The sequence below is a fragment of the Amycolatopsis sp. GM8 genome, from assembly GCF_021653975.1.
GTDB lineage: Bacteria > Actinomycetota > Actinomycetes > Mycobacteriales > Pseudonocardiaceae > Amycolatopsis_E.
In genome coordinates, this window is sequence record NZ_JAJKFK010000002.1 from 895333 (window position 1) to 950871 (window position 55539).

Consider the following 55539-nt stretch of genomic DNA (forward strand, 5'->3'; position numbering starts at 1 on the left):
CGGTGTCCTGCTCGGCGGCGCGCCGGACGATCCTGCGCTCCGGTTGCGTGAGCAGGTGCGCCAGCGCCACCCCGAGCCCGTCCGCGATCCGGTCGAGCACCACCACCGTCGGCGCCTTCGCCCCCCGCTCGACCGACGAAAGCATGCTCACGCTGACCCCCGATCGGTCGGCCAGCGCCTGCAGCGTCAACCCCCGTTCGGTCCGTTCCGCCTGGATTCGTTCTCCCAGCACCGTGAGGTCCATGTACGCTATAGTAATGGATGATTTCGCTATAGAGGAAGCGGTGCCGCCGGATCTGCCGGCCATCGCGGAGATCTACGCGCACTACGTCGAGCACAGCGTCGCGACCTTCGACCTGACCGCGCCGGACGAGACCGAATGGAAGCAGCGGTTCGACACCGAGCTGCCGTTCCTCGTCGCGCGCCTGGACGGCGAAGTCGCTGGTTACGCCTACTGCGCACCGTGGAAGAGCCGTCCCGCCTACCGTCACACCGTCGAGGACTCGATCTACCTCGCGCCCGCCGCGGTCGGCCGGGGTATCGGCGGCCGCCTGCTCGACGAACTGCTCATGCGGTGCCAGGCCGCGGGCGTCCGCGAGGTGATCGCCGTGATCGCGGACCCGGGCCCGGAAAACGCTTCCCCTGTCCTGCATCGCCGCCGCGGTTTCGCGGACATCGGCCGGCTGACCCGGGTCGGCTTCAAGCGCGGGCGCTGGGTCGACACCCTGCTCATGCAACGGACCTTGGCCCCGTAAGGTGCGCGCGTGAGCCGATGGAGATCGCCGCTGGGGGCGACGTTCGTGCTGGCCGTGGTCCTGCTCGCGGGCGTCAGCGGCTGGCTGCTGACCGATCCGGCGACGAGCCGCGCCGACGCGCTGCGCACAGGCGGTCTCGCGGGCGGCGCGGTCGTGGCGCTGTACGCGTTGTGGCTCAACGACCGGCGGCGCAAGGTCGAGGAGAACCGCCAGCAGGTCGAGCGCGCCCGGTACGAGCTGGAGCAACTGCGCGCCGAACGCGACCGGGACCGCGTGACCGACGAACGGTTCGCGAAATCCGTTGAGCTGCTGGGAAACGAGGCCGACCAGGTACGGGTGGGCGCGCTGCACGCGCTCGTCGGCCTGGCCCGCGGCCGCTCCGACTACACGCAGACCGTGCTCGACATCCTCTGTGCCTACCTGCGCATGCCGTCCACAATGGACGATCGCGAGCGGCAGGTCCGGAACACCGCGCAGCGGCTGCTCACCGAGCTACTGCCACCCGCGGGCGACGGGCCGGACTACGACCTCGACCTGACCGGCGCCGACCTGCGGTATTTCGATCCGTCGGGGCGCCGGATCGGCACTCTGGTGATGCGTGACGCGCAGCTGCACGAGAGCACCAACTTCAGCGACTGCGAGTTCACCGGACCCGCGTGGCTGACCAGGGCCACCGCGCACGGCCGATTTCGTTGCGAGAACGCCAAGTTCGGCAAGCGGGCGTGGTTCAGCGGCACGACGTTCGCGGGGCCGGCCGAGTTCACCGGTACGACGTTCGCCGGCGAGGCCAACTTCAAGAACGCGGTCTTCTCGGACGACGCGCTCTTGGGTGCGACCTTCGTGAACGCGCTGGACCTCTACGAAACGCGGTTCGACGGCCGGGTCGATCTCAGCTCGGTCCGGCCGTCGGACACGGTTTCGCTCTACAACACACTGGTGTACTCGACCCGCATCGAGCTGCCCGAGCACTGGACGACCGAGCTGGCCGACGAGCACACGCGCATCATCGACCGGCGGAGCTAGGCGAACAGCTTCGGCAGCGTGCCCTCCCACGCCTCGCGCAGCTCGGCGAGCGGGAACGTCGTCAGCCCCTGGATCTCCAGCGAGTCCGACTCCGGGTCCACCACACCGGACTTGCGCCACGGCAACCCGCGCGCGGTGCACATCTCGGTGAACCGCAGCTCTTCAGTGCGCGGCACGGCGACCAGCACCCGGCCCGAGGACTCCGAGAACAGCTGCACGAACGGGTCCGCGTCCTCGTCGAGCACGACCCGCGCGCCACACTGGCCGACCAGCATCGTCTCGACCAGGGTTTGCGCGAGCCCGCCGTCGGACAGGTCGTGCGCGGCGGAAATCATGCCGTCCCGTGAACCGGCGACGAGGATCTCGGCGAGCAGCCGTTCGCGCTCGAGGTCGACCTTCGGCGGGCGGCCGCCGAGGTGATCGTGCACGACCTGCGCCCACGCCGAGCCGTCCAGCTCGTCGTGCGTTTCGCCCAGCAGCAGCAACGTTTCCCCGGCTTCCGCGCCGATCCCGGTCGGGATGCGGCGGCGGACGTCGTCGACCACGCCGAGCACGCCGACCACCGGGGTCGGCAGGATCGCGGTCTCGCCGGTCTGGTTGAAGAAGCTGACGTTGCCGCCCGTCACCGGGATGCCCAGCTGCGCGCACCCGTCGGCGAGCCCGTGCACGGCCTGCTCGAACTGCCACATCACGCCCGGGTCGGTCGGCGCGCCGAAGTTGAGGCAGTTCGTGACGGCCAGCGGGGTCGCGCCGCTCGTGGCGACGTTGCGGTAGGACTCGGCGAGCGCGAGCTGCGTGCCCAGATACGGGTCGAGGTACACGAAGCGGGCGTTGCAGTCGGTCGACACCGCCACCCCGCGACCCGTGTTCTCGTCGATCCGGATCAGCCCCGAGTCGGCCGGCTGCGCGAGCACCGTATTGCCGCGCACGTAGCGGTCGTACTGCTCGGTGACGAAGTCCTTCGCCGCCTGGTTCGGCGAGGAGATCACGCGCAGCAGGGTCTCGTGGATCTCTTCGGGGCTCGACGGGCGGGCCAGGCCCGCGGTGCCCGAAGCCTGCAGGGTGTCCTGAGTGGACGGGCGGACGACCGGCCGGTCGTACACCGGGCCCTGGTGCGCCACGGTGCGCGGCGGCACGTCGACCACGGTCTCGCCGTGCCAGGTGATCACCAGGTGCTCGCCGTCGGTGACCTCGCCGATCTCCGTCGCGATGACGTCCCACTTGCGGCAGATCGCCATGAACTCGTCCACTTTGGACGGTTCGACGACCGCGCACATGCGTTCCTGCGACTCGCTGGAGAGGATCTCCGCCGGGGTCATCCCGGTCGCCCGCAGCGGCACCCGGTCCAGCTCGATGTGCATTCCGCCGTCGCCGGCCGCGGCCAGCTCCGAGGTCGCGCAGGACAGCCCGGCACCGCCGAGGTCCTGGATGCCGACCACGAGCTTCTTCGCGAACAGCTCGAGGCAGCACTCGATGAGCACCTTCTCGGTGAACGGGTCGCCGACCTGGACGCTCGGTAGCTTCTTGCGGCCGCCCGCCGACTCGTCGCCGGAGAACGTGTCGCTGGCCAGCACGGACACGCCGCCGATACCGTCCAGCCCGGTGCGGGCGCCGAACAGGATGATCTTGTTGCCGGTGCCGGAAGCGAAGGCCAGGTGCAGGTCCTCGGTGCGCATCGCGCCCACGCACATCGCGTTCACCAGCGGGTTGCCCGCGTAGCTCGCGTCGAACACGACCTCGCCGCCGATGTTCGGCAGGCCGAGGCAGTTGCCGTAGCCCGCGACCCCGGCGACCACGCCGGGCAGCACACGGCGCGTGTCGGGCGCGTCGGCCGGGCCGAAGCGCAGCGCGTCGGCGACCGCGAGCGGCCGCGCGCCCATCGCGAGGATGTCGCGGACGATGCCGCCGACCCCGGTCGCGGCACCCTGGTAAGGCTCCACATAGGACGGATGGTTGTGGCTCTCGACCTTGAACGTGACGGCCCAGCCGTCACCGATGTCGACCACACCGGCGTTCTCGCCGATCCCGGCGAGCATCTTGGCCTTCATCTCCGGCGTGGTCGTCTCCCCGAAGTACCGCAGATGCTTCTTGGAGGACTTGTACGAGCAGTGCTCGCTCCACATCACCGAGTACATGGCGAGCTCGGCGTCGGTCGGGCGGCGGCCGAGGATCTCCCGGACGCGGGCGTATTCGTCGTCGGCGAGCCCGAGTTCGCGGTAGGGCTGCGGGGTGTCGGGAGTGTCCGCGGCGCGTGCGGTGGTGTCGATGACCAGCGTTTCCGTCACTTGGCAAGGGTAACTGGGCGCGAAGCGTCTCGATGATGAGGCACCGCGGCACGGAGCGCCTCCATCGGGGGCGGTGGTCGGGCGAGGGGCTGGCGGGTCGGGTGAAGGGCTGGCGGTAACTGGGCGAAAATCGGTCGCTTTCGACCCGCCCCGTCCATAACGTTGACCGAGTGCGTTTGCCGTCTCGGCTCACCCCGTTGCGCTTCCTCGGCGCCCTGCTCAGGGCCCGGCCCTCGCTGGCCGTGGCCTCCTGCGTGCTGGGCGCGATCTGGCTGCTGCCCGGCGCGCTGCTGCCGCTGGTGATCGGTAACACGGTCGAGGCCATCGCCCAGGGCCGCCCGATCTGGGGGCAGGTCGGGCTCGTCGCCGGACTCGCCGTGCTGCAGGCCGTGTTCGGTGCCGCGTTGATCTTCTCGGTGCACGGTTTCTGGCTGCACGGTGCGTCGGCCACGCAACAGGTGGTCGCGGAGCACACCGCGCGGCTCGGCGCTTCGCTGCGCGCGCAGGCCGCGACCGGCGACGTGATGGCGATCTCGTCGAGCGACATCGGCCGGATGGGCAACGTGCTCGAGGTACTGGGCCGGATGTTCGGCGCCCTGGTGGCGTTTCTCGTAGTCGGTGTCGTGCTGCTGCTGTCCTCGCCGCTGCTCGGTGTCGTCGCGATCGTGGGCGTGCCGCTCGCGGTGCTGAGCATGGGGCGGCTGATCGCCCCGCTGCAGAAGCGCAAGGGCGTGCAGCGTGAGGAGCTGTCCGACGTCAACGCGATCGCCGCGGACATCGTGTCGGGCCTGCGGATCCTGCGTGGCGTCGGCGGGGAACGGCAGTTCCTCGACCGGTTCCGCGCGGCGAGCCAGCGAGTCCGGCGGGCGGGGATCGGCGTGGCGCGCAGCGAGTCGTGGCTGGGCGCCGCCGAGGTGCTGCTGCCCGGGCTGGTCACCGTGGTGATCACGTACCTGGGTGCGCGGCTCGCGGTCGCGGGCACGATCGGCATCGGCGAGCTGGTCACCTTCTACGCCGCCTCGGCGTTCCTGGTGGTGCCGGTGAGCACGGCGACCGAGTTCACCGCGGCACTGGCCTCGGCGCTGGTGTCGGCGAAGAAGATCTGCGGCGTGCTGAGCCTGCGGCCGTTCCTGGCCGACCCGGCCGAGCCGGTCGCACTGCCGGCGGGGCCGCTGGAGCTGCACGACAGCGAGACGGGGTTCACCGCGGTGGCCGGCAAGCTGACCGTGATCGACGCGGGCCCGCTCGCCGAGTCGCTGGCCGAGCGGATGGCGCGGTTCACCGACCCGGCGCCCGGCGAGCGCGTGCTGGTGTCGGGGGTGCCGGCGGACCACGTGTCGCTGGCCGAGCTGCGGTCGCGGGTGGTCTACGCACACAACCAGGACCTGTGGTTCTCGGGCGCGCTGCGGGCGCAGCTGGTGCCCGAGCAGCGCGCGGAGTCCGGTCTGTCGGCGGCCGACGCCGACGACATCGTGGCGGGCTTCCCGGACGGGCTCGACGAGCTGATCGGCGAGCGGGGCCGCGAGGTGTCCGGCGGTCAACGGCAGCGGCTGAGCCTGGCGCGCGCACTGGTGCTGGACGCGGACACGCTGCTGCTCGACGAGCCGACCTCGGCGGTCGACACGCATACCGAGGCGCGGATCACCGAGCGCATCGCGGAACTGCGCCGGGGTAAGACGACGGTGGTGTTCACCGAGAGTCCATTGTGGACTCTCGTAGCGGATGAGGTGATCTCGTGCCGGTGAGGCTGCCGCTCGCGACCGCGCGGGCGGCGAGGGGATGGTTGCGCGCGACGCTGCGCACGCACCGCGGACCCTTCGCGATCGTGGTGGGCTTGTTCGGCCTGGCCGCACTGGCCGGGCTGGCCGGCCCGCAGATTCTGGGCTATCTGGTGGATTCCGCGGTGTCCGGGCACGCGGACATCGAGCTACCCGCGGTGCTGTTCGTGGTGCTGCTGATCGTGCAGGCGACGCTGAAGCGCATCGCGCGGGTGCGCGCGGGGATCCTCGGTGAGCAGGTGCTGGCCGAGACGCGGGAGTCGTTCGTCGGCGAGGCGCTGCGGCTGCCGTTGAGCACGGTCGAGGCGGCGGGCACCGGTGACCTGCTCAGCCGCGCGACGACGGATGCCGACCGGATCGACCACGCGGTGCGCAACGCGATCCCGGAGATCACCATCGCCGGGATGACCGTGCTGCTGACGGTCGTCGCGATGATCGTGACGTCCCCGCTGCTGTCGCTGTCGCTGCTCGTCACCGTGCCGCTGCTGTACTTCGCGTCGCGCTGGTACTGGTCACGGGTGCCGGCGCAGATCGAGGTCATGCTCGACGCGTGGGCCGACGTGCAGAGCGGCCTGCACGAGACGGCGGACGGTGCGCGCACGGCCGAGGCGCTGGGACTGATCGAACGCCGGATCGCGCTGGGGCGCCGCACGCTCGGCCGCGCGGTCGATGGCGAGCGCGGGCTGCGGCGGCTGACGATCCGGTGGGTGCCGTGGATGCAGCTGTCGCAGGTGCTGCCGATCGCGGTGCTGTTGCTGATCGGCGCGTGGGGGTATGCGCAGGGCCGGGTCGGCCTGGGCACCATCGCGACGATGGCCGTGTACCTGCAGATCCTGGCCGGTCCGCTGGAGGAAGTGTTGTGGTGGACCGAAGACGTACTGGTGTCGGGCACGGCGCTGCGCCGGGTGCTGGGTGTTCGCGGTACGGACCGGGCGGGGCACGGGCAGCCGCGCGGCCGGGAGATCGTGGTCCGCGATGTGCGGTACGGGTACTCGGCCGGTCGTGAGGTGCTGCACGGCATCGATCTGCGGATCCCGCCGGGCGAGCGGCTCGCGATCGTCGGGCCGTCGGGTGCCGGGAAGTCGACGCTCGGCCGGTTGCTGGCCGGGGTCGCGGCGCCGAACTCGGGGTCGGTGACCGTTGGTGGCGCGGAGGTTTCGTCGCTGGCGGAGGACGTGCTGCGCGGTGAGGTGCTGCTGCTGACGCAGGAGCATCACGTGTTCGCCGGGTCGCTGCGGGAGAACCTGACGCTGCCCGCGGGCGAGTGGCGTGACGCTGACCTGATGCGGGCGCTGGAGGCGATCGGCCTGACCGGCTGGTTCTCGACGCTGGCCGACGGCCTCGACACCCGGCTCGGCGCGGGTGCCCTCGCGGTGCCTGCGGCGGTGGCGCAGCAGCTGGCGCTGGCGCGCGTCGTGCTGGCGGACCCGCACACGGTGGTGCTCGACGAGGCGACTTCGTTGCTGGACACGTCGTCGGCGCGGCAGCTGGAGCGATCGCTGAACGGGGTGCTCGAAGGGCGGACCGTGATCGCGATCGCGCACCGCCTGCACACGGCGGCGGCCGCCGACCGGGTGGCGGTGGTCGAGGATGGGCGGATCACGGAGCTGGGCGCGCACGCGGAACTGCTCGCCGCCGGTGGCCCCTACGCGCGACTCGTCGAGGCGGCGGCGGTTTCGGTGTGACGGGTTGGCGGCCGGTGCCGGTCGCCGTGCGTGCCGGAGGTTCAGGGAGGGCGGTGGCGGGCGGTGCCAGCCGCCGTGCGGTGTTAGCGGTTCAGGGAGGGCCGCGGCGGCGGGTGCCGGTCGCCGTGCGTGTAGCGGGAGGCGGCCTCGGCGTGGCCAGGTGGCGGGCGGGCCTGGGCGCCGTGCGGTGCCGGCGGTTCGGGGAGGGCTGTGGCGGCCGGTGCTGGTCGCTGTGTGTGCTGGCGGTTCAGGAAGACTGTGGCGGTCGGCGCCGATCGCCGTGCGTGCCTCCTGTCGAAGGCCCCGGCCTGCTCAGGCGGCGGTCAGGGCGTCCACCGCCGAGTAGAAGATGCCGAGGCCGTCGTCGCTCGGGCCGGTCAGGGCGTCGATGGCGTGTTCCGGGTGCGGCATCAGTCCGACGACCCGGCCGTTCTTGCTGGTGACCCCGGCGATGTCGTTGCGGGAGCCGTTCGGGTTTTCGCCCACGTAGCGGAAGACCACCCGGCCGTCGCCTTCCAGTTCGTCCAAAGTGGACTGGTCGGCGACGTAACCGCCCTCGCCGGACTTCAGCGGGATCAGGATCTCCGCGCCCGCGTCGTATCGGCTGGTCCACGCCGTCGTGGTGTTCTCCACCCGCAGCCACTGGTCCCGGCACACGAAGTGCAGGTTCTTGTTGCGCACCAACGCCCCCGGCAACAAGCCGGCCTCGCACAGGATCTGGAAACCGTTGCAGATTCCGAGAACCGGCATGCCCTTGCCGGCCGCCTCGATGACCGAAGTCATCACCGGCGCGAACCGGGCGATGGCGCCACAACGCAGGTAGTCACCGTAGGAAAACCCGCCCGGCACGATCACGGCGTCGACCCCGTGCAGGTCCTCGTCGGCGTGCCACAGCGAAACCGCCTCGGCGTCGGCATAGCGGGCAGCCCGGGCCGCATCGACGTCGTCGAGGGTGCCCGGGAACGTGATCACGCCGATCTTCACGCCAGCCTCCGCACGGTCCACTCCTCGATCACCGGGTTCGCCAGGAACCCCTCGGCGATCTTCGCCAGCGTCTCGTCGTCGACCGAGTCGTCGACCTCCAGCTCGAAATGCTTGCCCTGCCGCACCTCGGTGACCCCGGTGAAGCCCAGCCGCGGCAGTGCGCCGGCCACGGCCTGGCCTTGCGGGTCCAGGATCTCGGGTTTGGGCATGACGTCGACCACGACTCGGGCCACGGCGGGTGCTCCATGTCTTCGCAGGTAGGGCGGTACTTGGAGAGAGTAACCCACCGCCTTGACCCCGTTCGCCGCAGTTCCTAGGCTCGTCTGTGATAACGAATACTGTCCGAAATATCGAACGGCGGTCGACGTGCGGCGAACCCGTGAATTCCTGCGTTCACTCGGCCTCCCCGGCGGGGACCTCACCGACCTGCCGACCAGCACGAAGCGGTTCCCCGACGGCGCGCGATACCGCGTCGAGATCCCCAGCGTTGAAGGGCCCGAGGCGCTCCTCGCCGTCTACGACGAGGCCGACGCGCGCGGCGTCACCGTCCAGCGGGTCTCCCAGGGCAGCGGCGGGATGCTGCTGACCCAGCGTGAGCTGGCCGACATCGTCGCCATCGAGCGCGATCGCGGCATCGAGGTGTGCCTGTTCGCGCGGCCGCTCGCGAGGTGGGACACCGGCGCGGCGTCGATCACCGGGCCCGTCGCGGCGCAGGCGCGCGGCACCGAGCAGCTCGTGCACGTGCTGGAGGACATCCGCCGCACCGCGGAGGCCGGGATCCGCAGTGTGCTGGTCACCGATCTCGGCGTCCTCTCGGTCGCGGCGCGGATGCGGGCCGTGGGCGAACTGCCGGCGGACCTGAAGTTCAAGGTCAGTGTCCAAATGGGACTCGCGAACCCCGCGTCGATCCGGCTCGCCGAGCAGGCCGGTGCCACGACGTACAACGTGCCCACCGACCTGAGCCTCGCGCAGCTCGCCGCGATCCGGGCCGCCATCGACATTCCGCTCGACATCTACGTCGAGTCGCCCGACGACCTGGGCGGGTTCGTCCGGCATTTCGAGATCGCCGAGATCGTGCGGGTCGCCGCGCCGGTCTACCTCAAATTCGGCCTGCGCAACGCGCCCAACATCTACCCCAGCGGCTCGCACCTCACCCCGACCGCGGTCGCGCTCGGCCGCGAACGTGTGCGGCGCGCGGAAATCGGGCTCGAGCTACTGGACCGGTACGCCACCGAGGCGGAGGGTTAGCCGCGCGGCGCCCTCGCGTACCAGTTTTTCCCATTGCCGCCAGGATTCTTCGGAATGCCGGGACGTGGGAATCGAGATGCTCATCGCCGCCGCCCACTCTCCCCGGGCGTCGACCACCGGCGCGGCGACGCAACCGGCGTCCGGATTGGACTCGCTGCGCTCGTGCGCGACACCCGTTCGACGCACCTCTTCGAGCTGTGCCAACAACATCGCGCGCGAGGTGATGCTGTTTTCGGTCAGCGCGGCCAGTCTTCGCCCCTTGAGGCGTGCGTTCAGTTCCGCCGGGGGCAGACCGGCGAGCAGCACCTTGCCGACCGCGGTGCAGTGCGCGGGCAACCGGCGCCCGACCTCGGAGATGAGCCGCACCGAATGTGTCGAGTCTATTTTGGACAGATAGATCACGTCGAGCCCGTCGAGGATCCCGACGTGCACGGTCTCGCCGCACTGCGCGGCCACCGACCGGGCCGCGGCGTCGGCCTCCTTCGCGAACTCCAGCCGCTGCTGGTAGCGGGAACCCAGCTCCAGCAGCACCGGGCCGAGCGCGTACGTCGTCTCCTCGCCCACCTGCCGGTCCAGGTACCGGCGGGCGACGAGCGTGGTCAGCAGTTCGTGCGTGGTGGACCGCGGCAGGCCCAGCCGCTCGACGATCTCTGCGGCGGACAACGTCGCGTCCGGACCGAGGAAGAGTTCGAGCACGTCGGCCGCGCGCTGCACGGCCGGCACCAGGCGGGGCATGCGCCCAAACATACCCGCGGTCCGAAATATCGGACGCTACGCGACCACCTGGACCTCGTCACCCGGGTGGAGCTGGTTGAAGAAGGTCACCGCGTCCCGGTGCGACAGGTGCACGCAGCCGTGCGACTTGCGCGCCAGGCTGCCCTCGTGGAACGCCACGCCGGTGGTCGTGAAGAACACCGAGTACGGCATCGGACCGTGGAACTGCTTGCTGTAGTGGTCGATGTCCTTGTACTGGACGTGGAAGATCCCCTTCGGGGTCGGGTACCGGGGCAGCCCCGGCGTCGCCGGTACCGGACCGACGGTGATCGACCCGTTGTTCTGCAGCCAGGCCTTCCCCGTGCTCAGCTGCACGCATGCCTTCGCGCGCGGTTCACAAGGTGTCGACGAGGCCTGCGCGGCCGGGGCGACCAGCCCGAGCATGCCGATCGCCGCTGCTCCAACCACCACTCCGGTTATTCTTCGCAAGGTAGCCATACAGGTGGTTACCCGTTCGCGCGCCGTCCATGCATCAGCGTGACCAGCTTCGCGACGAGCTTGTCGGTCTTCTCGGTCCGGTTGAAGGTCGTCAGGTTGATCGGCACCGCGAACCGCTGCCGGGCGACGGCCTTCGGCCGGGAGAACTCGCGGAGCCCTTCGGGACCGTGGATCCGCCCGAAGCCCGAGTCCCCGACGCCGCCGAACGGCAGCGAGCCGATCCCGGCGAACGAAAGCGGGGCGTTGACCGAGGTCATGCCCGCCTTCAGCCGTGCGGCGAGCGCCAGGCCGTTGCGCTTGGAGAACACCGTCGAGCCCAGGCCGTAGCGCGTGCCGTTGGCCTTCTCCACGGCTTCGTCCATGTCGCGCACCTTCGCGACGGTCATCGTCGGCCCGAACGTCTCCTCCTCGACGGCCTCGGAGTCCTCCGGCACGTCCACCAGCACCGTCGGCTGCACGAACCGCTCGCCGACCGCGTCCTTGCCGCCGGTCAGCGCGCGCCCGCCACGGGCCGGGCCGTCGGCGATGTGCCGGCGGATCACGTCGAGCTGCGACGGCATCGTGATCGGGCCGTACTCGGTGCCGGGCCGGACCTTTCCGGTCAGCTCCACGACCTTGTCGACGAAGGTGTCGTAGACGTCCTGGTGCACGTAGACCCGCTCGACGCCGATGCAGGTCTGGCCGGCGTTGGAGAACGCGCCCCACACCGCGGCGTCCGCGGCGGCGGCGATGTCGGCGTCGCTGTCCACCAGCAGCGCGTCCTTGCCGCCGGCCTCGATCACCACCGGGGTGAGGGTTTCGGCGGCCGCGGCCATGATCTTCTTGCCGGTGCCGGTGGAACCGGTGAACGCGATCTTGTCCACGCCGGCCGAGACCAGCGCGGCCCCGGTCTTGCCGAACCCGGTCACCAGCTGGAACACCGGCTGTTCCGGCACGACCTCGGCGAAAGTGTCGACGAGCCACTTGCCCACGCCGGGCGTGTACTCGCTGGGCTTGAACACCACGGCATTGCCCGCCGCGAGCGCGTAGCTGATCGAGCCCAGCGGCGTGTGGACCGGGTAGTTCCACGGCCCGATCACGCCGATCACGCCGAGCGGCTGGTACTCGACCGACGCCGTGTGATTGCTCAGGAGCAGGCCGGGCGAGCGGCGGTGCCGGCCGAGGATCTTCGGCGCGTGCTTGGCGGCCCAGGTCAGGTGCTCGATCGCGAGCACGGTCTCCAGCTGCGCGTCGCCGTGCGGTTTTCCGGTCTCCTGCTGGACGACCGTGCACAGTTCGTCCATGCGCCGGGTCATCTGCGCGGCCCAGCGCAGCAGCCGGGCGCGCCGCCCGTCGAACCCGAGGGACGCCCACCAGGACGCGGCGCCGCGCGCCCGCGCGACGGTTTCGGCGACCCGCTCGGCGCCGTGCACCGGATAGGTCCCGACGACCTCGTCAGTGGCCGGATTCAGCGAGTCGAACGTCTCCTGTGCCACGTCCACGGCGGTCATGCTGGCCCTCCCTACTGATGGGTAAGGCCAGCATGGCACAAGCGGCGGCCGAGCTCACTACTCCGAGCGCCGGGACGAGCTGGAGCGGCAGCAACCCGAGGGTGAGCGAGCCGATCGCGAACCCGGTCCCCTGGATGGCGAACGACAGCGAGAACCCCTCGGCCCGGCGGCCTTCCGGCAGCAGCCGCTGCAACCGGACCGACGCGATCGTCACCAGCGGCCCCGTGCACACCCCGATCAGCGCGGCGCCGGTGAACAGTCCAGCCCAGTCGAGGTTCGCCGCGACGATCGAGCCGCCGGTGATGAACCCGGCGAGCAGCACGCGCGCCTGCCGCCGTGGCGCGAACGACGGGGTTCGCCAGGCGTAGAGACCACCGCCGAGGATGCTCGCCCCGCTGAGCACGGCGATCACGAAGCCCGCCAGCTCCGGCCCGGCACCCAGCCGTTGCACCAGCGGCAGCGGCGCGACCTCGATCGTCGAGAGCAGATGCCCGATCGCGAACTGGCACGCGAGCCAGGGCGCGGCCGCGGCGATGGGCAGCTTTTCCTTGTGCGGCAAGCGGAACTCAGCCTGGGCCTGTGGCACGAGCGCTGCCGAGAGCAGGTAGGCGAGCGCCATCATGGCCAGCGGCACGAGTGAACCGGCGAGGCTGCCGAGCGAGACCACCAGCGGCCCGGCGATCAGCACGCCTTCGAGGATCATCGCGTCCACCGCGACCGCGCGGGGCAACTGCGCGTCCGAGACCGTGCCGGCGAGCAGGGTGCGGAATCCGCCGGACAGCCCGCCCGCGATCGCACCAGGCACCACGACCAACGCCGGCAGCACCGGGCCGGGGAGGTGCGCGGTGGCCGCGATCGTCAGCCCGCCGAACATCAGGCCGGCGCACGCGAGTAACGCCATCAGCCCGCGGGCCGGTCCGATCCGGTCGAGCAGGCGCCCCGCGGGCACCGCCCCCGCCAGTTCGGCGGCCACGAACACGGCCATCATCACGCCGCCCAGCCGGTAGGAGCCGGTGATCGCGGTCGCCAGCAAGGTGAACGCCAGCGGGGCCATCGTCGCGGGCAGCCGGGCCAGCTGGGTACCGGCCGACCAACGCCAATACGTCCGGGGAAGAACCATGCGACCAGCCTTTCGCGGGCCGGGTCAGGCGCATACTGATTCGGAAATAGCCAAAAGTTGGGTCGCCATGATCGAGCTGGAACTGACCTCACGCAGCGCCCAGCGCGTCCGCTTCGGCATCTCGCCGCTGGAGGAGGCGATGGGCGCGATGCAGGTGATCCTCGGCCGCCGCCGGCATCCGGCCTACCTGCCCTGGCTGCGGACCGCGCGGGACCGCGCCGAAGAACTGCCGATCGACGGGCTGCGGCGGGTGTTTTCCGCGCGGCACTACATCACCGACTTCCTCAGCCCGCCGCCCGAAGGCCCCGAGACCACCGCGGCGGAGCAACTCGCCGAGATCCGGCGCACCCCGCCGGAGCAGGTCGCCGCCGAGTTGGCCATGGTCGACGCCGACCTCGGCGACCTCGCCGACGATCCGGCGCGGGCACGCGACCGGCTGGCCGACGAAATGGCGATCGTGTGGAGTGATCTCCTCGAAACGCACTGGCCCCGGTTGAGAGCTGTGCTCTCCGACGACATCGGCTATCGCTCACGCTTGCTTGCCGAGGGCGGGATCCGGTTGGTGCTGGCGGATCTGCATCCCCGGGTCCGGCTCGCCGGTGACCAGGTCCTGATCGACGTCCGCAGCCGGTCGCGGATCAGGCTCGACCGGCGTGGCCTGCTGCTGATCCCGGCGACGTTCGCCTGGCCGGGCGTCGGTGTGATGGTCGTGCCGCCCTGGCAGCCGTCACTGCTCTATCCGGCGCGCGGGGTGGGACGGCTGTGGGCGACCCCGCGTGACCCCGACAAGCGGCTGGCCGCTGCCCTCGGCCGGACGAAGGCCGCGCTGCTGACCGCACTCGACGAGCCCGCGTCCACGTCGGCGCTGGCCGCCCGGCTCGGCCTCGCACCCGGCACCGTCTCGGCTCATCTGACCGCCTTGCGCGACGTCGGCATCCTCACCGCGAACCGCACCGGACACGAGGTGCGCTACCGGCGGAGCGAACTTGGCGACAGTCTTCTCACGGGAATAGGGTGATTTTGCGAATATGCGAAGGAGTGAATACATGCGAATCGTCCACTTCGGACACGCCTGTGTCCTGCTGGAGACCGGGAACGCGCGGATCCTCGTCGACCCCGGCGCGTTCTCCGAAGGATTCGACGCCGAACGCGAGCTGTCCGCGGTCTTCATCACCCACCAGCACTTCGACCACATCGACCCGGCGAAGCTGCCCGCGCTGCTCGAGGCGAACCCGGCCGCGAAGCTGTTCATCGACCCGGGCACCGAGGAGACCGTCGCGAAGCTCGGCGTCGAGTTCCAGATCGTTCGCCCCGGCGACGCCTTCGACATCGGCGGCACGGCGGTCAACGCGGTCGGCGGCGAGCACGCGGTGATCCACCAGGACATCCCGGTCATCCCGAACGTCGGGCTGATCTTCGAGCACGGCGCCTTCTACCACCCCGGCGACTCGTTCCACGTGCCCGAGCAGAAGATCGACGTGCTCGGCCTGCCGACCGGCGCGCCGTGGCTCAAGGCCGGCGAGGCGGTCGACTTCCTGCGCGCGGTCGGGCCGCGCGTCGCCGTGCCGATCCACGAGGCGGTGCTCGCGAACCCGGCTATGCACTACGGGTTGTTCACCAACCTCGCGCCCGAGGGCACCGAGGTCCTGGTCGCGCCCCGCGGCGAGGCCGTCAAGCTCTGATACGTGGTGCCGAAGGCCCGGTTCTCCAAGGCGACGTCGACGGCGTCGAGCAGCGCCTGCCGGAGGCCGGGCCGCGCCAGGTCGATCGCGTCCACGCCGAGCCGCACCAGCCCGCCGCGCCGCGCCGCCCGCGCGGAGGAGAGCACCAGCGCGAAGGCACGCAGCGTCTCGGTGCGCTGCGAGGAACTCGCGAAGTCCTGGATCCGCGCCCGGTGCACCTCACCGGTCTGCAGGTCGTGGATCGCGTTCACGTCCGCGCAGAGCCGGAAACCCTGACCACGCAAGGCTTCCAGCGTGCCGCGCGAGGCGAGCCAGCGCGGCGGCGCGAACCCGTCGGCGACCAGCCCGGCCCGGTCGAACGCGGCCTGCGCGGCGATCAGCCGCAGCCGCGCCTCGTGCGCGGGCAGCGCCGCGAACTCGGCCTTGCGCCCGAAGTGCGCGCGATGCGCCGGGGCGATCCGGTGGTCGTAACCGTGGAGCAGCAGCCCGTCGCCGAGGCGAGTCCGGTTGCGGACCCACTCGGTCACCGCGGCCGTGCGGGCCAGGTGCGGGGCGAACAGCAGGGACAACGGGACTTTCCGCTGGTCCAGCTCGGCCGCGAGGTCGGCGCAGCGATGCAGCGTCCGGGGGCCGATGCCGGACAGCGAGACCAGCAGACGGGCGTCCATACCACTATTAGCCCAGTCGAAAGTGGCTTTGCGCTTACCTGCGAATTACACCCCGCTACCAGGGTGCCGAATTCCTACAGAATCGGCGCGGGTACGTAGTTCGTCGCCTCCGGGAACCGGGCGAGCACGCTCTCGACGTGCTTCACGATCGTCGCGACCTGCGCGGTCGCCACGCCGGTGAACGACAGCCGGTCCGCGAGCAGCCGGTCCAGGTCCTCGCGGGTGAGCGGCAACCGCTCGTCCGCCGCGAGCCGGTCCAGCAGATCGTTGCGGGTCAAGCCTTCCTCGCGCATCGCGAGCGCGACGGCGACCGCGTTCTCCTTGATCGCCTCGTGCGCCGTCTCACGGCCGACCCCGCCGCGCACCGCGGCCATCAGCACCTTCGTGGTCGCCAGGAACGGCAGGTAGCGGTCCAGCTCGCGGGCCACCACCGCGGGGAAGGCGCCGAACTCGTTCAGCACCGTCAGGAACGTCTCGAGCAGGCCGTCGAGCGCGAAGAACGCGTCGGGCAGCGCGACCCGGCGCACCACCGAGTCCGACACGTCGCCCTCGTTCCACTGGTCGCCGGCCAGCTCGCCGATCATCGACAGGTAGCCGCGCAGCACGACCGCGAGCCCGTTGACCCGCTCGCACGACCGCGTGTTCATCTTGTGCGGCATGGCCGACGAGCCGACCTGGCCGGGTTTGAAGCCCTCGGTCACCAGCTCGTGGCCCGCCATCAGCCGGATCGTCTTGGCCAGGCTCGACGGCGCGGCGGCCAGCTGCACGAGCGCGGAGAGCACGTCGAAGTCCAGCGACCGCGGATACACCTGGCCGACGCTGGTGAACGTGCGGGAAAACCCGAGGTGCTCGGCGATCCGGCGCTCCAGAAGGTCCAAAGTGGACTTGCTGCCGAGCAGGTCCAGCATGTCCTGCGCGGTGCCGACCGGGCCCTTGATACCGCGCAGCGGGTACCGGGCGGTCAGGTCGTCCAGGCGCTCGAACGCGACCAGCAGCTCGTCGGTCGCGGTGGCGAAACGCTTGCCCAGCGTGGTCGCCTGCGCCGCGACGTTGTGCGAGCGGCCGGCCATCACCAGGTCCTCGTGCTCGACGGCGAGCCCGGCGAGCTTCGCCAGCAGCGCCGCCACGCGACCGCGCAGCAGCTCCAGCGACCGGCGGATCTGCAGCTGCTCGACGTTCTCGGTGAGGTCACGCGAAGTCATGCCCTTGTGCACGTGCTCGTGCCCGGCGAGCGCGTTGAACTCCTCGATCCGCGCCTTCACGTCGTGCCGCGTGACCCGCTCACGGTCGGCGATCGACGCCAGGTCGACCTGGCCGAGCACGCGCTCGTAGTCCTCGACGACCCCGTCCGGCACGTCGACGCCGAGCTCCTTCTGGGCACGCAGCACCGCGATCCACAGCTCGCGCTCCAGCGTCACCTTCCGCTCGGGCGACCACAGAGCGACCAGCTCGGGCGAGGCGTAGCGGGCGGCGAGCACGTTCGGGATGCTGGGCTTCGTCACCTCCCCAGATTAGGCGAGAGCTTCGCGCAGCATGGCGCGGGCGACGCCGCGCGGATCGGGATCGACCTCGATGAACGCGTTGACCACGGCTCCGTCCACCAGCGCGATCAGCTGCGCGAGGCGCTTGCCGTCGATCGGTTTACCGGAACGGGCGAAGATCTCGGCGAGCAGCGCGTGGAACTCGACCTGCATCGCCCGCATCACCGGGCGCAGGTACGGCCGGCGGCCGGTGGTGACAAGCCGTTCGTAGCGCAGCAGCACAGCTTCGTACGCGGTGTCTTCGCCGAGCAGCTGGTCGAGCACCATTTCGACGAGGGTGTCCACGCCGCGTGGTTCGGTGCTGAGCTTGTCCAGCTGCTCGCGGCCCTGGTCCAGCTCGAACCGGCCGCGATACTCGACGGCGGCGGTGACCAGGTCGTCGAGCGAGTCGAAGTAATAGGTGGTCGACGCCAGCGGCAGGCCGGCGCGTTCGGCGACCGCGCGGTGCCGGATCGCGTCGAAGCCGCCCTCGACGAGCAGTTCGGCGGCGGCCTCGATGAGGGCGGCGCGCCTGCGCTCGCCTTTCGGCGTGCTGGCGGCGGTCATTCCCTGATTTTAGAAATGGCCGCCCAACGCCGCGGCAATGCGGGCCAGGTCTGTCTGAAGGGGCGGTGCGCTACCCGCGTCCGGAGTACTCAGCACCAGGATCGTGCCGCCACTCGCCGTGAGCTGCTGGGCCGACGCGGACGTCGCGGGCACCCCCACCGGCATGCCGGCCGGGAACACGGTCACCGAAACGACCCCGTTCCGGTCGCCGTCCGTGACGTGGAACCCCGCCGAACGGGTGGCCGTCGGACAGACGGGGCCGGGTATCGGCTCGGTCCCCCCGGTCGCCGGGAGCTCGCCAGCGAGGGCAGTGGCGAGCTCCCGGTCGACCTTTTCGCACCCGGAGGTGCCTTCGGCCCGCGGGCCGTCCTTCCCGTTCCCGCCGCTTCCCTGCAAGGGCGTGGGATTGGGAAAGGCATTCGGAGGACGTTCGGGCGCACTCACCGGTTGCGCCGTCGACATCTCCGTAGATCGAAAGTAGGACAACCCGGCGATTCCGGCACCACCGAGCACGAGCACCGCACAAACGGCGGAAAGCAGCACCGCCGACCGCCGGCGCGCGCTCGCCCGCGCCGAAGCCGCCGTGACGTCCGCGAGGCCGAACCCGGGCGGCGGCGGATCGCCGGGCGCGGCCCGGAACAGGGTCTCCAGGTCCTTCTCATCCACGCGTCTCCACCTCCTCTCCGAGTGCGGTCCGCAGGTGCGCGAGCCCGCGTGCCGTCTGGCTCTTCACGTTTCCTTCGCTGCAGCCCAGCGCCTTCGCGACACCGGCCACGTCCAGCCCTTCGAAGTACCGCAGCACGAGCACTGCCCGCTGCTTCGGCGGCACCTCCTTCAGGCCGGCCAGCAGGTCCGCGCGCAACGCGACCTGCTCGTCGAGCCGCACGCCCGTCGGCTCCGGCTCGGGCAGCCGTTCGACCTGCTGCTCGCGCCGCCAGGGCCGCCGGGACTCGTCGATCGAGGCCCGGACCAGCGTCGTCCGCAGGTAGGCGTCGATCGCGCCGCGGTCGCGGATGCGGTTCCACCTGCGGTGCACCGCGACGAACGCCGTCTGCGCGAGATCGTCCGCGCGATGCCAGTCGCCGCAGAGCAGGTACGCGGTTCGCCGCACGGAGTCCCGCTTGGCGGCGAAGTACTCCGCGAACTCCTGCTCGTCGTGCTCGTCCACCGGCCTCCCCGGCAATCTCACTGGGCTAGACGGATTTAGTGCCCGTTACGGTTGCATAGCGGGTTGTAGATCAACTAGTGCGTGTGATGTGATCTAACCGTGACCTCACCTGAGACCAAATCGCTCGATTTCCGCTCGGACACTGTCACCCAGCCGGACGAAGCGATGCGGAGAGCGATGGCTTCCGCTGAGGTGGGGGACAACGTACTCGATCGTGATCCGACCGTGGAAGCCCTCGAAGTGCGGGCCGCGGCGGTGCTCGGCATGCCGGCCGCGCTCTTCACGCCGAGCGGGACGATGGCCAACCTCATCGCTCTCAGCGTGCACCTGCAGCGCGGTGATCGCTTCCTCGCGCCGCGCGGTGCGCACGTGCTGCAGAACGAACTGGGCTCCGCGGCCTGGCTCGCCGGTGGCATGCCGGACCCGCTGGAGCACGACGCCGGCCCGGGCCGGCCGACCCCGGAGACGCTCGCCGCCGCGATCGGCCCGCGCGGCGCGCCGTACTACGTGCTGCGCACGACGTTGCTGTGCCTGGAGAACACGCACAACGCGTCGGGCGGCGCGGTCATCCCGCCGCACGAGCACGCGCAGCTGCTGTCCACCGCACGCCAGGCCGGACTGCGCGTGCACCTCGACGGCGCCCGGATCTGGCATGCCGCGACCGCGCTCGGCCTGCCGCCCGCAGCGCTGACCGTCGGCGTCGACACGGTTTCGGCCTGCTTCTCCAAGGGCCTCGGCGCCCCGGTCGGTTCGGTCGTCGCGGGCAGCGCGAGTTTCGTCGAGCGCGCGCGCCGGATGCGGCAGATGCTCGGTGGCGGGGTGCGCCAGGGCGGTGTGCTCGCCGCGGCCGCGCTGGTCGCCCTCGACCGCATCGGTGACCTGGCCGAGGACCACGAAAAGGCCCGCAAGCTCAGCGCCGGGCTGGCCGAACTCGGCTGGGAGGTCAACACACCCGAGACCAACATCGTGCTCGCCAGGGTCGCGGATCTGGCGGTGACGCTCGAATCGCTCGGTGCACTTGGCGTCCGGGCCTCGGCCCTCGGCGGCAGGGTAAGGTTCGTGACGCACCGTGACCTGTCGATGGCGGATGTCGAAGAGGCGTTGCGCCGGATCAAAGCTGGGGGCCATCAGTGAGCTGGATCATTTTCGACTATGGCGAAGTGATCTCCAGCAGAACTGAAGCGCTGCCGAAGCTGGCTTCCACGCTCGGCGTCGGGCTGGCCGATTTCGAGCCGCATTACTGGGGTTTTCGCGACCGGTATGACCGTGGCGGCACGGATCTCGAGTACTGGGGCGCGATCGGTGAAGCGCTCGGCGTGCCCGTCGATGAGTCCACTTCGGACACTCTGACCCGGATCGATGTCGAGGGCTGGTCCACGCTCGAGCCCTCGTCGCTGGAGCTGGTTTCCGCGCTGGCCGTGGCCGGCGCGGGTCTGGCGTTGCTGTCGAACGCGCCGTCGTCGTTCGCCCGGCACGCCGAGAAACAGGACTGGGCCAAGCTTTTCAAGGTCCGGGTGTTCTCCGGCGACGTGGGAGTCGCGAAGCCGGACCGGGCGATCTTCGAGCTGTTGCTCGACCGCATCGGCGCGGAGCCGGGCGAGTGCCTGTTCTTCGACGATCGTCAGTCCAATGTAGACGGTGCGCGCGCAGTGGGACTGCGTGCGCACCGGTGGCGCGGTGCCGGCCCCGCGCAAGCCGAGGTCTAGCGCAGGCGCTTCGGTTCCTTGCGGTTCGAGATGGCGCGATAGGCGGCGGTGCCGAGGAAGGCGACGCCACCGATGACGGCGATCCAGATTATGGCCTTGAGCAGGAAGCCGACCACCGATCCGATCACCAGAAACGCCAGCCAGGCGAGGATCAGTGCCCCGACTATCTTCCAGAACATGGCATCCCTCCGGTTACCTCGCGGGCCGTCCGGCCCACTACGAGCAAGGCTCCCAGGTTTCCGGCGGCAAAGCTCGCTGTTGGGGAAACGTTCAGGGGAAAGCCGGGGTTCCCCCTGACGGCAGCCACTCGCCCAGGCGGCGCACGCCCTCGGCGACCTCCCCGGTCGCGCCGGCGAACGAGAACCGGACGTACTCGCCACCGTGCACCGGGTCGAAGTCGATCCCCGGCGTGATGGCGACCCCGGTGTCGGCCAGCAGGCGCTGGCACCAGCTGAGGCTTTCGGTGGTGTGCTTGGAGACGTCGACATAGGCGTAGAAGGCCCCGTCGACCGGCGCGACCCGGTCCAGGCCGATCCCGCGCAGGCCGTCGAGCAGCAGGTCCCGGTTCGCGCGGTAGTGCGCGACATGCCCGTCCAGCTCGTCGTACGACGCGGGCTCGAACGCGGCGACCGCGGCGTGCTGGGCGAGCGCGGGCGCGCAGATGTTGAGGTTGCCGGTGAGCACGTCGACCGCGCGGTGCAGCCGGCGCGGCACCAGCATCCAGCCCAGCCGCCAGCCGGTCATCGCGAAGTACTTGGAGAACGAGCCGAGCACGATCGCCTCGGTCGAGCTCTGCCAGGCACAGCCGAGTTCGGTGTCGTAGGAGATGCCGTGGTAGATCTCGTCGCTGATCAGCTGCACCCCGCGTGCCGCGCACCAGCCGGCGATCGCGGCCAGTTCACCGGGCGGCAGCACGGTTCCGGCCGGGTTGGTCGGGCTGGCGACCACGAGACCGGAGATGGGGCCCAGCTCGTCGAGGATTTCCACGGTCGGCTGGAAGCGCGTCGCGTCGTCGGTCTGGAACTCGACGACCTCACAACCCAAGGCGGACAACAGGTTCCGGTACGCCGGGTAGCCGGGCCGGGCCATCGCGACCCGGTCACCGGCGTCGAAGGCGGAGAGGAAGGACAGCATGAAGCCGCCGGACGAACCGGTGGTGACGATGACGTCCTCCGGGCTGATCTCCAGCCCGTAGCGGTGGTCGTAGTGGCCCGCGATCGCTTCGCGCAGCTCGGGAATGCCGAGCTGGACGGTGTAACCGAGATTTTGTTCGCGCAGCGCGCGTTCCGCCGCGTCGAGCACCGGCCGCGGCGCGCCCGCGGTCGGCTGGCCCGCGGCCAGCGAGATCACGTCGCCGTGCGTGCGCTGTCGCGCCTGCGCGGCGGACAGCACGTCCATCACATGGAACGGCGCGACATCCGAACGCCGGGAGGGACCGGGGAAATCGACCATGTATTTAGGGTGCCTCAGTAACCGACGTACCCACCACCGTGGGCCATCGACGCGAGACCCGGCGTGTTCGCGATGCTGCCGTACCGGCCGATCGTGTACCGCACGCCCGCGATGATGTTGTCCACCGGGTTGTAGATGTTGTCGTGGCCGGGCAGCTTGTTCCCGTTGAACGTCGAGTCGATGCACTGCATCAGGCCCTTGGACGGGTGCCCGGCCGTGGCGTTCGAGTCCCACAGGTTGATCGCGTTAGGGTTACCGCCGGACTCGTGCTGGATGATCGCCCAGATGTTCTTGATGTCCGCGTCCGTGACGTTGACGCCCGCCGCCTGCAGCTCCTTGATCGCCTCTTCGATCCACTGCTGCACGTTGCCGGGCGGCTGACCGACCGGCGGGCCGCCGCTGGGGCCCATGCCGCCGCCCCCACCGCCGCCGCCCCCGCCGGAACCGCCGCCGTGCAGGCCGCCGGTGCTCTTCATCGACGTCGGGCGCTTGCCCAGCGGCGGCACGGACGAGTACCCGCCCTCGACGTCCTTCTGCACCAGGCCCATCACGCGCTGGATCTCCTGGTTGGCGCCGTCGAGCTTGCCGCCGATCTGGGTCGTCGCGTCCGTCGCGATGGCCGTCGTGGCCTGGGTGTTCTGCGCGATGATCGCGTCCGGCGACTGGGCCGGCATGGTCGCGCCCTGCCTGTGCGAGTTCACCGCGTCGATCTGCGCCTGTGCCGAGTCGGCCGCCGCCTGCGCCTGCTGGTTGAGGGTGTCGATCCGGCCGTGCGCGTCGTCGCGCAGCTGCTGCACTTCCTTCTGCGTGCGGTCCAGGAAGCCCTGCAGGTTGCCCAGCTCGCCCGAGACCTCGTCGAGGTGGTCGTTGACCCGCTGCCCCGCGTCCCCGATCTTCTTGACGTAGTCGAAGAACGCGTCCGCCTGCGGGCCGCTCCAGGTGCCGCCGCCGAGCCCCGCGGTCGCGTTGCGCAGCGCGACGGTGTGGTCCGCGGAGTCCTTCGACGCCTGCTTGAACTGGTCCGCGACACCCTGGATGGCCGCCGGGCGCACGTTCGCGACCTGCTGCGCCTTCGTCTCGACGTCGTTCCAGTTCGGCGGGAACTCGGCTTTCGCGCTCATAGGTCCAGACTTCCGTCCTTGACGGTCAGGCTGTCCGCCGCCGCGTCATCGGTGCCGCGCATGGCGCGCGCGGCCTCCCGCAGGGCGCCGCCGGTCGACTTCATCAGGTCGGCCGCCGCGTCGAACTCGCCGTGCATACGGTCCCGGTAGGTCTGCAGGGTGTTGACCGCGTGCTCCGACGGGTGCTCACCGGGCGCGGGTACGTGATCGGGATGCTTGATCTCGCCGAACGGGTTCGGGCCCGCGACGCCGACCATTTTCTGCTTCGAATCCTTGAAATGGTCGTGCAGGACCTCGACCTTGCCGGCCACCCGCTCCATCGATTCCGGATCGCTCTGCAGCACCCTCGTCATCCCCCTTCGCGCGAACCTCACCTGTTTCGACGGCTTCGTCGCGGTAGCGGTTCCGAGATCTTTCTAGCACCCGGAACGGAGGCTCACACGTCTTCCAGCAATTCCCAGATCCGGATCGCGAGCAGCTGGTTGTCGGCGGGCGCGACGGTCACCCAGTCGCCGTCGACCCCGGCGCCGAGCTGCACGAGGTACCGGCCCGCGTCGGTGTCGTGGAACGCCACCACCCGCTCACCGCGCCGCATCGTGCCGTCGCGGCGCAGGCGCTCGACGCCGAACTGGCCGCGCGCGGTCATACCGACCATCATGCCGGCCAGCTCCTGTGCCTCCGCCAGCCCGACGCCCCGGTCCTCCAGCGCCGTGACCAGCGCTTTCGGGTCGCCCTTGGCATCCGCGTCAGCCGCCTGCACGATCCGGTGCGGCACGCTCACCGAGTGCCCTATCCCGCCGTGCAGCTCACCGGCGACCGAGACCGCGGACTCCGGCAGCGAGGTGTCCCGCGCCGGGATCAGCCACACCTCGTCGCGGTCGACGACCGCCAGCAGGGCCTGGCTGCCGATGCTGACCGCGAGCCCCTTGATCTCCCGGCCGGTCCAGACCCATACGTCGATGCTGACCTTCGGGTGGGCGAGCAGGTTCAGCTGGTCGACGAGATCCGCCGACGCGCGGGTGCCGCGCGCCAGCCGCCGTTCACCCAGCGCCTGCCACGCTCCGTCGACCAGGGCGCGCCGCTCGCTGTGCGTGCGGCCGGGGCTCTGCACCTGCAGGGCGGGATGCCGTGGCGGCAGCCGCTCGGCCTCCCACAGCACGTCGAACTCCAAAGTGGACAGCACGAGGCTGCCGCGCGGGGCGTTCACGCTTCCGGCAGCCGTTTGCTGTCGATGACGTCCACGGAGACCTCACGCTGGTCGGCGAAGAGGTCCCGGTCGTCCACGCCGTACCGCCGCACGTGCTGGCCGTCCTCCTCGCCGTCCTGCGTCGCCGCCGGTTCGAGGATCGACCGGGTGCGCTCGGCGCTCGGCGGCTCCGGCGTGGCCTTGCGGGCCCGCAGCGCTTCCTCTTCCTCCGGCAGGTCGCCGATGGGCAGCTGCTGCCCGCCTCGCACCGCCCCACGGGGAGATCGCTCGCGTTCGTTCTCGCCGCTGGTCACGCCACCCAGTCCCGCCGCGCCGATCGCGGGCGCGCTGTCGGCGAGCGCACCGATGCCACCCGCGGCCCGAATGGTCGAGAACCCGGGCCCGACATTCGTGACCCCGCTCGACGCGCCGGGCACCGACCCGAACGTCTTTCCCTTGCCCAGCAACGCTTCGCCGCCGCTCTGCGGGACGCCCGGTACACCTGCGGCGGGCTTTCCCCACGCGCCGGACGACTTCGCGCCGCTTTCGCCGGGTGTACCGCCGGGGCCGCCGCTGACGACCCCACCACTCACGCCGCCGGTCATCTGCTGCCCGGGCTGCTGCCCCAGCGACTGTCCGGGCTGCTGTCCCGGCGTGATCGGGACGCCACCGGGGCCGGACTGGACCGGTCCGGAGCCAGGGCGCAGCACGCTGTCCTGCTGGCCGGGCCGCTGCTGGGACCCGCCGACGAGCCCGCCGACCGGCTCGGTCACCGGGCCGGAAGCCGGCGGCGCGGCGGCGCTCGGGGTGGTCGCCTGCGACGGCGTCGTGACCCCGCCGCCACCCGTCTGGTATGAGGCCGCCGGAATGCCGATCGGCGGCGTCGGCGCGTTGTGCGCGATCGGTGGCGGAGGTGGTGCCGCGGCGACGACCGGCGTCGCGTGGACCAGGACGTCCTTCGCGCTCGCCGCGATGGTCGGCGAGGTGGCGGGCACGTCCGGCACCGGCGGAACCGGCTCGATCGTGGGCCCGCCGACCGACTCGACTGCGGCACCGGGGGCGGCCAGCAGGTTCATCGACTGCGGCGGACCGTCCACCGGCTGCGAGGACGCGAGGTAGTTGCCGCTGTCGTGGGCGTACGCGTTGAGCGCGTCGACCGCCTGCGCCTTCGCCTCGGCCCCCGCCTTGACGCTCGCCGCGTGGTCGGTCTCGAAACCGAACAGGCTGAACAGCGTGTCGGACATCGTGTAGCCACCGCCGCCCTGGCGGAGCGCCTCCGGGTCGGGCAGCTTGTTCTTGGTGCGGTTGAACGCCTCGCCCTGTTCGAAGATCAGCTGCGCGGACTGCGCGACCTTCGTGTTGGCGTCGGCGGAGAACCCGGCCTGCTCGGACATCACGGCGCTCGCCTGCCCGCCGGCCTCGCTCTGCCAGGACACCCCGAGCGCGGCGAGCTGGTCGCGCAGCGTCGTGTCGGTGTTCGAGAGCGCGCCGGCGACCTGCTTGAGCGCGTCGACCGCGTCCCCCATGCTGGCGGTTCCGCCGCCGTCGCGGAACTTCTCCACCTCGAGCGCGAGGCTTTCCGGGTCGTAGCCGTCGAAGCGCTGGTCACGCAGCTTCTCGACGAGCGTCGGGATGTCGTAGCGAGTGCTGTCGAAGGTGCTCATTTCACCGTCTCCAAGGTCTCGACCGCCATCTTCGCCACGGTGGTGGACATAGCGCACAGTTGCTGCTGGGTGAACGACTTGTCGTCCGCGGCCGTCTCGGCCCGCAGGGTCTGCCCGTCCGCGACGCCGACCAGCGTCTCGCAGTCCTGGATGCCGTCGCTCGGCGCGAAGTTGACGAGCGCGGGGAACCCGGGCACGTCGACGGGCTGCTGGGTCATGCTCGTCTTGTGGTGGCGGCCGGTGAGCCAGTCCTGGACGTCCGCCGTGATGATCGTCTCGACGTAGTAGGTGTACGTCGGCGGCGCGGCGTCGACGTCGAAGGCGCAGGTGGGGCCGTCCCGTTCGTCGATGACCGCGAGCCGCCGCGGCGCGCCGTTCTCCTTCAGCTGGTCCAGCTGCGCCGTGCTGAGCAACGCGCACGGATCCGCGCCCTCCAGGGACAGGTCCTTGGTACGCGAGAGCAGTTCGGGCGCCGTGGACGTGGAGTACGGCGGCGCGCTGACCCCGCCCACGCTCGCCGTGCAGCCACTGAGCGTGACGACCGCGAGCACGACCAGCGCGCTACTTTTCGGCGGCATGGCGATCCCCGAGCGCGGCGATCTTCTCGTCCTCGCCCGCCTGGTAGCTGCCCGCCGCGTTGCGCAGCTGAGTGGCCAGATGCCGCAGCTGCTCGATGTAGTTCTGCACCCGATGGGCGTACGAGCCGTCCCCGCGCGCCACCACCCTGTTCCACGCCTCGACCGCGGTGGCGCTGACCACGTCCTGCGCCGGGGCGTCGATGTTCAGCTCGATCAGCAGCTTGCGGACCCGGTCGGTGAGCGCGTCCGCCTGGTCGTTGATGATCTTGGCGACCTGCAGCACCTGGTCCGGGCGCACGTGGATGTCCATCGCGGCGGGCACGGACGGTACGGCGGTACTCAACGTGCTCACGGTGGTTTCTGCCATGGTGCGCACTCTCCCGGGTACGGACGGTGACCGCCGGTTTCCTCAGCAGGCTACCAATGGACGCGTGAACTCGGGTTGTAGTTCCCTTTATCGGGCGGGGATCGTCACTTCCCCACCAGCCGCCCGCGAAGCGATGTCCGTGCGGTGGTGGGAGCCGGCGAGATGCACCTTCGCGACTCGCTCATACGCCTGTTCCCGGGCAGCGGCGAGATCCGCGCCCAGGCCGACGACGGACAGCACGCGCCCGCCGTGCGCGACGATGGCGCCGTCGTCGCGGCGGCGGGTCCCGGCGTGCAGCACACCCTCGCTCTCGGCGCCGGTGATCACGTCGCCCGCCCGCGGGAGCCCCGGGTACCCGTCGGCGGCGATCACCACGGTGACCGCGGCACCGGGGTGCCATTCCAGCGGCGGGTGCTCGGCGAGCTTGCCGGTGGCGGTCGCGTACAGCAGGCCGGCGATCGGGGTGCCCAGCAGGGCGAGCACGACCTGGGTCTCGGGATCGCCGAAGCGGCAGTTGAACTCGATGACCTGCGGGCCGTCGGCGGTCAGCACGAGCCCGGCGTAGAGCAGCCCGGAGAACGGGGTGTCGCGCGCCGCAAGCTCGTCGACCACCGGCTGGACGATGTCGGCGACGATCTGCTCGACCAGGCCGTCCGGGGCCCAGGGCAGCGGGGCGTAGGCGCCCATGCCGCCGGTGTTGGGCCCGGTGTCGCCGTCGCCGACCCGCTTGAAGTCCTGCGCCGGCAGCAGCGGCACCACGGTGCGGCCGTCGACGAGGCAGAACAGCGACACCTCAGGTCCGTCCAAAAAGGACTCCAAGAGGACCGGGTGGCCGCCGTCGAGCAGCGTCATCGCATGCGCGCGGGCCTGGTCGTAGTCGGCGGTGACGACCACACCCTTGCCGGCGGCCAGGCCGTCGTCCTTGACCACCCAGGTGGGGCCGAACCGGGCCAGCGCCTCGTCGAGATGCGCCGGGTTGTCGACGGTCTCGCTGTGCGCGGTGGCGACCTTCGCCGCGGCCATCACGTCCTTGGCGAACGACTTCGAGCCCTCGATCCGGGCGGCCGCCGCGGACGGGCCGAAGCAGGCGATCCCGGTCTTGCGGACGGCGTCCGCGGCACCGGCGACCAGCGGCACCTCGGGCCCGATCACGACGAGGTCGGCACGCCAGCCGGTGGCCAGCTCGGCGATCGCCTGCGGGGAAGCCACATCGACCCCGAGCTGTTCGGCCAGCGACGCGATACCCGCGTTGCCGGGCGCACACGCGAGCGCGGTCACCGCCGGATCATGCGCGGCGGCGAGGGCAAGGGCATGTTCGCGGGCACCGGACCCGATGACTAGGACGCGCACGGTCCCGAGCCTAAACGGCGTGCCATCGCACCTGCAGTTCACCCGCCCGACAGCGACCCGTCGACCCGTTTTGCCGTTTTCGCCGCAGTACGGGATGAGAGTGACCCGGACGACTTTCCGGTTCCGAGGGAGTAAACATGCGGAAACGAATGGTGGTGGCGTTGTTGTCCGGGCTCACGCTGCTCGGCCTGGCCAGTCCGTCGAGCGCGGGCGAGGAGACGCGCGGCGGCGACCATGGCCCGGTGGTGGTCGGGCACCGCGGCGCCCCCGGCTACCGGCCCGAGCACACGCTCGCGTCGTACGAGCTGGCGTACCGGATGGGCGTGAACTGGGTCGACGTGGACCTCGTGCCGACCAAGGACGGCCAGCTGGTCGCCCGGCACGAACCCGAGATCGGCGGTACCACCGACGTCGCGCAGCACCCCGAGTTCGCGTCGCGCAAGGCGACGAAGGTCATCGACGGGGTGTCGATGACGGGCTGGTTCACCGAGGATTTCACGCTGGCCGAGCTGAAGACGCTGCGCGCGACCGAGCGGATCCCGGACGTGCGCCCGCACAACACGATCTACAACGGCCGGTGGCAGATCGCCACGTTCCAGGAGGTGCTGGACCTGACCAAGCGGCTCGGTCGTGAGCTGCACCGCACGCTGGGCACGTATCCCGAGGTCAAGCACTCGACGTACTTCGCGAGCATCGGGAACCCGACCGAGCCGAAGCTGGTCGACATCCTCAACCGGAACGGGCTGAACCGGCCGAACGCGCCGGTGATCATCCAGTCGTTCGAGGTGTCGAACCTGAAGGCGCTGCACAAGCAGCTGCGGGTGCCGCTGCTGCAGCTGACCTCGGCGACCGGTGCGCCCGCGGACTTCGTCGCGAAGGGCGACAAGCGGACGTATGCCGATCTGGTCACCCCGGCCGGGCTCAAGGAGGTCGCGACGTACGCGGAGTACCTGGGCCCCGACAAGAACCAGATCATCCCGCGCGACGCGGCGGGCAACCTGGCGGCGCCGACGAGCCTCGTCCGCGACGCACACAAGGCGGGCCTGAAGGTGGCGCCTTACACGTTCCGCAACGAGAACACGTTCCTGCCGGCGAACCTGCGCTCCTCGGCGGATCCCACGGCGTGGGGCGACATCTTCGCCGAGGAATCGGCTTTCCTGGCGACCGGCATCGACGGCTTCTTCGCCGACCAGGCGGACACCGCCCTGATCGCGGTGAACGGTTCGTAGTTCCGAGTTCAGCGCGGGGGATCTGCTTTCAAGCCACGGAGCAGGTCCCCTGCTTTTGCTGCGTCGCTCCTGGTAATCGGTTCGTCGCGCGAATCAGCCGGCCGCGAAAAAGTTGTAGCGTCTCGTTTTTCCGTTTCGATAGTCTTCATGGCAGGTTGAGGGGGTTTCGCAAGGGGGCGGCGCTTTCTCGGCTGCCGCCATGCCTTTTTCCTCACCGAAACGGATCTCATGACTACAGCTGAGCCCAGACCCGCCGACTCCGACAAGCTCGATCCGATGGTGCTGAAGATCGCCGGGGTGGTCATCCTCGGCGCTGTCATGGCCATCCTCGACACGACGGTCGTGAACGTCGCGCTCCAGGCGCTGACGCTGGAGTTCAAGACCTCCTTCGACACCATCCAGTGGGTCGTCACCGGCTACATGCTGGCGCTGGCCACCGTCATCCCGGTCACCGGCTGGGCCTGTGACCGGTTCGGCTCCAAGCGGCCGTACATGCTGTCCATCGCGCTGTTCCTGCTCGGCTCGATGCTCGCCGGCATGGCGTGGAACGTCGAGTCGCTCATCGTGTTCCGGATCCTGCAGGGCCTCGGTGGCGGCATGCTGATGCCGGCCGGCATGACGATCATGACCAGGGCGGCGGGCCCGCACCGGGTCGGCCGGGTGATGGCGGTGCTCGGCGTGCCGATGCTGCTCGGCCCGATCGGCGGCCCGATCCTCGGCGGCTGGCTCGTCGACGCGGTGAGCTGGCGCTGGATCTTCTACATCAACGTGCCGATCGGCATCATCGCCCTGTTGCTGGCCTGGCGGATCCTGCCGAAGGACGACCCGCGCCCGGCCGAGAAGTTCGACTTCCTCGGCATGCTGATGCTGTCCCCCGGCCTCGCGCTGCTGATCTTCGGCGTGTCCAAGATCCCGGCGGAGGGCGGGGTCTCGTCGCTCGGCGTGTGGCTGCCCGCGGTGGTCGGGATCGCGCTGATCGTCGCGTTCGTGCTCCGGTCGGTGCGGATCGAGAACCCGCTGGTGGACCTGAAACTGTTCAAGGACAGGACGTTCGCGGTCGCGATGATCACCATGACGTTCTTCATGGTGGCGTTCCTCGGCGCGATGCTCGTGCTGCCGACGTACTTCCTGCTGGTGCGCGGCGAATCCGCGCTGCAGGCCGGGTTGCTGCTGGCGCCGCAGGGCATCGGCGCGATGATCACGATGCCGATCGGCGGCCGGCTCGCCGACAAGATCGGGCCGGGCAAGGTCGTGCTGCCCGGCATCGTGGTGATCCTCGCGGGCCTGGCTGTGTTCACCCAGGTCGGCGCCGACACGCCGTATGCGGTGCTGCTGGCCGGCCTGTTCGTGATGGGGCTCGGCATGGGCGCCACCATGATGCCGATCAACGCGGCGGCGCTGCAGACGCTCACCCAGCGGTCGGTCGCCCGCGCGTCCACCGCGATGAACATCGTGCAGCAGGCCGCGGGCGGGATCGGCTCGGCGCTGATGTCGATCATCCTGGCCAGCCTGCTCGCCGCGAAGTTCGGCGTGCCGACCAGCCAGGGCCAGCTCACCGCGACGGCACTGCTGACGAACCCGCAGACCCACGAGGCCGCGGCCGGCTCCTCGGCGGGCGCGTTCGCGACCACGTTCACCTGGGCGCTGGTGCTCATCGCGATCTGCCTGGTCCCGGCGCTGTTCCTGCCGAAGAAGCCGGTGGTGCCGGCCGAGGAGCCGGAGGCCGTCGCCACCGCCGCTTAGCCGGGTGAGCAGCCTGCCCGTGGGCGAAGATCAGGGGCATGGAACTGCTGACCTTGATGGGTGTACTGGCCGTCGCGCTCGGGCTCACCGCCCTGGCGCGGCGGTACGCGCTGCCGGCGCCGCTGCTGATCGTCGTGGTGGCGCTGGCGGCGTCGTTCGTTCCCGGTGTGCCCGCGGTCGAGCTGGACCCCGAGTTGATCCTGACCCTGGTGCTGCCGCCCCTGCTGTACTCCACCGCGCTGGACAGCTCGTTCGCGCAGTTCCGGGCCGCGTCCAGGGCGATCGTGGCGCTCGGTGTGGTGCTGGTGGTGGTCACCGCGCTGGTCGTCGGGCTCGTCGTACACCTCTTGCTGCCGGAGCTGCCGATGGCCTCGGCGCTCGTGCTGGGCGCGGTGGTCGCGCCGCCGGACGCGGTGACCGCGGTGGCGATCGGCCGCCGGCTCGGGCTGCCGCGTCGGCTGATGGCGGTGCTCACCGGCGAGAGCCTGGTCAATGACGCCGCCGCGCTGACCCTGTACAAGATCGCGCTCGCCGCGGTGCTCGGTGCCGCGGGCTCGATCGGGCACGGGTTCCTGATCTTCCTGGTGGCCGCGGTGCTCGGTATCGGCGTCGGCCTGCTCGCGGGCGTGCTGGTCGGGTACATCCGCCGGAAGCTCGACGATCCGCTGATGGAGTCGGTGTTCGGCATCATCGTGCCGTTCGCGGTGTACGTGATCGCCGAGCATCTGCACCCGTTCTCCCCGGATTTCAGCGGTTCCGGGGTGCTCGCCGTGGTCGCGGCCGGGCTGTACCTGGGTAACCAGTCGCTGCACGCCGGCCCGGCGACGCGGATGCAGGACTCGTCGATCTGGGCGTCGCTGGACGTGCTGCTGGAGACCCTCGTGTTCGCGTTGATGGGCCTGCAGTTGCCGTTGGTGCTGCAGAACATGGACGCCGCCGCGCCGGACAACAACACCCTGCTCGTCGAAGCGCTGGTGGTGCTGGCGGTGACGATCGCGGTGCGCATCCCGTATGTGTTCCTCACCAGCGCGCTGCCGCAGGCGGTCCGGCTGTTCGGGCGCGAGCGCGCGGCGCCTTCGTGGCGGTATCTGACGGTGCTGTCGTGGACAGGGATGCGGGGCGTGGTGACGCTCGCCGCGGCGACCGGTGTGCCGCTCGGGACGCCCGGCCGCGACGAGATCCAGCTGTTCGCGTTCGTCGTGGCGGTCGGCACGCTGCTCCTGCAGGGCACCACGCTGCCGGTGCTCATCCGCCGGCTCGGCGTGACCAACGATGCCGAGGCCGCGCGGGACGAGAAGGAGGAGAAACATGCCCGCGAAGCGGCGATGCACGCGGCCATGCGCCGTCTCGACGAGCTGATGCCGGAGATCCTGTCCAAAGTGGACATCTCGGAGGAGCGTGCCGACCGGTTGCTCGTCCGGCTGCGAGGCCTCGTCGAGAGCCGCTACCAGGGCGCGATCGCCGCGATCTCCCTGTCCGCCGAGGAACGCGAAGCCAGCCCGCATGCCGCGTTCGTGCGGGCACGCCGCGAACTTCTGCTGGCACAACGGGAAGCGGTCCTGGCCTGCCGCGAGGCGGGCGAGCTGGACGACGAGGTCCTGCGCAAGGTGCTGCGGGAACTGGACCTCGAAGAGCTGGCCCTGTCGAACACCCTCACGTCGAGGGTCGGCTGAGGCCGCCGAGGACCTCGAAGGTGCGCTGCTGGTCCGCGGGGCTCCCGAGGTCGGTCTGGGTGAACACCACCTCGGTGGCGCCGGCGTCGAAGTAGCGCTGCACCTCGGCCGCGATGTGTCCCTCGTCGCCGATCACCGCCAGCTCACCCGCGTTGGTGGCGCCGGCCAGCTCGACGACCCGCTGGTACGACGGCACCTGGTCGTAGAAAGCCATCTGCCGCAACGCATTCTCGCGGGCGGCGTCGACGTCGGCGGTGACCACACCGGCCACGAACGCGACGATCCGCGGCGCGGGCCGCCCGGCGCGCTCGGCCGCCGCGGTGATCGCCGGCACGATGTGCTCGCCGAGCGTCTTCGGCGTCACGAGGTACGGCAAAGTCCCGTCGGCCAGCTCGCCGGTGACGCGGAGCGCCTGCGGCCCCATCGCCGCGACCAGCACCGGGACCGGCGGTTTCGCGCCTGCCAGCGCGGCGGGCATGGTGGGTGCGGCGGTGAGCAGTTCGCCGTGGAAGTCCGCCTTCCCGGTCTCCAGCAGCGGGCGCAGCGCGGTGAGGAACTCACGCAGCAGCGCGATCGGCCGCTCGAACGCCACGCCGAACGCCGGCTCCACGATGAACCGCGCACCGAGCGCCAGGCCGAGGTGGAAACGCCCGCGCGTCGCGGCTTGGCTGGTCTGGGCCTGTGAGGACACGAGCACCGGATGCCGGCCGAAGATGGGGATCGCCGACGTGCCGACCTCCAGGCCGGGCACCTCGCGCCCGACGATCCCGGCGAGTGCGGCGGCGTCGTAGTCGAGCCGCTGCCCGAACCAGGCGGACCGGACGCCGCTCGCCGCCGCGTCGCGGGCAAGCCCCACGATCTCGTCGACGTAGTTCTCGGCCCCGGCGATGTTGAGCGAAACCCCGATTCTCATGGCCATGCCAACGGCCGCTCTGCTCGCCTGATTTCCCTTCCCAGACTTCGGGAACCGCTCAGACGAAGTCGTGCCGGACGATGGTCTGCTCGCGGCCCGGGCCGACGCCGATCGCCGAGATCCTCGCGCCGGAGAGCTCTTCCAGCCGTTCGACGTAGGCGCGCGCGTTCGCCGGGAGCTCGTCGAACGTGCGGCATTCCGACAGGTTCTCCCACCAGCCGGGCAACTCCTCGTACACGGGCACGGCGTGGTGCACGTCGGTCTGGGTCATCGGCATGTCCTCGGTGCGGAACCCGTCGACCTCGTACCCGACGCAGACCGGCACCCGCTCCAGGCCGGACAGCACGTCGAGCTTCGTCAGGAAGAAGTCCGTGATCCCGTTGACGCGCGCGGCGTAGCGGGCAATCACCGCGTCGAACCAGCCGGTGCGCCGCGATCGGCCGGTGGTCACGCCGAACTCGCCACCCGCCTTGCGCAGGTGCTCGCCCATCTCGTCGTGCAGCTCGCTCGGGAACGGGCCCGAGCCGACGCGCGTGGTGTACGCCTTCAGGATCCCCAGCACCGTCGTGATCCGGCCCGGCCCGATGCCCGAACCGGCACTCGCCCCGCCGGAAGTCGGGTTGGACGACGTCACGAACGGATACGTTCCGTGATCGACATCGAGCAGCGTGCCCTGCGAGCCTTCCAGCAGCACGGTCTCGCCGCGCTCCAGCGCCTTGTTCAGCTGCAGCCGGGTGTCCGCGATGCGGTGCGCGAACTTCTCACCCGCGGCCAGCACCTCGTCGGCCACCTGATCAGCTTCGAGCGCCTTGCGGTTGTAGACCTTGACCAGCACCTGGTTCTTGAACTCGAGCGCCGCCTCGACCTTCTGCCGGAAGATCTTCTCGTCGAGCAGGTCCTGCACCCGCACCCCGACGCGCGCCACCTTGTCCTGGTAGCACGGCCCGATCCCGCGCCCGGTGGTGCCGATCTTGCGGCTGCCCAGGTACCGCTCGGTGACCTTATCGATCGCCACGTGGTACGGCATGATCAAATGCGCGTCGGCGGAGATCAGCAGGCGGCCGGTGTCGACGCCGCGCTTCTCCAGGCCGTCGAGCTCCTCCAGGAGCACCCCCGGGTCGACGACGACGCCGTTGCCGATCACGTTGGTGACCCCGGGGGTCAGGATGCCGGAAGGGATCAGGTGCAGGGCGAAGTTCTCGCCGGACGGCAGCACGACCGTGTGCCCGGCGTTGTTCCCGCCCTGGTAGCGGACGACCCACTGGACACGGTCGCCGAGCAGGTCGGTGGCCTTGCCCTTGCCTTCGTCGCCCCATTGGGCACCGATCAGCACGATGGCCGGCATGTGACACTCCAGGTATTCGGCAGGTTTTCGGCGAAGATCTAATTGCCGGTACATGAGCGTAACGGAGGGCCGCGACGTGCGGGGACAGGTACTGGTGTGTGGGGCCGCCGACACGCTGGCGTCGGCGTTGCCGGCGGTGGACGGGCTCGCCCTGCACCGGGTCGGCGAGCGGCCGGGGAAGGACGAGGTCGACCCCCTCCTCGACGACGGCCTGCTCATCGTCGCGGGTACCGACGCGGATCTCGCCGCTGTCGTGCTTCGGTTGCTGCGTAAGGAAAAGCTCGGCACCACGCGGGTCGGGTTCGTGCCTTCGGACCCGCTGTCGGACGTCGCGGCGCTGTGGGGGCTGCCGACCGATCCGGCCCGCGCGCTGGCGGTCGCGACCCAGGGCGAAGTGGATCCCGTGCCGCTGCTGCGCGACGACAACGGCGGCGTGTTAGTGGGAAGAGGCACATTCGGCGCTATCCGTGGTGTTGCTTACTGTGACGATCAGGTCGCCTTACGTGGTACTGCTCGCTCGGTCGAGGTATCGCCCGACGCGGACGGCGGTCCGGGTCTGACGGTCCGGGTGGTGCGCGGGCTGGTGTTCAAGCGGCCGGTGAACTTTGCCGGACGAGCGTTCCAACTCGGATGTATCCCAACACGTCCGGTGAGCGACGGGGTGCCGTTCCCGCGCGCGATCACGCGCTGGACGTGGTACCGGCACACCGAGGACCTGCGGCTCGTCCGCGGCCTGGCTGGCTACTGAACGTAAACCTACGGACGTCGGTAAATCACCCACTAGTATTGCCGTCGTCACTTTGCCGGGTCACGCTCCCTGTATGAATGGTTCCCGTCCGTTCCGCCGCACGCTCACCGTTCTCACCGCGTCCGTGGTCATCAGCGCCGGTTTCATCAGCGTCGCGGTCGCCACGCCGCCCGGCATCCCGTCCGAAACGACCGCCCGCAGCGAGCTGTCCTCGCTGACCGTCAAGGCCGACGGCAGCCTCGACGGCTACTCCCGCGACAAGTTCCCGCACTGGATCAACCAGGGCAACAGCTGCGACACCCGCGAGGTCGTGCTCAAGCGCGACGGCACCAACGTCGTCACCGGCTCCGACTGCCACCCGACTTCCGGGACCTGGAAGAGCCCGTACGACGGCGCGACCTGGACCGCCGCGTCCGACGTCGACATCGATCACGTCGTCCCGCTCGCCGACGCGTGGCGCACCGGCGCCTCGTCGTGGACGACCGCGCAGCGCCAGGCGTACGCCAACGACCTGTCGGACCCGCAGCTGATCGCGGTGACCGACAACGTCAACCAGTCGAAGGGCGACGCCTCGCCCGACCAGTGGAAGCCGCCGCTCACCAGCTACTGGTGCACCTACGCGGAGATGTGGATCGCGGTCAAGCACAAGTTCAGCCTGACCGTCAACAGTGCGGAGTCCTCGGCGCTCACCGACATGCTCGACCACTGCTGATCTGCAACAGTTCCCTTGCCAGCACGTCGTTCTGACGGAATGACAGCGCGTTCGTCCGGGGTCGCGTGAACGCCCCGGGCGAACGCGCGCTGGTGTGCGGGCCCACCGAGAACCACCGCTCGTGCGGCGTCCCGTCCGGCCGGAGCAGGCGCGAGTCGGACGCTCTCGTGTGGATGCGCCCGGAGGGCAGGCCGCGCACCAGTTCCTCCGCCAGTTCCCCGGAATCCAGCATCGACCGGATCAGCTCGTCGGACGCGAGCGCGACGTTCGCGTTCGGCAGCCGCGCCTCGATCAGCGTGCGAGCCTCGATCTCGCCGGGGAAGCTCGAGCTGGTCGCCACGAACTGTTCGCGCTCCGCGGTCACCCGCATTTCCGCGCCGGCAAAGGAAACCACGCCGGCCTGCTCCAGTGCGAGCAGCTCGTCCAGGCGGCGCGGCGGCGGGCCGCTCGCGTAGAAGCTGAAGAACCCGTGGAACCATCCGTCCACATCAGACACTTGGGATGCCGGGTCGAGCTTGCCGCCGCCGAGCAGCGGCGGCAGCTGGGCGATGACGGCGAGCAGCGCCATGAACCCGCCGAGGTCCGCGCTGAACTCGGCGTCGGCGCGCCGGGCGAGATCCGCTTCGACGTACTCGCGCAGGTACTTGCCGAACTCCTCGGCGTTGTCGAAACGCTCACCGGCGAGCGGCCGGTCGAACCGGTCGAGGTCCAGCCGATCGTCGTCACCCGGCACGGCGCGCGCGATCAGTCCGAGCATTTCCTGGCTGCCCCAAGACAATTCGGCGAATTCCGCCTCGAACTCGGCGAAGCTCAGCCGGACCCGCTCGGGATGCCCGGTGAACAGCTCGCTGTAGTAGCCCCAGGCGATCTCCTTCGCGATCAGTGGCCAGACGTCGGTGAAGAAGTTCAGCTCCTCACCGAGCGCCTCGATCGACTCGCGGTTGAAGAATCTGGCCAGCCGCAACGGTTCTCCCTGCAACCGGTAGCCGGGCTTCGAGTGGTACGGCACGCCGCGACGGGAACCGACGTGCAGCACCGGCTCCCGCCCGCTCGGCTCGTAGACCAGGCCACCGCCGTCCTGCTCGGCGAACCGGCCGCCGCGACCCTCGGTCAGCAGCAGCATCAGGTCGACGAACGCGAGCCCGAACCCGCGCACCAGCACGTGCTCGCCGGGTGGGATCGCGCCGTAGTCGATGTCCGCGGTGTAGCCGGCCGGGTAGTAGGAAAGTCCGTGCCGCTGCGCGAACTCGGCCAGCCCGGCAGCCGACGCGTCCGGTTCGGCGTCGAGGTGGCCGACGGTCAGCACCAGCAGATCCGCCCGCAGCGACGCACCGTTTTCCAGCCATACCTGGTTTTCCTCGATGCGCACGGCCCGCGTCCGGTGCTCGACGACTTCGATCGCGTCCGGCAGCTCGTCCAGTACGCGGCGGTAGACCCAGGCCAGGTACTCGCTCTGCAACCGCCTCGTCGGGAACGACGTGCGCAGCAGTTCGTCGAACTCGCCGCGCAGATCTTCGGCCGGTTCGTGCTCGATCTCGCCACGGCGCACCTGTTCGGCCCATTCGGCGAGCGACGGCCCCGGCCGCACCGGCCCGTCGATCCGCACGGTCTCGTCGGTGAACATCGTGACGTCCTCGGACATCGAGTTCATCCGCAGCAACGGCGACTGCTCGTAACGCCAGATCCGGCCGGGACCGGGCGGAAACGGGTCGACCAGATGCACCGCGAGACCGGCCGCACCGAGCAGTTCCGGTGCGTTCGCGGCGATTCGTTCCAGCACGCCGACACCGCGCGGCCCCGCGCCGACGATGACGAGCTGACAACGCCCCATACCTTTCGAAGCTACGACGATCGCGCGAGACTCGTCGTGGCGTCCGCGATGTGGACTACCGCAACCGTTCGAGCACATCCGGGGTGTGGTTGTACAGCCGCAGCACACCGCCGACGGTGAACTCGGTGAGCAGGTCGATCAGCGCCTCCTGATCCGGCGCCTCGCCGGGCCAGGTGAGGGTGACCAGCACTTCCGTCATCGCGAAGTACATCGCGACCAGCGCGGTGTCCGCCCGTCCCGGCTCGATGCCGAACGCCGCCCAGCGTTCCCGGCTGGCGGCGGTGTAGACCTCGGCGAGCCGCGAACGCAGCCGGGTCGCGGCGGGGTCGCCGGTGCGCTCGGCCTCGTGCAGCACCGGCAGCGCGTGGGGATGCTCGGTGACGAAACCGAACATGTTCGCGTAGTTCGTGCGCGCCCAGGCCCTCAGGTCGACACCGGCGTCGGCGGCGCCGCGTTCGGCGATCGTGGCGTAGGCGAGTTCTTCGGTGTCCGACACGGTCTGCGCGAACAGTTCGTGCTTGTCGCCGAAGAGTTCGTAGACCGCCTGCCGGGTCAGCCCGGCCTGCCGCGCGATCTGCTCGATCGTCGCGCCCTGGACGCCGTGCGTGGCGAACACCTGCCGCGCCGCGGCCAGCACGAGGCCGCGCTGCTCCTCGACCGGCACTTTCCGCGGCCGGCCCGGACCACGCTTTCGGGGCCTTGACCCGTCAGCCACTTGACCTCGATCCTTTTTTCGACAGTGTTGTCGGAAAATAGCTCAGCGGGGAGCGACCATGCGACCGACCCACCGCCGGCGGATCACCGCGATCGTCACGTCGGTCATCGGCCTGATCTCGCTGATCGCCGCGGCGACACCGGCCGGCGCCGCCGATTTCTACACTCCGCCATCGCCCCTGCCCGGGGGTTCGGCCGGCGACATCATCCGGCACCAGGCGTCCACGTTCTTCCTCGACCCGGTCAAGCTCCTGCCCGCGCCCGCGAAGGTGCAGCGGATCATGTACCGCAGTACCGACACGCACGGTGACGCGATCGCGGTCACCGGCACCGTGCTCACCCCGACGGCGCCGTGGACCGGGCCGGGGGTGCGCCCGCTCATCAGCTACGCTGCCGGCACGCAGGGCCTCGGCGACCAGTGCGCGCCGTCGAAGGCGCTCGCCGCCGGCCAGGAGTACGAAGGCCCGTTCCTGTCCGGCCTGCTCGCGCGTGGGTACGGCGTCGTGATCACCGACTACGAAGGCCTCGGCACACCGGGCGTGCACACCTACGTCAACCGCAAGGCCGAAGGCTACGCGGTGCTCGACGCGATCCGCGCCGCGCAACGACTCCCCGAGGCGGGGCTACCGTCCGATGGTCCGGTCGCGATCGCCGGGTACTCGCAGGGCGGCGGCGCGTCCGCGGCCGCCGCGGAACTGCAGCCGGCTTACGCGCCCGAACTGAAGCTGAAGGGTGCGTACGCGGGCGCGCCGCCGGCCGATCTCGCCGCCGTCGCGCAGAACCTCGACGGGCACTACGCCGTCGGCTTCCTGCTGTTCGCCGTCGCGAGCATGAACTACGCCTACCCCGAGCTGAACATCACGAGCGTGCTCAACGCGAAGGGCAAGGCGCTGGAGGCGCAGGTCGAAAACGAGTGCACGGGCGACGCGATCCTCGATCACGCCTTCACCCGCACCGCCGACCTGACCACCGACGGCCGGCCGATCACCGCGTACCTCGGCGAGGAGCCGTTCGCCTCCGTCGTCGCGGAGCAGCAGATCGGGCGGACGGCGCCGGCCGCGCCGGTGCTGGTCGCACACAGCGCGCTCGACGACATCGTGCCGTTCCCGCAGGGCCGCACCATGGCCCGCGACTGGTGTGCGGAGGGCGCGACCGTGCAGTTCGACACGCTCGCCGCGCCGACCCACGTGGGCGGCGCCCTCGCGGCCTACCCGGACGCCTTCGCCTGGCTGGACGCGCGTTTGCACGGCGCGCCCGCGCCGGACAACTGTGGAGAGTTCTAGCGGCTGACCGGTTTACTTCAGCCCGGTCGCCTCGGCGGCGGCCGGGTCGGAGTCCGCGATGAACGTGCGGCAGCGCTCGTACTCCTCGGTCTCGCCGATGCGCTCGGCCGCCTTGCCGAGGACGGCGAGGGCGCGCAGGAAACCCTGGTTCGGCCGGTGGTTCCACGGCACCGGGCCGAAGCCCTTCCAGCCGGACCGGCGCAGCTGGTCGAGGCCACGGTGGTAACCGGTGCGCGCGTAGGCGTACGCGGCGACGATCTCGCCCGACTCCAGCGCGCGCTCCCCGAGCGCGGCCCAGGCCTCGCTGAAGTCCGGATGCTCGGCGGCGACCTCGGCGGGATCGGTTCCCGCGTCGAGCGCGGCCTGCGCGTCGGGACGGTCGGGCAGCTTCGTCGGCTCGGGGCCCAGCAGGTTGGTCATGGCCTCAATCCTGCCCCTGTCAGAAGACCAGGCTCGCGACGACCCCGCTGCCGAGCAGCACAAGGCAAGCGACCAGGACGGCGGCGACCACACGTTTGGGCATCACGGGCCGACACGATGCCCGGCCCGTGATGCCATGGCAAGTACACCCGCGGGTGAACCTCAGCCGAGCTTCGTGCCCGCGGACTTGAGCGCCTGCGCGGCCTGGACGACCCGCTCGGCCATCGACGTCTCGGCCTTCTTGAGGTAGCTGCGCGGGTCGTAGGTCTTCTTGTTGCCGACCTCGCCGTCGATCTTCAGCACCCCGTCGTAGTTCTTGAAGAAGTGGTCCGCGATCGGGCGGGAGAACGCGTACTGCGTGTCGGTGTCGACGTTCATCTTCACCACGCCGTACGACACCGCCTCCTCGATCTCCTCCGGCAGCGAGCCGGAACCGCCGTGGAACACCAGCTCGAACGGCTTCGAACCGGCGGCGAGGCCCAGCTTCTGCGACGCGATCTCCTGGCCGCGCTTGAGCACGTCCGGGCGCAGCTTGACCGCGCCCGGCTTGTACGCGCCGTGCACGTTGCCGAACGTCGCGGCCAGCAGGTAGCGGCCCTTCTCGCCGGAACCCAGCGCGTCCAGGGTCTTCAGGAAGTCGCCCTCGGCGGTGTACAGCTTCTCGTTGATCTCGTTCGCGACGCCGTCCTCCTCGCCGCCCACGACACCGATCTCGACCTCGAGGATGATCTTCGCCGCGGCCGCCCGCTCCAGCAGGTCCGCCGCGATCTTCAGGTTCTCGTCGAGGTCGATCGCCGAGCCGTCCCACATGTGCGACTGGAACAGCGGGTTGCCGCCGGCGTTCACCCGCTCCTGCGAGATCGCGATCAGCGGGTTGACGTACCCGTCCAGCTTGTCCTTCGGGCAGTGGTCGGTGTGCAGCGCGACGTTGACCGGGTACTTCGCCGCGACCACGTGCGCGAACTCGGCCAGCGCGGTCGCGCCCGTCACCATGTCCTTGACATGCGTGCCGGACGCGAATTCCGCGCCGCCGGTGGACACCTGGATGATGCCGTCGCTCTCCGCGTCGGCGAACCCCTTCAGTGCCGCGTTGAGGGATTCCGACGAGGTGACGTTGATGGCCGGGTAGGCGAACTCGCCTCCCTTGGCCCGGTCGAGCATCTCGGCATAGACCTCGGGGGTGGCGATAGGCATCTTCGGGTCCTCCTAGCGGTGGTTCGCCTTGTTGCCCGAATCGTACGAGGTCCGCCGTGACGGCACTATGAGAGCAGGGCCTGCGCCACAGCCCGGTAGCCGGGCAGCGGGTCGTCGGCGAGTACCTGGACCGCGACCTGGTCGGCACCGGCGTCGAGATGTTCGGCCAGCCGGGCGGCGATGGCGTCCGCGGTGCCCCAGGCGACCACGGCGTCGATGAGCCGGTCGCTGCCGCCGTTCGCGAAGTCCTCGTCGGTGAAGCCGAGGCGCCGCCAGTTGCTGACGTAGTTGACCAGGTTCAGGTACGGCTTCTGGACCTTGGGCCGCCCGACGGCACGCGCCTTCTCGGGATCGGTCTCCAGCACGATCTTGTGCTCGGGCACGAGCAGCTTGCCCGCGCCGAGGATTTCGCGTGCCTGCCTGGTGTGCTCGGGGGTGGTCAGGTACGGATGCGTGCCCGCCGCCTGGTCCGCGGACAGCTTGAGCGCCTTGGGGCCCAGCGCGGCGAGTACCCGCTCGTCCACCGGCACGCCGGCGGCGTCCAGTTCACCGAGGTACTCGACCATCTTGTCGAAGGGCTTCTGGTACTCCTTGACCGCTTCCGGGTGGCCGATGCCGACGCCGAGCAGGAACCGGCCGGGGTGCTTGCCGACGATCCGGTGGTAGGACTCGGCAACCGGGGCCGCGTCGTCCTTCCACATGTTGACGATGCCGGTGGCGACCACGATGTGGTCGGTCGCGTCGAGGATCCGGTCCACGTCGGGGAGGCCCGCGTCGGGTGAGCCGCCGAGCCAGATCGTGCCGTAGCCGAGGGTTTCCACCTCCCGCGCGAGCTCGTCGCTGATTTGACTGGGGTGCCGCCAGATGCCGAGTTTGCCGAGTGCGTTCACCATGCCTCGCACAACCCTTGTGGTGGTACGGGCATTCCGGGATACGTTAAGGCCATGAAGATCGGTGACAGCGAGTTGGACGTGTACGGCCTCAACCTCGGTGGCAACGTGTTCGGCTGGACGGCCGACGAGCAGCAGTCGTTCGCCGTACTGGACGCGTACGCCGCGGCGGGCGGCAATTTCATCGACACCGCGGACAGTTACTTCCATCGTGCCCCCGGCAATTCCGGTGGCGAGTCCGAAACGATCATCGGGAACTGGCTCGCCAAGCGCGGCGGCCGGCGTGACGACGTCGTCATCGCGACGAAGGTCGGCAGCTGGCCGGCGCGACCCGGCGTGAGCGCGAAGAACATCCGCGAGGCGGCCGACGATTCCTTGCGGCGCCTGCAAACCGACCACATCGACCTCTACTACGCGCATCGGGACGTCGCGGACGTACCGCTCGAAGAGACCCTCGGCGCCTTCGACGAACTGGTGCGCGCGGGCAAGGTCCGGTACATCGGCGCGTCCAACTACACCGCGGAGCGACTGGCCGAGGCACTGTCCATTTCGGACCGTGAGGGGCTCGCCCGGTACGTCGCGCTGCAGCCGCACTACAACCTGGTCGAGCGTGCCTACGAGACGGACGTGCTGCCGCTCGTGCAGCGCGAAGGACTGTCGACGCTGCCGTATTTCGCGCTGGCCAAGGGTTTTCTGACCGGCAAGTACCGGTCCCGCGAGACGGATTCCGGTAGCCCGCGCAACGAGGGCGCGATCGCGTACCTGGACCACCGGGGCGAGCGGGTGCTGGAGGTGCTCGACGACATCTCGGCCGCGCACAAGACCTCGCTCGCGTCCGTCGCGCTCGCCTGGCTCGCTTCGCGGCCGACCGTCGCCGCGCCGATCGCGAGTGCCCGGAACGCCGAGCAGTTGGCCGATCTGCTGGCGTCGGTCGAGCTGACGCTCACCGACGCGGAGATCGCGAGCCTCGACGAGGCGTCGTCCTAGTCATCTACTCGGGAGTAGCTTACTCGCGGTAGGTTGAGGTACCGTTCGGCCATGGCCAACGTCAACGGCAAGGTCGTGCTCATCACCGGCGCTGCTCGCGGCATCGGGGCCGGGCTGGCGGAAAGGCTCGCCGCCCGCGGTGCGAAAGTGGCGCTCGTCGGGCTGGAAGCCGAGGAGCAGCAGCGGGTCGCGGACCGGATCGGGCCGTCGGCGCGCGCCTGGGAAGCCGACGTCACCGACTGGGACGCGCTGGAGAAGGCGACCGCGGGCGTGGTCGGGCACTTCGGCGGGATCGACATCGTCATCGCCAACGCCGGCATCGCCACGACGGGGTTCGTCCGGTCCATCGACCGCGCGGCCTTCGAGAAGGTGCTGGAGGTCGACCTGCTCGGCGTGTGGCGCACGTTCCGGGTGACGCTGCCGCACGTGATCGAGCGCAAGGGCTACCTGCTGGCGATCTCGTCACTCGCCGCGATCGCGCACGTGCCGGGCATGGCGAACTACTGCGCGGCGAAGGCGGGCGTCGAGGCGTTCTGCAACAGCCTGCGGGGCGAGGTCGCGCACCTGGGTGTGAAGGTCGGCGTCGCGCATCCGACGTGGATCAAGACCGACCTGGTGGACAGCGCGGACGCGCACCCGGTGTTCGGCAAGCTGCGCGGCGGGATGCCCGGCCTGCTCGGCAAGACCTACCCGCTGGACGTCGCGCTCGACCTCATCGAGGTGGGCGTGCTGAAGCGGGCGCGGACGATCCACGTGCCGCGCTGGGTACGGGCGCTGAAGCTGGTCCGTTCGTTCCTGCCGCCGATCATCGAGATCGGCGCCCGCTTCCAGGTCCCGGCGGCGGACCGGGACGCGCTCGCGGACATCGAAGCGCGCGGCTCCCGCGAAGCCGCTGTCGTCGGCCACGGCGGGAAGGCCGCGACCCGCTAGGGATGCGGTCCTATGGTCACAATGGTGATCTCACCGTCCTGCGGTCCGTAGAACCACCAGATGCGCCATGCCGACGGTGTCTTGTTCTCGACATATGACTCCCACAGGGTCACCCCACCTGGCCCTGGAATCGACCTGTAATCGTGCGAATGCGGACCGGGATGCCGCGGCCCCGCTTGTTCGAGGAGTCGAAGTGCTTTACGAACCTTCCGGAACTTCGTCGCAAACTGCTGCTTCGACCGCAGGTCGATGAGAATTTTCTCGGCTTCAGGCTGGTAGAGGAGCGTGAAGGGGGGCGCGCTCACTCGTCGTCGACACCCTCGTCGTCTTCGGCGGTCACCCACGGCAACGGGCGCCCCTTGCCTTCGGCTGCTTCCGCGAGCCCACGGAACAGCGAAGCACGCAATTCTGCGTTCTCCCAGACCAACAGTTCGCGCTTGGGGATGCTGGCCAGAGGGGTAAGCAAGATCGCGCCCTCGGCATTCACCGACACGGCATAGCGATCGTCCTTGTGTGCCCCGGCCTTGCCCACCGCGACCCGAGCACGCTCATCAGCCGTCACCGATGGGGTCATGCCGCTCACCTCGCTGCGCGCGGACGTGGACCCAACAACCCAGCCGCGACCCGCTAGCGCACCCAGGCGCCGAGTAGCGGCCGGTACTCCCGCGCGTTGCGCTCGGCCAGCGCGCCTTCGAGGTGGTAGGGATCCGAGTCGAGGATCTTCTCCAGCGCGTCGGCGTCCTCGGCCTGCATCAGGATCACGGCACCTGAGTCGTCGGCGAGCGGGCCCGCGACGGCCACGGTGCCGTCGGCGGCCAGCCGCTGCAGCCAATCCCGGTGCCGCGGCCGGACATCCTGATATTTTTCCGGCACGTACCGGGTTTCCACCAGAAACCAGGCCACAGCCACCTCCGCACGCTCGAACCTCTGCCCGCACGCTACCCGCTCGCGACTATGGCGCCGCCCAGCAACCCGATACGCTGGGTGCGCGTGGAAGCAGTTGTGGGGAACGCACGGACGAGGGCCGAGGACGGGCAGGATTACATGCCGGAAGGCAGCGCGGAGCGTAGCGTCGAACGCACGCTCGGGCATTTGCGCACCATCGACGGGCTCGAGCCGGCCCCGGCACAGCCCGCCGCGCCACTGACCCTCGAGGACCTCTACCGCACCCACCGCATGCGCCTGGTCCGGCTGGCGATCCTGCTGGTCGACGAGCCGGCCACCGCGGAGGACGTCGTGCAGGAAGCGTTCACCGGGCTGTACCGCAACTGGAGCAGGCTGCGCGACGCGCAGGCCGCCGTCGGCTACCTGCGTACCGCTGTGGTCAACGGCTCACGCAGCGTGCTGCGCCGCCGCAAGACCGCGCGCGAGTACGTGCCGCCGCACGCGGTCAACGCCCGTTCGGCGGAGAGTCTCGCGATGCTGTCCAACGAGCACCAGGCCGTGGTCAGCGCCCTGTCGAAGCTCCCGCCGCGGCAGCGGGAAGTACTCGTGCTGCGCTACTACGGAGGACTTTCGGAGGCCGAGATCTCCGAGGCGGCGGGCATCTCGAAGGGTACCGTCAAGTCCACCGCCAGCCGTGCCCTGGAGTCCCTCCAGAAGGCGATGAGCGGCTGAAATTGCGAGGCATGGTTTAGACCAATATATGCTGGAGTACGTGACGGATTTCGTGCTGACCGGCGGCCGACTTGCGCTACCCGAAGGACTCGTCGACGACGGCTGGCTGGCCGTGTCCGGCGAGCGGATCTCGGGCATCGGCACCGGCACCCCACCGCCCGGTGACCAGGTAGAACTCGGCGGGAAGCTGGTCGTGCCCGGCTTCATCGACACGCACTGCCACGGTGGTGGTGGCGGCTCGTTCTCCAGCGGCGAGTCCAAGGAACTGCTCCGCGCGATCGCCGCGCACCGGCGCCACGGCACCACCACGATGCTGGCGAGCCTCGTGTCCGAGCCGATCCGGGCGCTGGTGGACCAGCTGGCCGCGCTCCGCGAACTGGTCGACGAGGGCGAACTCGCCGGCGTGCATCTGGAGGGCCCGTTCATCGCCGAAGCCCGTTGTGGCGCGCACGATCCCGCGGTGCTGCTCGAACCCGACACCGCGTCCGTCGACGCGCTGTTGCGGGCCGGGCACGGCACGGTGCGCATGGTGACGCTGGCGCCGGAGCTGACCGGCGGCGTCCGCGCGGTCCGGCAGCTGACCGAGTCCGGCGTGATCGCGGCCATCGGGCACACCGACGGCACCGAGGAGCAGATCCGCCCCGCGATCGACGCGGGCGCGACCGTCGGCACCCACCTGTTCAACGGCATGCGCCCCCTGCACCACCGCGAGCCGGGCCCGATCGGCGCGCTGCTGGACGACGAACGCATCACCATCGAGCTGATCTCCGACTTCGTGCACGTCCACCCGACCGTGCTGCGGGTGGCCGCGCGGTACGCCGGCCGGGGGCGGACGGTGCTGATCACCGACGCGATGTCGGCCACCGACGCCGCCGACGGCCGGTACCAGCTGGGCCGGCTCGAGGTGGACGTCCGCGACGGGGTCGCGACGCTCGCCGACACCGGGTCGCTCGCGGGCAGCACGCTGACCATGGACGTCGCGTTCCGCAACCTCGTGCGCGGCGCCGGCCTGACCATCCCCGACGCGGTGCGCGCGACCTCCGGCCGTCCCGCGGAGCTGCTCGGCATCGACGACCGCACGGGCTCCCTGGAATCCGGCCTGGCGGCGGACCTCGTGCTGCTCGACGACGATCTTCGCCTGGTGAAGGTCCTGCGCGGCGGTGAGTGGGTCAGCTGAGGCCGCGCCGGCCGCCCTCGACGGACATGTTCCGCGCGGCTCGCTAACCTCAGAGAGGTGAGCGAGCTTCAGGAGCCGGAACGCCTGCTTTCCGAGGCGTTGCGCGCACAGGCGCGGAGTGCCCCACCGGGCACCGCGTCGCAGCCCGCGCCCGCCACCAGCCTGCCGCCCCAGTACGGCCTGCTGTCGGGCACCGGTGACGGCGCGCTCGCCCGGGAGAGCGCCGCGCTCGAACCGCCCACGATCCGCCGTCCCGCGATCGCCGCGAAACTGCCGTCCGGACCGCTGCCCACGCACTGGATCCTGCTGCTCGCGGTGCTGCTCGGACTCGCGACCGGCGCCGTGATCGGTCTCATCACGCTGCTCTGAGAGATTCTTGAAAGCGGCGGAGCCGCTTGCGGTGGGCAAGCAGCTCGCACCGCTACCCGCGCCGCCACGCAAAGTGCTCCCAACAGTTCTTGGCCCGCAGAAACAACCCAGGGTCACCCTGTACCGTTTCATGGTGTGTACCTCGCCGAGACGACGACCACACTCGCCCTGATGCCGAACTGGCTCAACCCGGAGTACCTGCTGACACAGTTCGGCGGGTACGTGATCCTCGGGCTGTGCCTGGTCATCTTCATCGAGAGCAGCATTTTCCCGGTGCTGCCGGGCGATTCGCTGCTGTTCACGGCCGGGCTTTTCGTGGCGCAGGGCTCGATCCACACCCCGCTCTGGCTGGTGTGCCTCGCGGTGAGCGTCGCGGCGCTGCTCGGCAACGCGGTCGGGTACTTCATCGGCTACAAGGCGGGCCCGGCGCTGTTCAAACGGCCGGATTCGCGCTTCTTCAAACAGGAGTACGTCGACAAGACGCACGCGTTCCTGGAGAAGCACGGCCCGAAGGCCGTTGTGCTGGCCCGGTTCGTGCCGTTCGTGCGCACGTTCATCACGTGGATCGCGGGCGTCGGCCGGATGGACCCCAAGCGGTACTTCACCTACACGATCATCGGCGGCATCCTGTGGGCCGGTGGGATCACCGCGCTCGGTCACCTGCTCGGCAACATCTCGTTCATCAAGAACAACATCGAGGCGATCTTCATCCTGATCGTGCTCGTGTCGGTGGTGCCGCTGATCGTCGAATGGGCCCGCAACCGCCGCGAGCGCAAGAACGTCCCGGCCGAGGCCGACGCCGAGGTCACCCAGCAGATCCCGCGGATCGACCACTGACGCGGTTGCGTCATGACCGAGACGCCTGAGGCACCGGCACCTCCCGCGGATCTGGATCTGCGCCTGGTGCGGTACTTCACGGTCGTCGCCGAGCACCGGCACTTCGGCCGTGCGGCCGAGGTTCTGCGCGTCGGACAGCCGTCGCTGAGTCGGCAGATCCGCCGCCTCGAACAGCAGCTGGGGGCGAGACTGCTCGATCGCACCCCGCAGGGCACCCGGCTCACCGAGGCCGGCGAGGTGTTCCTCCCGCACGCCAAGGCTTTGCTGCGGTCAGCCGCCCAGTCCGTGGCACAGACCCGCGCAGCCGCCGAGCCCAGCCGGATCGTCATCGGCTGCCTGGTGAACATCATCGTCACCCCGGCCGTGCGCGACCTGCGGCGCCACCACCCGGACGCCGACGTGCGGACCATGCACCTGCTCTGGGACGAACGGCGCGAGGCCCTGATCGACGGCCGCGTGGACGCGGTCGTCGCCCGGCTGCCGTTCAGCATCGAAGGACTGCACGTCACGGTCCTCTACGACGAGCCGCGGGTCCTGCTGATACCGGTCGAGCACCGCCTGGCCGGCAAGGAGTCCATCACCCTCGACGACATCGCCGACGAGCCCATGCCGCAGTCGTTCGACCAGGAATGGGACGCCTTCTGGCGGATCGACCCGCGTCCCGACGGGCGCCGGGTCCCCGCCGGGCCGACGCTGCGCGTCACCGAGGACAAGTTCGAGATCATCGCGAGCGGCGAGGCCGTGGCGATCATCCCGGCCAGCGCCCGCGTCGGCGCCCTGCGGCCGGACCTCACCACGGTCCCGATCGAGGGCATCGACCCGTGTCACGTCGTACTCGCGACCCGGGCCGACGACCGCAGCCGCCTCGTCGCGGCCTTCCGCAAATCCGCGCAGGCGCTGATGACCGGACCGCACTAGGTCAGGCTTCCCTGCCAGGAGCCCGAATCGGCAGTCCGACCGACGCGGCGCAAGCCAGCGATCGCCAATCCGCCTGCGCATCGGCCCGGTCGGCGTGGCGGACCGCAGCGCCACGTCCGATCAGTGTGGATACCGGTCTCGGCTGACCGTCTTCGCCGTTCTTCATCCGGCCAACTCCGTGCTACTAGGTCATCGAGAACATCGAGCCCGGGTTGAACAGGTTCTCCGGGTCGAGGGCCTGCTTGATCTGCCGGTGCACCCGCATGCCCACCGGACCGATCTCGCGCTCGAGCCATTCCTTCTTGATCTTCCCGACCCCGTGCTCGCCGGTCACCGTGCCGCCGAGTGACAGTCCGACGGCCAGGATGTCGTCGAAAGCCTTGCGGGCGCGGGAAAACTCGTCCTCGGAGTCGGGCGCGTAGACGATCGTCGGGTGCATGTTCCCGTCACCGGCATGCCCGACGACCGCGATCCGCAGGCCGACCTCCTCGCTGATCCGCTCGCACGCCTGGATCAGTTCGGCGATCCGGGTCCGCGGCACGGACACGTCGTCGGTCAGCCAGACGCCGTATTCCTCCAGCGCGGTCAGCACGACCCGCCGGGCCTGCAGCAACATCCGGCCCTCGGCCAGGTCGTCGGTTGCGTACGCCATGCTGGCGCCGCAGTCGACGCAGATCTGTTCCAGTGCGGCCAGTTCCCGCCGGGCCGCCTCGCCGCCGGAATCCGACTGGCACAGCAGCAGCGCCTGGCAGTCCGACCCGGCACCGAGATCGGTCTTGAGGTAGTGCTCGGCCGCCTTGATCGAGCTGGCGTCCATGATCTCCATCAGCGACGGCACGAGTCCCTCGCGCACGACGCGGGCCACGGCCTCGCCGGCCTTTTCCGTGTGGTCGAACCCGGCGACGAGCGTTCCCGGCGCCTGCGGCAGCGGGCGCAGCGCGACGGTCGCCTGCGTGATCACGCCGAGCGTGCCCTCGCTGCCGATGAACAGCTTGGTCAGGTCGTACCCGGCCACGCCCTTCACGGTGCGCCGGCCGGTCTTGAGCAGCGAGCCGTCCGCGAGCACGATTTCCAGTCCCAGCACGGCATCCGTGGTGACGCCGTACTTCACGCAGCACAGCCCACCGGCGTTCGTGGACAGGTTGCCGCCGATGGTGCACCAGTCGTAGCTCGACGGGTCGGGCGGATAGAACAGACCGTGCTTCTCCACCGCGTTGCGGAAATCGAGGTTGACGACGCCCGGCTGGACGACGGCGAGCCGGTTGCCCGGGTCGATCTCGAGCACCTGGTCGAACTTGGTCATCACGAGCATCACGCAGCCGTCGATGGCGTTCGCGGCGCCGGACAGGCCGCTGCCGGCGCCGCGCGGGACGATCGGCACCTTCGCCGCGGCGCAGGCCCGCACGATCGCTTGCACCGCTTCGACATCGGCAGGCTTCACCACCGCCAGCGGCCGCCCGGACGGAGCCAGCGGCATCATGTCGCGCGAGTAGCTGTCGATGACGTCGGGATCGGTGAGGACGGCGTCCTTACCGGCCGCTTCCTGGAGCTTTGTCAGCAGTGCGTCGGTGCCCATCCGCCTATCGTAGGTCCGTCTACTCCGCAGTGCGGAAGAATTCTTCCGGGAATTTCAGCGGGCCATGCCGATGATCCGCTCGACCGGGATCCGCAGCACGAGGCGCTTGTCGGCGATCATCGCCGCCCGGTACTCGTTCCAGTCCGGGTGCTCGCCCGACGCCCTGCGGTAGTAGTCGACGAGCGCCTCGACGGTGTCGTCGTGCGGGTCCTGCGCGACGGGTGAGAGTTCGGCGGTGCCTTCGACGACGGCGTAGGACCAGCCGTCGGTGCTCGACACGTGGTAGGTGGCGCGCGGGTCCCGGCGCAGGTTCCGCGTCTTCGCGCGGCCGTCGGTGATCGACACGATGATCTTGTTGGTGCCGGCGTCGTAGAGGTGGGTCACGTTGGACAGCTGCGGGCGCCCGTCGCGCTTGATGGTCGCCAGGACGCCGAACGGGCGCTCGGCGAGGAGCTTGGTCAGGGCTGCGTGGTCGGTCATGCCCGAGATTGTCGTACCCCGTGCCTAAGGTCGGCCATATGTACGGGGAGTAAACGGTACGAACCGGACAGAGTACCTCAGAGTAATTCAGTTGCCTTCGGCAACTAAAGTGTTCTCTGACACATGAGGAACTATTTGACTGGCGCAACTAACCAGTCTGGGTGCATCCTTGCTTAAGGCAACTAGTTGCAGCGGCCAATTATGCGGTCGATTCAAGCGGGCGAAGAGAGTTGATGACCATGGACACGGCCACGCGCGAGGCGGTCTTCACGGCTGCCGAGCTCGACGTCGCCGACGAACTCGGTGTACAGCTGGTCCGTTTCGTCCGCGCGATCCACAAGGCCAAAGCCCAGGTCGCGAAGCAGGGACCGGACGGGATCGAACGCGCCGCGTACGCGATCCTGTTCCACCTGATCCACGACGGCCCGCAGCGCACCAGCAAGCTCGCCGAAGCGCTGCACGCCGAGATCTCCACGATCAGCAGGCAGAGCAGTTCGCTGGTACAGCACGGCCTGATCGAGCGCCAGGCCGACCCCGAGGACGGCCGCGCCTGCCTGCTCGCACCCACCACCGAGGGGCTTCGGGTCTTCGAGGAGAACCGCAGGCAACGCAACCAATGGCTGGCCGAGGTACTGGCCGACTGGCCGGAGGAGGACCGGCAGACGCTGAACAACCTGCTGGCCCGGCTCAACTCCGGCATCGAGACAAGCATTCCGCAGATCGCCGACCAGGTGTCGGCCCAGGCAAAGGGGGCCTGAACGCATGACGAGTTCCACCAGACAACCCGCGGCACCGGCAGGGGGAGCCGTGGCGGTGGACGAGGGCCCGCGGCTGTCGCACCGGCAGATCATGACCGTGCTCTCCGGTCTCCTGCTGGGCATGTTCCTCGCCGCGCTCGACCAGAACATCGTCAGCGTGGCGATCGTCAAGATCGCGAACGACCTGAACGGGTTCAGCGAGCAGGCGTGGGCGACCACCGCGTACCTGATCACCGCGACCATCGCGACGCCGCTGTACGGCAAGCTTTCCGACATCTACGGCCGCAAGCCGTTCTACCTCACGGCGATCGCGCTGTTCGTGATCGGCTCGGCCGCCTGTACGTTCGCCACCTCGATGTACGAGCTGGCCGCGTTCCGCGCGTTCCAGGGTCTCGGCGCCGGTGGCCTGATGTCGCTGGCCATGACGATCATCGGTGACATCGTGCCGCCGCGTCAGCGCGTGAAGTACCAGGGCTACTTCATGATGGTCTTCGGTTCGGCGACCGTCCTCGGCCCGGTGCTCGGTGGCTTCTTCTCCGGCCTGTCGACCCTCGGTGGCCTGCACGGCTGGCGCTGGGTCTTCCTGATCAACGTGCCGATCGGCATCGTCGCGCTGTTCGTCGTGGCCAGGGTGCTCAACGTGCCGCACACGAAGCAGCCACAGCGCATCGACTGGTTCGGCGCGCTCGCGCTCGCGGTGGCCGTCATCCCGTTGTTGCTGGTCGCCGAGCAGGGCCGAAGCTGGGGCTGGGGCTCCACGAACTCGGTGATCTCCTACGCGGTCGCGGCGTTCGGCGTGATCCTGTTCATCTTCATCGAGTACGTCATGAAGGACGCGGCGCTGATCCCGTTGCGGCTGTTCAAGAACTCGACGTTCAGCGTGGTCATCGTCGGCGGCACGATCGTCGGTGTCGCGATGTTCGGTGCCATCACCATGGTCCCGCAGTACTTCCAGGTGGTCCGCGGTTACTCGCCCACCAAGTCGGGTCTGCTGTTGCTGCCGCTGGTGCTGGGCATCATGGTCGGTTCGCAGCTGTCCGGCCGGATCACCGCCAAGACCGGGCGCTACAAGATCCTGCCCGTCGTCGGCACGTTCGTGATCGCGGTGGGCGCGCTGCTCTACGCGCAGGTGCACTACGACAGCCCGCTCTGGCAGCCGCTGGTCTACGCGCTGATCATCGGTGCCGGTCTCGGTGGCTGTATGCAGACGCTGATCATCGCCGCGCAGAACGCCGGCCCGCGCAGTGACATGGGTGTGTCCACCGCGTCGGCGACGTTCTTCCGCCAGATGGGCGGCACGCTGGGTGTCGCCGTGTTCCTGACGATCCTGTTCAACCTGCTGCCGACCAAGATCTCGGACGCGTTCGGCGGTCACCTGCCGCCCACGTTCAACGCCGGTGCGCTGACCGAGCTGCAGTCGAACACGAGCGGTCTGCAGAGCCTGCCGGAGGCCGTGAAGGTGCCGGTGCTGACCGGGTTCACGAACTCCATGCACGGCGTGTTCTACGTGGCATCGGCTGTCGCCCTGCTCGCCTGCGTCGTGCTGATGTTCATGAAGGAGATCCCGCTGGGCGGGTTCGGCGGTGCGCAGGCCAAGCCGGCCGGCGGCGAGCCCACCCCGGAGGCCGCGACCGCGGCGACCGTGGACGAGGAGACCTGGGCGGACGCCGACGCGGCGTTCGACGCCGACGACCGCGAACCCGCGCTCGTCGGAGGCCGGCATTCGGTGCCGAGCGAGACCAACGGGCACGGCAAGTACGAGCTGGCGGCGCAGACCGCGCCGTTCGCCACGGCGACCGCCGGGATGAGCAGCCCGGTCGACACCGACGGCCAGCCGATCAGCGGGCGGATCTGCCGGCAGGACGGCTCTTCGGTACTCGGTGCGGCGCTGACCCTGATCGACCAGCGCGGCCGCCAGGTCGCGCGGGCCACCGCGGGCGGCGACGGTGCCTACACCATCACCGCGCCCGGCGCGGGCACGTACGTGCTGATCGTCTCGGCGAGCGGCCACCAGCCGCAGGCCTCCAGCGTCGCCGTCGGGCAGGGCCCGGCGCGGCTGGACGTGACGCTGGTCGGCTCGGGTGAGCTGAGCGGCACCGTCCGGGTCGCGGGCAACGGCACGCCGTTCGCCGGCGCGACGGTCACCCTGACCGACTCGCGCGGTGAGGTCACCGGCGCGTCGATCACCACGGCGGACGGCCTGTACGTCTTCCACGGGGTTGGTGCCGGCACGTACACGCTGGTCGCGAGCGCGGAGCGGATGCGCCCGGTCGCGGACATGCTGACCGTGCCCGACAGCGGCGTGCTGCGGCACGATCTGGAGCTGTCGTCGGCGGTCATGCTCGCCGGCACGGCCCGCACGGACGGCGACCGCGTGGTCCCGGACGCGCGTATCACGGTGCTCGACGCGCACGGCAACGTGGCGGCGGTCGCCAGGACCGACAACGAGGGCAAGTACGTGGTCAGCGACCTGCCGGAGGGCGACTACACCGTCGTCGCCAGCGGGTACCCGCCGGTCACGAGCCAGGTCAACCTGCCGGGTGGGGAGGCTCTGCACGACGTCCGCCTCGGTTACGAGCAGGTGAT

58 protein-coding genes (2 of these 58 cut by a window edge) are annotated in these 55539 nt (G+C 70.0%); 24 read left to right on the forward strand and 34 right to left on the reverse strand.

Annotation, left to right across the window (positions count from 1 at the left end; genetic code table 11):
* On the reverse strand, positions 1-244 hold the 5' end (the start) of the coding sequence (locus tag LOZ83_RS11790) for a helix-turn-helix domain-containing protein (RefSeq protein ID WP_236790488.1). 341 nt of this gene lie to the left of the window's left edge; 244 of the gene's 585 nt are visible here — the first part of the coding sequence; it begins with the start codon at positions 242-244; its stop codon lies beyond the left edge, outside the window.
* 13 nt (positions 245-257) lie between these two features.
* Here LOZ83_RS11790 and LOZ83_RS11795 point away from each other — a divergent pair, with 13 nt between their 5' ends.
* Together LOZ83_RS11795 and LOZ83_RS11800 are read left to right on the forward strand one after the other, a co-directional pair.
* Positions 258-755: a GNAT family N-acetyltransferase gene (locus tag LOZ83_RS11795; protein ID WP_236790489.1), complete on the forward strand. Its 498-nt coding sequence runs from the start codon at positions 258-260 to the stop codon at positions 753-755.
* A 9-nt stretch (positions 756-764) separates the two neighbouring features.
* A complete protein-coding gene (locus LOZ83_RS11800; protein WP_236790490.1) occupies positions 765-1778 on the forward strand; it encodes a pentapeptide repeat-containing protein in 1014 nt (337 codons plus the stop codon).
* Here the strand turns inward: LOZ83_RS11800 and purL are convergent.
* Entirely contained in the window at positions 1775-4063 is a 2289-nt protein-coding gene (gene purL / locus LOZ83_RS11805; RefSeq protein ID WP_236790491.1) for a phosphoribosylformylglycinamidine synthase subunit PurL, read from the reverse strand. The two genes, LOZ83_RS11800 and purL, sit on opposite strands and share 4 nt — an antisense overlap.
* A 170-nt stretch (positions 4064-4233) precedes the next feature.
* On the opposite strand from purL, the gene LOZ83_RS11810 reads away from it, so the two are divergent.
* Positions 4234-5808 carry an ABC transporter ATP-binding protein gene (locus LOZ83_RS11810; RefSeq protein WP_236790492.1) on the forward strand — a complete coding sequence of 525 codons (1575 nt, stop codon included), beginning with the start codon at positions 4234-4236 and terminating at the stop codon, positions 5806-5808.
* Positions 5799-7526 (forward strand): ABC transporter ATP-binding protein, encoded by a 1728-nt coding sequence (locus LOZ83_RS11815; RefSeq protein ID WP_236790493.1) that lies wholly within the window; start codon positions 5799-5801, stop codon positions 7524-7526. Before LOZ83_RS11810 ends, LOZ83_RS11815 begins: the two co-directional genes overlap by 10 nt.
* Positions 7527-7838: 312 nt before the next feature.
* On the opposite strand, the gene purQ is transcribed toward LOZ83_RS11815, so the two are convergent.
* Together purQ and purS are read right to left on the reverse strand one after the other, a co-directional pair.
* Positions 7839-8510 (reverse strand): phosphoribosylformylglycinamidine synthase subunit PurQ, encoded by a 672-nt coding sequence (gene purQ / locus LOZ83_RS11820; RefSeq protein ID WP_236790494.1) that lies wholly within the window; start codon positions 8508-8510, stop codon positions 7839-7841.
* A complete protein-coding gene (gene purS / locus LOZ83_RS11825) occupies positions 8507-8743 on the reverse strand; it encodes a phosphoribosylformylglycinamidine synthase subunit PurS (protein ID WP_236790495.1) in 237 nt (78 codons plus the stop codon). The genes purQ and purS overlap by 4 nt, the downstream gene beginning before the upstream one ends.
* A gap of 133 nt (positions 8744-8876) precedes the next feature.
* Between purS and LOZ83_RS11830 the strand changes: the two genes are divergently transcribed.
* Positions 8877-9758, forward strand: a complete 882-nt coding sequence (locus tag LOZ83_RS11830) for a U32 family peptidase (RefSeq protein ID WP_236790496.1) — start codon at positions 8877-8879, stop codon at positions 9756-9758.
* On the opposite strand, the gene LOZ83_RS11835 is transcribed toward LOZ83_RS11830, so the two are convergent.
* From LOZ83_RS11835 to LOZ83_RS11850, 4 genes are all read right to left on the reverse strand, one after another.
* The gene (locus LOZ83_RS11835; RefSeq protein ID WP_236790497.1) at positions 9723-10493 is read right to left on the reverse strand and encodes an IclR family transcriptional regulator; all 771 of its coding nucleotides are present in this window, start codon (positions 10491-10493) and stop codon (positions 9723-9725) included. The genes LOZ83_RS11830 and LOZ83_RS11835 overlap by 36 nt on opposite strands.
* 36 nt (positions 10494-10529) lie before the next feature.
* A complete protein-coding gene (locus tag LOZ83_RS11840) occupies positions 10530-10916 on the reverse strand; it encodes a L,D-transpeptidase (RefSeq protein WP_236790782.1) in 387 nt (128 codons plus the stop codon).
* A 62-nt stretch (positions 10917-10978) separates the two neighbouring features.
* Positions 10979-12460: an aldehyde dehydrogenase family protein gene (locus LOZ83_RS11845; protein ID WP_236790498.1), complete on the reverse strand. Its 1482-nt coding sequence runs from the start codon at positions 12458-12460 to the stop codon at positions 10979-10981.
* Complete coding sequence (locus LOZ83_RS11850; RefSeq protein ID WP_236790499.1) at positions 12405-13580, reverse strand: MFS transporter; 1176 nt, start codon at positions 13578-13580, stop codon at positions 12405-12407. The genes LOZ83_RS11845 and LOZ83_RS11850 overlap by 56 nt, the downstream gene beginning before the upstream one ends.
* Positions 13581-13647: 67 nt before the next feature.
* Here LOZ83_RS11850 and LOZ83_RS11855 point away from each other — a divergent pair, with 67 nt between their 5' ends.
* A complete protein-coding gene (locus LOZ83_RS11855; RefSeq protein WP_236790500.1) occupies positions 13648-14598 on the forward strand; it encodes a DUF5937 family protein in 951 nt (316 codons plus the stop codon).
* A gap of 28 nt (positions 14599-14626) precedes the next feature.
* Positions 14627-15262 carry an MBL fold metallo-hydrolase gene (locus tag LOZ83_RS11860; RefSeq protein WP_236790501.1) on the forward strand — a complete coding sequence of 212 codons (636 nt, stop codon included), beginning with the start codon at positions 14627-14629 and terminating at the stop codon, positions 15260-15262.
* Here LOZ83_RS11860 and LOZ83_RS11865 read toward each other — a convergent pair.
* The 5 genes from LOZ83_RS11865 to LOZ83_RS11885 all read right to left on the reverse strand — a co-directional run bounded on the left by LOZ83_RS11865 (position 15184) and on the right by LOZ83_RS11885 (position 19185).
* On the reverse strand, positions 15184-15930 hold the full coding sequence (locus LOZ83_RS11865; RefSeq protein ID WP_236790502.1) for a DUF2334 domain-containing protein: 747 nt from the start codon (positions 15928-15930) through the stop codon (positions 15184-15186). The genes LOZ83_RS11860 and LOZ83_RS11865 overlap by 79 nt on opposite strands.
* A gap of 74 nt (positions 15931-16004) precedes the next feature.
* Entirely contained in the window at positions 16005-17432 is a 1428-nt protein-coding gene (purB, locus tag LOZ83_RS11870) for an adenylosuccinate lyase (protein WP_236790503.1), read from the reverse strand.
* 9 nt (positions 17433-17441) lie between these two features.
* Positions 17442-18017 (reverse strand): TetR/AcrR family transcriptional regulator, encoded by a 576-nt coding sequence (locus LOZ83_RS11875; protein WP_236790504.1) that lies wholly within the window; start codon positions 18015-18017, stop codon positions 17442-17444.
* A gap of 9 nt (positions 18018-18026) precedes the next feature.
* Positions 18027-18683 carry a hypothetical protein gene (locus tag LOZ83_RS11880; RefSeq protein WP_236790505.1) on the reverse strand — a complete coding sequence of 219 codons (657 nt, stop codon included), beginning with the start codon at positions 18681-18683 and terminating at the stop codon, positions 18027-18029.
* Positions 18676-19185 (reverse strand): SigE family RNA polymerase sigma factor, encoded by a 510-nt coding sequence (locus LOZ83_RS11885; RefSeq protein ID WP_236790506.1) that lies wholly within the window; start codon positions 19183-19185, stop codon positions 18676-18678. Before LOZ83_RS11885 ends, LOZ83_RS11880 begins: the two co-directional genes overlap by 8 nt.
* 177 nt (positions 19186-19362) lie before the next feature.
* On the opposite strand from LOZ83_RS11885, the gene LOZ83_RS11890 reads away from it, so the two are divergent.
* Together LOZ83_RS11890 and LOZ83_RS11895 are read left to right on the forward strand one after the other, a co-directional pair.
* The gene (locus LOZ83_RS11890; protein ID WP_236790507.1) at positions 19363-20319 is read left to right on the forward strand and encodes a GntG family PLP-dependent aldolase; all 957 of its coding nucleotides are present in this window, start codon (positions 19363-19365) and stop codon (positions 20317-20319) included.
* Complete coding sequence (locus tag LOZ83_RS11895) at positions 20316-20891, forward strand: HAD family phosphatase (protein ID WP_236790508.1); 576 nt, start codon at positions 20316-20318, stop codon at positions 20889-20891. Before LOZ83_RS11890 ends, LOZ83_RS11895 begins: the two co-directional genes overlap by 4 nt.
* Here LOZ83_RS11895 and LOZ83_RS11900 read toward each other — a convergent pair.
* The 9 genes from LOZ83_RS11900 to purD form a co-directional block, all read right to left on the reverse strand.
* Positions 20888-21070 carry a hypothetical protein gene (locus LOZ83_RS11900; protein WP_236790509.1) on the reverse strand — a complete coding sequence of 61 codons (183 nt, stop codon included), beginning with the start codon at positions 21068-21070 and terminating at the stop codon, positions 20888-20890. The genes LOZ83_RS11895 and LOZ83_RS11900 overlap by 4 nt on opposite strands.
* Positions 21071-21161: 91 nt before the next feature.
* On the reverse strand, positions 21162-22343 hold the full coding sequence (locus LOZ83_RS11905) for a pyridoxal phosphate-dependent aminotransferase (protein ID WP_236790510.1): 1182 nt from the start codon (positions 22341-22343) through the stop codon (positions 21162-21164).
* A gap of 14 nt (positions 22344-22357) precedes the next feature.
* Positions 22358-23464: a transglycosylase SLT domain-containing protein gene (locus tag LOZ83_RS11910; protein ID WP_236790511.1), complete on the reverse strand. Its 1107-nt coding sequence runs from the start codon at positions 23462-23464 to the stop codon at positions 22358-22360.
* Entirely contained in the window at positions 23461-23817 is a 357-nt protein-coding gene (locus LOZ83_RS11915; RefSeq protein WP_236790512.1) for a hypothetical protein, read from the reverse strand. The genes LOZ83_RS11910 and LOZ83_RS11915 overlap by 4 nt, the downstream gene beginning before the upstream one ends.
* 83 nt (positions 23818-23900) lie before the next feature.
* Entirely contained in the window at positions 23901-24671 is a 771-nt protein-coding gene (locus tag LOZ83_RS11920) for an ESX secretion-associated protein EspG (protein WP_236790513.1), read from the reverse strand.
* Positions 24668-26314 (reverse strand): hypothetical protein, encoded by a 1647-nt coding sequence (locus tag LOZ83_RS11925; RefSeq protein WP_236790514.1) that lies wholly within the window; start codon positions 26312-26314, stop codon positions 24668-24670. The genes LOZ83_RS11920 and LOZ83_RS11925 overlap by 4 nt, the downstream gene beginning before the upstream one ends.
* A complete protein-coding gene (locus LOZ83_RS11930) occupies positions 26311-26892 on the reverse strand; it encodes a DUF3558 domain-containing protein (RefSeq protein WP_236790515.1) in 582 nt (193 codons plus the stop codon). Before LOZ83_RS11930 ends, LOZ83_RS11925 begins: the two co-directional genes overlap by 4 nt.
* Positions 26876-27259: a PE domain-containing protein gene (locus LOZ83_RS11935; RefSeq protein ID WP_236790516.1), complete on the reverse strand. Its 384-nt coding sequence runs from the start codon at positions 27257-27259 to the stop codon at positions 26876-26878. The genes LOZ83_RS11930 and LOZ83_RS11935 overlap by 17 nt, the downstream gene beginning before the upstream one ends.
* 87 nt (positions 27260-27346) lie before the next feature.
* The gene (purD, locus tag LOZ83_RS11940; protein ID WP_236790517.1) at positions 27347-28609 is read right to left on the reverse strand and encodes a phosphoribosylamine--glycine ligase; all 1263 of its coding nucleotides are present in this window, start codon (positions 28607-28609) and stop codon (positions 27347-27349) included.
* Positions 28610-28746: 137 nt separating this feature from the next.
* On the opposite strand from purD, the gene LOZ83_RS11945 reads away from it, so the two are divergent.
* The 3 genes from LOZ83_RS11945 (at position 28747) to LOZ83_RS11955 (ending at position 33254) form a co-directional block, all read left to right on the forward strand.
* Positions 28747-29838, forward strand: coding sequence for a glycerophosphodiester phosphodiesterase (locus LOZ83_RS11945; protein ID WP_236790518.1), 1092 nt, complete (start codon positions 28747-28749; stop codon positions 29836-29838).
* A gap of 228 nt (positions 29839-30066) precedes the next feature.
* Positions 30067-31581 carry a DHA2 family efflux MFS transporter permease subunit gene (locus tag LOZ83_RS11950; RefSeq protein ID WP_236790519.1) on the forward strand — a complete coding sequence of 505 codons (1515 nt, stop codon included), beginning with the start codon at positions 30067-30069 and terminating at the stop codon, positions 31579-31581.
* Positions 31582-31619: 38 nt separating this feature from the next.
* Positions 31620-33254, forward strand: coding sequence for a Na+/H+ antiporter (locus LOZ83_RS11955; RefSeq protein WP_236790520.1), 1635 nt, complete (start codon positions 31620-31622; stop codon positions 33252-33254).
* On the opposite strand, the gene LOZ83_RS11960 is transcribed toward LOZ83_RS11955, so the two are convergent.
* Together LOZ83_RS11960 and LOZ83_RS11965 are read right to left on the reverse strand one after the other, a co-directional pair.
* Positions 33235-34173 (reverse strand): LLM class F420-dependent oxidoreductase, encoded by a 939-nt coding sequence (locus LOZ83_RS11960; RefSeq protein ID WP_308190208.1) that lies wholly within the window; start codon positions 34171-34173, stop codon positions 33235-33237. The two genes, LOZ83_RS11955 and LOZ83_RS11960, sit on opposite strands and share 20 nt — an antisense overlap.
* Before the next feature lie 52 nt (positions 34174-34225).
* Positions 34226-35512: an adenylosuccinate synthase gene (locus tag LOZ83_RS11965; protein WP_236790521.1), complete on the reverse strand. Its 1287-nt coding sequence runs from the start codon at positions 35510-35512 to the stop codon at positions 34226-34228.
* Between the two features lie 52 nt (positions 35513-35564).
* Between LOZ83_RS11965 and LOZ83_RS11970 the strand changes: the two genes are divergently transcribed.
* Complete coding sequence (locus LOZ83_RS11970) at positions 35565-36260, forward strand: hypothetical protein (protein WP_255823524.1); 696 nt, start codon at positions 35565-35567, stop codon at positions 36258-36260.
* Between the two features lie 73 nt (positions 36261-36333).
* Complete coding sequence (locus LOZ83_RS11975) at positions 36334-36972, forward strand: HNH endonuclease family protein (RefSeq protein ID WP_236790522.1); 639 nt, start codon at positions 36334-36336, stop codon at positions 36970-36972.
* On the opposite strand, the gene LOZ83_RS11980 is transcribed toward LOZ83_RS11975, so the two are convergent.
* Both LOZ83_RS11980 and LOZ83_RS11985 read right to left on the reverse strand, forming a co-directional pair.
* Positions 36947-38803, reverse strand: a complete 1857-nt coding sequence (locus LOZ83_RS11980; RefSeq protein ID WP_236790523.1) for an FAD/NAD(P)-binding domain-containing protein — start codon at positions 38801-38803, stop codon at positions 36947-36949. The genes LOZ83_RS11975 and LOZ83_RS11980 overlap by 26 nt on opposite strands.
* A 55-nt stretch (positions 38804-38858) precedes the next feature.
* Positions 38859-39440: a TetR/AcrR family transcriptional regulator gene (locus LOZ83_RS11985; protein WP_236790785.1), complete on the reverse strand. Its 582-nt coding sequence runs from the start codon at positions 39438-39440 to the stop codon at positions 38859-38861.
* Between the two features lie 136 nt (positions 39441-39576).
* Here LOZ83_RS11985 and LOZ83_RS11990 point away from each other — a divergent pair, with 136 nt between their 5' ends.
* Positions 39577-40800: a lipase family protein gene (locus LOZ83_RS11990; protein ID WP_236790524.1), complete on the forward strand. Its 1224-nt coding sequence runs from the start codon at positions 39577-39579 to the stop codon at positions 40798-40800.
* 12 nt (positions 40801-40812) lie between these two features.
* Here LOZ83_RS11990 and LOZ83_RS11995 read toward each other — a convergent pair whose 3' ends face one another.
* The 3 genes from LOZ83_RS11995 to LOZ83_RS12005 form a co-directional block, all read right to left on the reverse strand.
* Positions 40813-41220: a DUF3151 domain-containing protein gene (locus tag LOZ83_RS11995; RefSeq protein ID WP_236790525.1), complete on the reverse strand. Its 408-nt coding sequence runs from the start codon at positions 41218-41220 to the stop codon at positions 40813-40815.
* Between the two features lie 162 nt (positions 41221-41382).
* On the reverse strand, positions 41383-42414 hold the full coding sequence (gene fbaA / locus LOZ83_RS12000; RefSeq protein ID WP_236790526.1) for a class II fructose-bisphosphate aldolase: 1032 nt from the start codon (positions 42412-42414) through the stop codon (positions 41383-41385).
* 65 nt (positions 42415-42479) lie between these two features.
* Complete coding sequence (locus LOZ83_RS12005) at positions 42480-43307, reverse strand: LLM class F420-dependent oxidoreductase (protein ID WP_236790527.1); 828 nt, start codon at positions 43305-43307, stop codon at positions 42480-42482.
* A 51-nt stretch (positions 43308-43358) separates the two neighbouring features.
* Here LOZ83_RS12005 and LOZ83_RS12010 point away from each other — a divergent pair, with 51 nt between their 5' ends.
* Both LOZ83_RS12010 and LOZ83_RS12015 read left to right on the forward strand, forming a co-directional pair.
* Positions 43359-44291, forward strand: coding sequence for an aldo/keto reductase (locus LOZ83_RS12010; RefSeq protein ID WP_236790528.1), 933 nt, complete (start codon positions 43359-43361; stop codon positions 44289-44291).
* Between the two features lie 51 nt (positions 44292-44342).
* Entirely contained in the window at positions 44343-45221 is an 879-nt protein-coding gene (locus tag LOZ83_RS12015) for an SDR family oxidoreductase (protein WP_236790529.1), read from the forward strand.
* Here the strand turns inward: LOZ83_RS12015 and LOZ83_RS12020 are convergent.
* From LOZ83_RS12020 to LOZ83_RS12030, 3 genes are read right to left on the reverse strand one after another with little or no spacing between them, the layout of a single operon-like run.
* Positions 45218-45526 (reverse strand): hypothetical protein, encoded by a 309-nt coding sequence (locus tag LOZ83_RS12020; protein ID WP_236790530.1) that lies wholly within the window; start codon positions 45524-45526, stop codon positions 45218-45220. The genes LOZ83_RS12015 and LOZ83_RS12020 overlap by 4 nt on opposite strands.
* Complete coding sequence (locus tag LOZ83_RS12025; protein ID WP_236790531.1) at positions 45523-45795, reverse strand: hypothetical protein; 273 nt, start codon at positions 45793-45795, stop codon at positions 45523-45525. Before LOZ83_RS12025 ends, LOZ83_RS12020 begins: the two co-directional genes overlap by 4 nt.
* Positions 45796-45848: 53 nt before the next feature.
* Positions 45849-46124 carry a YciI family protein gene (locus LOZ83_RS12030; RefSeq protein ID WP_236790532.1) on the reverse strand — a complete coding sequence of 92 codons (276 nt, stop codon included), beginning with the start codon at positions 46122-46124 and terminating at the stop codon, positions 45849-45851.
* A gap of 141 nt (positions 46125-46265) precedes the next feature.
* Here LOZ83_RS12030 and LOZ83_RS12035 point away from each other — a divergent pair, with 141 nt between their 5' ends.
* From LOZ83_RS12035 to LOZ83_RS12055, 5 genes are all read left to right on the forward strand, one after another.
* Positions 46266-46838, forward strand: coding sequence for a SigE family RNA polymerase sigma factor (locus LOZ83_RS12035; protein ID WP_236790786.1), 573 nt, complete (start codon positions 46266-46268; stop codon positions 46836-46838).
* Positions 46839-46890: 52 nt separating this feature from the next.
* On the forward strand, positions 46891-48015 hold the full coding sequence (gene nagA, locus LOZ83_RS12040; RefSeq protein ID WP_236790787.1) for an N-acetylglucosamine-6-phosphate deacetylase: 1125 nt from the start codon (positions 46891-46893) through the stop codon (positions 48013-48015).
* 57 nt (positions 48016-48072) lie between these two features.
* Positions 48073-48384: a hypothetical protein gene (locus LOZ83_RS12045; RefSeq protein WP_236790533.1), complete on the forward strand. Its 312-nt coding sequence runs from the start codon at positions 48073-48075 to the stop codon at positions 48382-48384.
* Between the two features lie 135 nt (positions 48385-48519).
* A complete protein-coding gene (locus tag LOZ83_RS12050; RefSeq protein WP_236790534.1) occupies positions 48520-49221 on the forward strand; it encodes a DedA family protein in 702 nt (233 codons plus the stop codon).
* A gap of 12 nt (positions 49222-49233) precedes the next feature.
* Entirely contained in the window at positions 49234-50139 is a 906-nt protein-coding gene (locus tag LOZ83_RS12055) for a LysR family transcriptional regulator (protein ID WP_236790535.1), read from the forward strand.
* Positions 50140-50323: 184 nt separating this feature from the next.
* On the opposite strand, the gene LOZ83_RS12060 is transcribed toward LOZ83_RS12055, so the two are convergent.
* Positions 50324-51715 (reverse strand): FAD-binding oxidoreductase, encoded by a 1392-nt coding sequence (locus LOZ83_RS12060; RefSeq protein ID WP_236790536.1) that lies wholly within the window; start codon positions 51713-51715, stop codon positions 50324-50326.
* 54 nt (positions 51716-51769) lie between these two features.
* Positions 51770-52195: a PPOX class F420-dependent oxidoreductase gene (locus tag LOZ83_RS12065; protein WP_236790537.1), complete on the reverse strand. Its 426-nt coding sequence runs from the start codon at positions 52193-52195 to the stop codon at positions 51770-51772.
* 233 nt (positions 52196-52428) lie between these two features.
* On the opposite strand from LOZ83_RS12065, the gene LOZ83_RS12070 reads away from it, so the two are divergent.
* Both LOZ83_RS12070 and LOZ83_RS12075 read left to right on the forward strand, forming a co-directional pair.
* A complete protein-coding gene (locus tag LOZ83_RS12070; protein ID WP_236790538.1) occupies positions 52429-52953 on the forward strand; it encodes a MarR family winged helix-turn-helix transcriptional regulator in 525 nt (174 codons plus the stop codon).
* A gap of 4 nt (positions 52954-52957) precedes the next feature.
* Positions 52958-55539, forward strand: the 5' portion of a protein-coding gene (locus LOZ83_RS12075) for an MFS transporter (protein WP_236790539.1). It continues 28 nt past the right edge of the window; 2582 of the gene's 2610 nt are visible here — the first part of the coding sequence; it begins with the start codon at positions 52958-52960; the stop codon falls past the right edge of the window.

Bases quoted from the DNA above. Each gene is read 5' to 3' on its own strand.
- LOZ83_RS11915 (WP_236790512.1), bottom strand. From the start codon at position 23,817: ATGACGAGGGTGCTGCAGAGCGATCCGGAATCGATGGAGCGGGTGGCC.
- LOZ83_RS11905 (WP_236790510.1), bottom strand. From the start codon at position 22,343: ATGGTCGATTTCCCCGGTCCCTCCCGGCGTTCGGATGTCGCGCCGTTC.
- LOZ83_RS11930 (WP_236790515.1), bottom strand. From the start codon at position 26,892: ATGCCGCCGAAAAGTAGCGCGCTGGTCGTGCTCGCGGTCGTCACGCTC.
- LOZ83_RS11890 (WP_236790507.1), top strand. From the start codon at position 19,363: ATGGCTTCCGCTGAGGTGGGGGACAACGTACTCGATCGTGATCCGACC.
- LOZ83_RS11945 (WP_236790518.1), top strand. From the start codon at position 28,747: ATGCGGAAACGAATGGTGGTGGCGTTGTTGTCCGGGCTCACGCTGCTC.
- LOZ83_RS12070 (WP_236790538.1), top strand. From the start codon at position 52,429: ATGACCATGGACACGGCCACGCGCGAGGCGGTCTTCACGGCTGCCGAG.
- LOZ83_RS11860 (WP_236790501.1), top strand. From the start codon at position 14,627: ATGCGAATCGTCCACTTCGGACACGCCTGTGTCCTGCTGGAGACCGGG.
- LOZ83_RS12005 (WP_236790527.1), bottom strand. From the start codon at position 43,307: ATGGTGAACGCACTCGGCAAACTCGGCATCTGGCGGCACCCCAGTCAA.
- LOZ83_RS11990 (WP_236790524.1), top strand. From the start codon at position 39,577: ATGCGACCGACCCACCGCCGGCGGATCACCGCGATCGTCACGTCGGTC.
- LOZ83_RS11995 (WP_236790525.1), bottom strand. From the start codon at position 41,220: ATGACCAACCTGCTGGGCCCCGAGCCGACGAAGCTGCCCGACCGTCCC.
- LOZ83_RS11840 (WP_236790782.1), bottom strand. From the start codon at position 10,916: ATGCTCGGGCTGGTCGCCCCGGCCGCGCAGGCCTCGTCGACACCTTGT.
- LOZ83_RS11845 (WP_236790498.1), bottom strand. From the start codon at position 12,460: ATGACCGCCGTGGACGTGGCACAGGAGACGTTCGACTCGCTGAATCCG.
- LOZ83_RS11935 (WP_236790516.1), bottom strand. From the start codon at position 27,259: ATGGCAGAAACCACCGTGAGCACGTTGAGTACCGCCGTACCGTCCGTG.
- LOZ83_RS11965 (WP_236790521.1), bottom strand. From the start codon at position 35,512: ATGCCGGCCATCGTGCTGATCGGTGCCCAATGGGGCGACGAAGGCAAG.
- LOZ83_RS11975 (WP_236790522.1), top strand. From the start codon at position 36,334: ATGAATGGTTCCCGTCCGTTCCGCCGCACGCTCACCGTTCTCACCGCG.
- LOZ83_RS12015 (WP_236790529.1), top strand. From the start codon at position 44,343: ATGGCCAACGTCAACGGCAAGGTCGTGCTCATCACCGGCGCTGCTCGC.
- LOZ83_RS11960 (WP_308190208.1), bottom strand. From the start codon at position 34,173: ATGGCCATGAGAATCGGGGTTTCGCTCAACATCGCCGGGGCCGAGAAC.
- LOZ83_RS11950 (WP_236790519.1), top strand. From the start codon at position 30,067: ATGACTACAGCTGAGCCCAGACCCGCCGACTCCGACAAGCTCGATCCG.
- LOZ83_RS12010 (WP_236790528.1), top strand. From the start codon at position 43,359: ATGAAGATCGGTGACAGCGAGTTGGACGTGTACGGCCTCAACCTCGGT.
- LOZ83_RS11925 (WP_236790514.1), bottom strand. From the start codon at position 26,314: ATGAGCACCTTCGACAGCACTCGCTACGACATCCCGACGCTCGTCGAG.
- LOZ83_RS11970 (WP_255823524.1), top strand. From the start codon at position 35,565: ATGAGCGTAACGGAGGGCCGCGACGTGCGGGGACAGGTACTGGTGTGT.
- LOZ83_RS12065 (WP_236790537.1), bottom strand. From the start codon at position 52,195: ATGACCGACCACGCAGCCCTGACCAAGCTCCTCGCCGAGCGCCCGTTC.
- LOZ83_RS11875 (WP_236790504.1), bottom strand. From the start codon at position 18,017: ATGACCGCCGCCAGCACGCCGAAAGGCGAGCGCAGGCGCGCCGCCCTC.
- LOZ83_RS11795 (WP_236790489.1), top strand. From the start codon at position 258: ATGGATGATTTCGCTATAGAGGAAGCGGTGCCGCCGGATCTGCCGGCC.
- LOZ83_RS12060 (WP_236790536.1), bottom strand. From the start codon at position 51,715: ATGGGCACCGACGCACTGCTGACAAAGCTCCAGGAAGCGGCCGGTAAG.
- LOZ83_RS11865 (WP_236790502.1), bottom strand. From the start codon at position 15,930: ATGGACGCCCGTCTGCTGGTCTCGCTGTCCGGCATCGGCCCCCGGACG.
- LOZ83_RS11980 (WP_236790523.1), bottom strand. From the start codon at position 38,803: ATGGGGCGTTGTCAGCTCGTCATCGTCGGCGCGGGGCCGCGCGGTGTC.
- LOZ83_RS11850 (WP_236790499.1), bottom strand. From the start codon at position 13,580: ATGGTTCTTCCCCGGACGTATTGGCGTTGGTCGGCCGGTACCCAGCTG.
- LOZ83_RS12055 (WP_236790535.1), top strand. From the start codon at position 49,234: ATGACCGAGACGCCTGAGGCACCGGCACCTCCCGCGGATCTGGATCTG.
- LOZ83_RS12025 (WP_236790531.1), bottom strand. From the start codon at position 45,795: ATGACCCCATCGGTGACGGCTGATGAGCGTGCTCGGGTCGCGGTGGGC.
- LOZ83_RS11900 (WP_236790509.1), bottom strand. From the start codon at position 21,070: ATGTTCTGGAAGATAGTCGGGGCACTGATCCTCGCCTGGCTGGCGTTT.
- fbaA (WP_236790526.1), bottom strand. From the start codon at position 42,414: ATGCCTATCGCCACCCCCGAGGTCTATGCCGAGATGCTCGACCGGGCC.
- LOZ83_RS12035 (WP_236790786.1), top strand. From the start codon at position 46,266: ATGCCGGAAGGCAGCGCGGAGCGTAGCGTCGAACGCACGCTCGGGCAT.
- LOZ83_RS11835 (WP_236790497.1), bottom strand. From the start codon at position 10,493: ATGCCCCGCCTGGTGCCGGCCGTGCAGCGCGCGGCCGACGTGCTCGAA.
- LOZ83_RS11855 (WP_236790500.1), top strand. From the start codon at position 13,648: ATGATCGAGCTGGAACTGACCTCACGCAGCGCCCAGCGCGTCCGCTTC.
- LOZ83_RS11910 (WP_236790511.1), bottom strand. From the start codon at position 23,464: ATGAGCGCGAAAGCCGAGTTCCCGCCGAACTGGAACGACGTCGAGACG.
- LOZ83_RS11955 (WP_236790520.1), top strand. From the start codon at position 31,620: ATGGAACTGCTGACCTTGATGGGTGTACTGGCCGTCGCGCTCGGGCTC.